The organism is Lactobacillus sp. N54.MGS-719, assembly GCF_000980505.1.
Classification (GTDB): domain Bacteria; phylum Bacillota; class Bacilli; order Lactobacillales; family Lactobacillaceae; genus Lactobacillus; species Lactobacillus amylovorus.
In genome coordinates this window covers 1-57671 of sequence record NZ_LARO01000006.1, presented here as the reverse complement: position 1 = coordinate 57671, position 57671 = coordinate 1, and the positions used below count along the sequence as shown (strand labels likewise).

Sequence of the window (57671 nt, the reverse complement as noted above, 5' to 3'; positions counted from 1 at the left end):
CCATTTCACCATGAGGTGCAGCTACTTTGTTTACTGGACCATTTTGGCCGTGAGGGGCGACAGTATTATTATGCTTGCTTGGAGTTACAGACTTTTCCCCATGAGGAACAGGAGCATTAACAGTTGGTTTTGGCGTTACTGGTGTATTCTCAGTTGGAGTAGGTTCTGGTTTAACTTGTGGTGTAGTAGGAGTAGTAGGTTCATTAGGTGTGGTAGGTTGACTTGTTGGAGTTGTCTTTTGACCACCATCGCCTGGATTAGTTGGATTGCCATTCTTCTTATAGGTAATATGAACCACTGTATCTTTAGTATCTATCGTTACTTTTTCTGCTGCAACTGGTGAGTTAACTGCAGTGTAACCTTCAATTGCTGGAACCACAAATTTATCCCATTGACCGTTGTTGGTACCTGCATCCCAATGGATGTCTTCAACTTGACCACCCAATAGAGTACGTTTACCAGTAGAAGTAAAGTGAACTACCTGATCAGTTCTCGTTTCATTACCATTAGGATCAGTAACAATGATGGTACGAGTTATATTTTTCTCACTAGCATTAACGATTTGTGGCTCAACCTTCATACTTATACCCATTGAACTTACTAAAGCACTTAATGCATTAGTAATATTAGGATCATCAGTTGGAAGTGGTGTGAATTTAGCAAAGCCAATTGTATAACCTGATTTCTTCAAATCAGGTTCCAATGTCCAACTCCAGCGTTCATGTTCAGGATCAAGAATACATTCTCTAACCTTAGCAATTAATTCTGGACTTGGTGCTTCTTCTCTGAATGCTTGAATCGTTGGTCCTCGGTTCTGCTCATCAGCAACTTGTTGTGCAATTGCATCAACTGATTTATCTTGATCACCTAAGAATTGAGCTGGATTTAACTGACTAGCATCTTTAGCCAGACTTACAGGAACACGAACTTGGTGATATGATTACCATTTTCATCTATCTTATCGACGAGAGGCTCATTTTTCCACTCCAAAGTATAATCATAGCTTGGTGTGTGCAATTGAGCTTTGTCCTCATCAGTTAAAGTAACTTCCAATTCTGCCTTATCTGGCTCCTTCACTGAAATAACAGGGGTATTAGTTAAAATACCATCATTATCAAATTTAAGAGCCGTCTTCCACGTAATCTCGATCCCATCTGGTAAAGTACCAACATTAGCAATCAATGTAGCCGAATCATTAGCATTCAACATAGTATAGCCGTCAGTATCAAGGAAAGTAGAAGTATCATAGTTTAAATTGTTATTTGAAGCTTCTTCATTTGCTTGTGACCATTTCAACCATTCCATAACCTAATCCTTCAACAGCCTGATCCAACACATATTGCATATCGTTAAATTTTTCATTGTCAGTATTCTTATTACCAACCCAATCAAGATTCAACAATCTGATTACTATCTGCATCAATATAGGTTAAGCGATTTCTAACTTGACCAGCGTTCTTCTTTTGTCCTTCACGAACATCGACATCGATCTTGATGATAGTGCTTCTTTTTTGCGGAGTATCACCAGTATTATCAGTGTAAGTAAGCTCTGCTACACCATGGCTTGTCCCCCACAGCATCAACATCTGGTTTAGTTTTCCATGTCAAGGTAATTCCTTGATCCTCAAGTGATTCATTAGGATCCAAACTACCTACTGCTGATTGCAACTTTCCCAATTGATCAGGAGTTAAATCATTTAAGCTCAAAGTTGGTAATTCATCTTTAACAGTTTGTTGATGAACACCATCAATTTGTTATCCTAGCTTCTCGACTCCTTCCGGGCCCTTAGGGCCATTTAATGCAATCAAAGAATCAGTTACATGTGCCTTGGCATCTTTATTTGAAGTTGCTTCTCCATTAGCATTAGAGTTAGCGCTTACTTCAGCTGTGTGTGCTGGTTGTCCAGAACTTAAGAAGAAAATCGATCCTAGGAAAACTGTAATTAAACCAACGGATAATTTTTATTCTTAACTGATGTTTTCTCATTCATTATATCCCTCATAATGACATCCTCCAATTGTCTATAACTCCGTTATTTTTTCACAACTCAACACTCATAAAGCAAAAAAGATGACAAATTATATATTTTCTTTAAAATAAATATTGCACATTCATCATTACTTTTTGTAAGAGGACTATTAATATGGAAACTAAAGAAATCAAAAACATTATCATTGGCTTCGGCAAAGGTGGTAAAACTCTAGCAAAGTTCTTAGCCACTAAGGGCGAGGAAGTCTTAGTAATCGAAAAATCGAATCAAATGTATGGTGGTACCTGCATTAACATCGCCTGCTTGCCATCCAAACGGTTAATCATTGAAGCTGCTAATGGTGTAGAATTCACTGATGCCATCAATGGTAAAAATGATATGACCGCTTTTCTAAGAAATGCCAATTATCACATGCTTGCCGATGAAAAGACAGTCACAGTTTTAGACGGTACTGCTAAATTTTTAAATAATCATGAAATAGAAGTCACTAAGCAAGACGGTACTAAAGACCATTACCGTGGCAAGCGCATTTTCATTAACACTGGTGCCCTGCCTAACTATGCTCCAATTCCAGGTCTGGCTGACAGCACTAAGGTAATCAATTCTACTGAAGCAATGGATCAAACTAAAATGCCTAAGACACTCACTATTATCGGTAGTGGTTACATAGGTCTTGAATTTGCCAACATGTTTGCAAACTACGGCACCCAGGTCACAGTCTTGGACGTTCACAGCGATTTTTTATCACGTGAAGACGATGACATTAGTCAAATGATCAAACAAGATCTTGAAAATACCGGCATCAAATTTGAACTCGGCGTAAAGATCAATCGCGTTGAAGACGACACCGTTTTCTACGAAAAGAACGGTCAAGAACTTTCAATCAAGGCTGACCGAATTTTGGCTGCAACTGGTAGAAAACCGAATACCGAAAATCTTGGTTTGGAAAATACCGACATCCAACTCACCGACAGAGGTGCAATAAAAGTTGACGATCACTTGCTAACTAGCGTGCCAAATGTCTGGGCTATCGGCGATGTCAAAGGCGGCCCACAATTTACTTACATTTCTCTAGATGATTACCGCATCATCAAAGATCAACTTTTTGGCAGCGGCAAGCGCGTCGTCAGCGACCGAATCAATATTCCTTACAGCGTCTTTATCACTCCGGCCCTTTCCCAAGTGGGTTTAAATGAAAAACAAGCCCAAGCTCAAGGTATTAACTATCTTCTTAAGAAGCTTCCTGTCAAAGCTATTCCAAAGGCTCGCGTAGCTAAAGATACTCGTGGTCTTTTTAAAGCCCTAGTCGATCCTGATACCGATCAAATTCTTGGTGCCACATTATACGGCATTGAATCCTATGAACTGATTAATCAAATTTCTATGGCAATCAAAACAAAAATCCCAGCTAGCGTACTTCGTGATCAAATCTACACTCACCCTACTATGAGTGAAGCCTTTAATGATCTGTTTAAATAAAAAATTTGTTGACGAAAAGAAAACTATCCTGTATATTACTTATCAACAAGATTTTTTACACACTATGAATAGAAGAGTAGATTGTCGTCAGTTTAGTCAGCGAGCCTGAGATAGTGAAAGCAGGTATGAATTAAGACAATTGAAAGTAATCTATGAGTGACTAAGGCAACCCAATGGGAAGTTTTAGCCGGGAGTGCCCGTTACTGCACCAACGTATCTGATTTTTTCATGTACGCGTAAGGCATTGTTAGCGATAACAATGTAAACAAAGGTGGTAACACGCAAAAGGCGTCCTTTAAGCAACTTGCTTGAGGGGCGTCTTTTTTCGTGGTGGTAATACAGAAGGGATAGAGAAAATGAATAAAACTAATTCTTTTCGTAAAACTATAATTATTGCTTCTTTAATTTTCGGTATGCTCTTTGGAGCCGGAAACTTAATCTTTCCTGTTCACTTGGGTCAATTAGCTGGTAAAAACTGGCTGGCTGCGAGTAGTGGCTTCTTAATTTCCAGTGGTTTATTGCCACTAATGGCACTGATTGCGATCAGTATTACTCACTCACACGGGATTTTTGAGCTAGCAAAGCCAATCGGTAAAAAATATGCGTTGATCTTTCTAGTTTTAATCCATGCAACCTTAGGGCCTTTGTTTGCTACGCCTAGAACTGCAACAGTTCCTTATACTATCGGTATTGCCCCACTTTTACCAGGCAATATGCAAAAAGTTGGTTTACTTATCTTCTCCGCTATTTTCTTTGGTATCGTATTTTTCCTTTCTGCTACCGAAGCAAAGATTACTGATTTAATTGGGAAAATTTTGAATCCAGTGTTCCTGCTTTTATTATTTCTCATCTTCTTTTTAGCCTTTTCAAACCCGATGGGTGCCGCTAAGGACGCAGCTTTTACTGCAAGCTACGCTCATAACGCATTTACTAACGGCTTTTTAGAAGGCTACAACACGATGGACTGCTTGGCAGCTCTTGCCTTCGGTATTACGGTGATCACTTCAATTTGCAGCCTTGGCTTTAAGAGAGAAAAAGATGTGGCGATCACTACAGTTAAAAGCGGCATGTTTGGCATCTTCGCTATTGCCATCATCTACGTTTGTTTGATCTGGCTTGGTGCGACAAGTTTGCACGACTTCAAGTTAAGTTCAAACGGTGGTACAGCTTTAGCACAAATTTCTCATCATTATTTGGGTACTGCTGGGGATGCATTAATTGCGGCTTTAACCACGATCACTTGCATCACTACCGCAATGGGTCTAGTTGTTGCCTTTGCCCAAGACTTCCATAAGCGTTTCCCTAAGATTTCATACAAGACCTTCTTAGCTATCAATTGCCTTCTTTCATTTATCATCGCCAACATGGGCTTGGATACGATCATTAGCTGGTCTACTCCAGTCCTAATGCTTCTGTATCCATTGGCTATCTCATTGGTAATCTTGGGTATTCTTTCACCTTTATATAAAAATGATCCGGTCGTTTACAAAATAACTACTGCCTTAACCTTGATTCCTGCCTTATTCGATATGATCAACACTTTACCAGAAGTATTGCGTTCAACGCCTTTAATCCAAGCTATTCTTTCATACGCTGAACGCTACTTGCCTATGTTCCATCTAGGATTTAGCTGGTTGACCTTCAGTCTAGCTGGATTAATTATCGGTTTAATTATCCATTTTGTTAAACAATTTAATTACTCTGCTGTAGAGGATTAATATCAACATAATAAAAGAGTTACTTCCAAATGAAGTAACTCTTTTTGGTATGCATTAGACTTGACTCTGTCTATATTTTACAGGACATAGACACTTTTTCCTAGTATCATTTTAAGGACGGTAAAAAATTTGTCCTTGATCTGAAACAAAGTCTGACTTAAGTAAATGAAGGCCTTTGCTTTCAACACAGAACTTTGTTGCCTCAAGATATCTCTTAAAGTGCTTAGTTTCAAGGTGTTTTTGATAAGCATCTTTATTTTGATAAACTTCTAATGAAAGCCACTCATTAGGCTGGTTCATCACAGTTCCAGCAATCATTACCATAATGCCTACTTCTTTTTCAACGGCAGCTTTCATTTCTTTTAACACGCCATTGGCAAACTCATCGCCTTTGCCTAGTTGTACGCCTATTTCAGTCATGTAAACAACATAGTCATTTTCACCAGAAACATTCAATTTATCTGGCTTGGTTGAAATAAACTCTGGTTGTAATTCAACATCAACTTTTTCAGTTAGCAGCTTATCACTGGCTTTTAAAAAGGCTTGGTATTCTTCTGAATTTAAACGTTTTTGATATTGTGTATCATCTTGGAAACATTCAACGGCATAATTCTTGTGTCCAGCTTCATCTTCGTGACCACTTTGCATGAACAATGCATTTTGATCTAAATGAGCATCCAACATTGATTGAATTAATTTGTCATGATTTTTAGGATCAACTTCAAGTTTGAACAAGTGTAAAATAGGTGCTTTTTGTAGTTTCATCTTTAACCCTCACTAAGTTTATTTATTATCTTTTATTATAAATAATTTCCCATTAATTAACATTCTAAATTACTTAACATAATTTTTATTCTGAATACTAAAAAACGCATCCCTTTCGGAATGCGTCTCTTCTTACATTGTATAGTTTACTTTTCCAAACTTGTAATCCTTCATCTGCTTAGCAAGCTTCTTACTTCTGTAGTAATTACCGCCATCGTATCTATTCGTGTAGACCAAAATGTTTTGCTTTTAACCATTAATTGTTTGTGGCGTTACTCTGTAAAGACTCCACTTTTCAAAGGTGACCCATGGATCAATTTCATAGAAAGTATCATTCTTCATTGTGGTTGTCTTGCCTGACATCCAGTTCTTCGTAACTTGGTCAAACTTCTTTTGATTCTTAATCTTGCCATTTACGGTGTGTGCACCAAAAGTAATCTTTTTACCATCGTGTGCATCCCGATCATATGAATACCAGGTTCCTTGCATGTTCTTAGGTACAGTGACTACGTCACCATTGCCGTAAGTTGAAGCTTTTACTGGCTCAACTTGCCAAAATTAATATTCTTTTTTCAAAATTTCGTTAAACTTCGCAATAGTTTGATTCTTTTCAGCATAGAAAGCTGCAATCGTTTGACGCATTGGCGCACCATTATCTGTTAAGAATAACTTTTGCAATGAGTCGTTCTTGAGCAAATCGGCCGCAATTTCATTGATCAAAAAATAACCAGATCCTGAAGCCACAAGCAAGGCAGCTTCTTCAACTGAGTTTGAAGCAATAAATGGGCTTTTCACCTGATAAAGATCCTTAAACAAATGAAGTTCAGCAACTTCTTCTTCAGGTTTAGCCACGATAAAGCAAGTCATGTCCGACAGATCTGCTTTATCAACCATTTGAATGCCGCTTTGATAGCTGCCCTTAGGCAAGATAGCCATTACACCAACTTGAGCAAGATCTTCTCTTTCAAGGTCATCCTTTTCATCGCGCTTATCCGCAATAACCAAATCGGCCTCGCCATCAGCCATCTTTTCAAAAGCCTCATCATACCCTGTACTAATTAATTTAACTTCAGTATCAGGATACTCTTCTTCGAATTTTGTCTTTGCCTGATCTAATTCTCTGCGCCCTAATTGATTAAAATATGCAATCTTCAATTGCTTCATACTAATCCTCACCTAAAGGTGCGTGACCCTCATCTGCTAGTTTCTTTTGATCTCTTCTAATTTGATACTTATTAAGCATGATCATCAAAGAGATCACTACATTAATTCCACTAACAATGATGCCTAAGAACTTTAATAAGTTGATTTTCTTTTCTCTACTCATTTTAATTACCTTCTTTACTAGAAATAATCATAGAAAGAAACGTCGCCTTTTTTAAAGTCGAGCTTTTTAATCCGATAATCTGTAATTAACCCTAGTTTAACAGCATCCCTCATGCTTAGTCTACCTAAAAAAACTTGTGTCCAAGCAGTAATTGGGCCAGAATAGTCAACCAAGCCGTCTTCAATTTGTTTACAGGAAACTTGACCAGCTTGATTAGTTATCTGCCATACGCCAATATTCCACGGACATTGGTCATCGCTAATCACTTCAACATTAAAGGTGCCTTCTTGAAGGGGCTTCATATAAGTAACCATTATGGCAAAGTCAATAATCCTGCTCATCATGTAGGGATGCAGACTAATGTGCAATTGATTTTGTTCTGGGAAAAGTTCACCAATTAATGAATGCTCTGGTAAAATCATGCGAAATTCTTTAATCGCACCAGCATGAGAACCCATGAAGCCAAGCAAACATATTAAGCCTTTGGCAGTGATCGAATAAAGTTCATCAGCTAAGAAAACATTGCCATGAATACGGTAAATCAAATAGCTAATAGGACGACCATCCGCATCGATATAAACGGCAATGTTTCGATTGTGGTAGTATGAGTCCATTCTGTTCCACCACCAGGCCTGACGAATTACCGTATTTCGCTCATCATCTGTATGAAGTTGTCTTTCATAGAGTTGAATCACTCCATTTTGAACCATTAGGTCGTTCCATTTGCCGCGAATTACGTGACCTGTACGTGGCAATTTAAATGCTCTTAAGGCACTACCAGAAAAACGATATTCTTTTTGATAAATACTGTTGCTAAAGCCATAGTGACGATAGAAGCTCTCAGAAAAAGGAGCCAGGTTAGTGAACGGAATATCTTGGTCATGCAGGTCTTTTAAAATTTCCTTCATCAATTTCGAAATATGACCTTGACCGCGATATTCCGGATATGAGGCAACATACCCAATACCAGCCATTGGCACATGATGACCAAAGACCTCACTCTTAAACTTGTTCACCATAATGTAACTAGTTAATTTTTTATCATTAAAAAAGCCATAACCATCACTATGATCATAACGAGACATAAAATTATCATCATGAAGTAGATCATTGTTCTTTCCAAAAGCATATTGAACCAGTGGGGCTATTTGCTTTAAATTATCTAGATTTTTCTCTAATTTCATATTTTTCCTTATAAACAATAAACATATATATATCTATAATTCGTCCATCATTTATTTTAAATCATTTTCTGTTATTTTTATTAAAAAAACGAAAAATGAGATGGATTACCCACCTCATTTTACATTCTTTGCATATAATTCAGAAATATACTCTTGCATTTCTGCAACAGAATGCCTCCGACACAGATAAAACATTTGCGCGGACTTGGTCCCAGATCTCGTCTAGAAATAGCGGCGTTTTTATCTTTGACCAAAACATCTGCATCAAACAAACGACCAAGCTCTGCTTGATCCTCAAAAGCAATCGTCGTTTGCTTAACCTTTTTAATTGGCAAATCCAAGATATAAAAGTTTTCATATCCTGTATCTTCATCTAAAGAGAGCACTAATTTATAAGCAAAACCCAATTTATCCCAACTTGCTTCAAGCTGTTTAATACCATAATTAAACAGCTTCTCTAAGAAGCGATTGTTTTTTTATTGGGCCTGTAATATTCAAATTAACGTCAACCAGCGTCTGATCTGGATACTTGGCAAAAATCTTTTGCTACAGAGCAACGCGTTTGTCTTTTGCATTCAGAGCCTGAGCGATATTCTGCTCTTTTCCTTCATTAATAATATTTATTTAATCACCGCTACTCATTATAAACGATCGTCCCTACTCCATCGTTTAATTTAGCAGCATTTTTTAAAGAAGTAATAATTGTCGGTTTACCTGTCTTCTCCGTAAATTCAATTGCAGCTTCAATCTTAGGCTTCATGCTGCCAGCCGCAAATTGTCCTTCTTGCAGGTACTGTTTCAACTCGTTAACTGTAACTTTGCCGATTGCTTGTTGATTTTCTTTGCGGTAATTCAAGTAAGCATTGTCAACAGTTGTTAAGATAACCAGCTCATCAGCACTGATATCTTCCGCCATTCTTGCGGCACTGAAGTCCTTATCAATAACTCCGGCAACACCTTTCAAACGACCATGATCGACAACGACCGGGATTCCACCACCACCAGCTGCAATAGGGACAAAATGATTTTGCAATAAATTCTTGATGATTGGCGCATTGATGATTTTAACTGGTTTAGGTGATGGAACTACTTGACGATAGCCGCGCCCAGCATCTTGCTTATAAGTGTAATCAGGATGATAAATCTGTTGCTTTTGCATTTCATTGAAAGTATAAAATGGGCCAATCGGTTTAGTTGGATGTTCAAACGCAGGATCGTTGCTTTCAACGATGGTTTGGGTAACTAAAGCTACTGCTTGGCTTGGATAATTATCAAACTTAAATTGATCATCTAGAGCCTTTTGCATCCAGTAACCAATACTACCCTGTGTCATTGCGCTAATCGTATCAAGCGGCATGGCTGGATTATTTTCACTAGCTCCCTTATACTGCTGTAAAAGCAGATTACCCACTTGCGGGCCATTACCGTGAGTAATCGCCACCTGGTTGCCGCTTTCGATCATGCTAGCAACGGTCTTCATAGTTTTTCTAACAGCTTCTTGTTGTGCTGCCGCACTATTATCTTCAGCCTGAATTGCATTACCGCCCAAAGCAACAACTATTTTTTTCATTTTAATTGCCTCTTTCGTTAACCGTCGGAATAAACAAATTACCTAAAGTTGCAGCCATTACTGCTTTAATTGAGTGCAATCTATTTTCAGCTTCAGTAAATTGCCAAGCATACTTGGAGTTAAAGACTTCATCGGTAACTTCCATCTCGCTTAAGCCATATTTTTCGTAGATTTCTTCACCGACCTTAGTTGAGCGATCATGGAATGCTGGCAAACAGTGCATAAAGATTAATTGATCATCAGGCGTACCAGTTTCTTTCATCATCTTCATATTTACAGTGTATGGCTTTAAGAGCTTGATTCTCTCGCTCCAGTCGTTTTCACCCATTGAAACCCAGACATCGGTATAAATTACGTTGGCGCCTTTAACGCCTTTTTCAATGTCATCAGTGATCATGTTTTGTGAGCCTGAATCTTTCGCAAATTTTTCGGCAATTTCTTGAACATCTTGGTGGGTAAATAATGGCTTAGGTGTAACAATATGCACATTAACTCCTAGCATGCTGCCGGCAACTAATAGACTGTCTGCGACATTATCACGACCGTCGCCAACATAAGCTAAGGTGATGCCCTTTAAGTGAGCAAATTTTTCTTTAATTGTCATAAAGTCAGCTAGCATTTGCGTTGGGTGCCACTTATCGGTTAAACCATTCCAAACTGGTACACCGGAGTATTTAGCTAAATCTTCGACATCTTTTTGGGCAAAGCCTCGATATTCAATCCCATCAAACATGCTGCCTAGAACTTTAGCAGTATCCTTAATACTCTCTTTTTTGCCTAAGTGAATTTCACCTGCACCCATATACTCAGGATTTGCTCCTAAATCGTTGCAAGCAACGACAAAGGCGGAACGAGTTCTAGTTGAAGACTTTTCAAACAAAAGCGCAATATTCTTACCCTTTAAATACTCGTGTGGAATATGCTCTTTCTTTAATTCCTTTAAGTGAAGTGCAAAATCAATTAAATATTCAATTTCTGCAGGAGTATAATCCTTACAATCTAAAAAGCTTCTACCTTGAAAAACGTTTTGTAAATATTTCATTTTTTGCCTCTTCTATATCTTCACGAACTAGTGGACATGACATACATCTTGGGCCACCACGGCCACGAGAAAGCTCGCTTGAACGAACTTCATGTACTAAAATGCCATGTTTTCTCAATAAATCATTAGAAACATAATTACGATCATAGGTAACAACTTCACCTGGAGCAATTGCCAAAGTATTTGAGCCATCATTCCACTGCTCTCTTGGAGCGGCGATTGGATCTGCACCTCCTGTTGGAATCAAATCGATTTCAGATAAGTGCAAATATTCCTTCAATACTTCGACTAAGTCATTCTTAGGCGTAATTTTGACTTCACCATCCTTATCCGGTTGCAAAACGTAGATATCAATTTTGCCAGATTTGGATAGGATGAAGGGATGCACTGTGAATTGATCATAATTGATCATCGTAAATACGGTATCCAAGTGCATCATGGCATGATTGTGCGGAATTTTAATCGCTAAGATCGTGTCAAAAGTTGAATGACCAAATAAGGCATGAGCTAAGTCGGTGATTGCAACCGCTGAAGTTCTTTGCGAAATTCCAATTGCCAAGACGTGCTTATTTAAAACTAATTCATCCCCGCCTTCGATTCGGCCATGAACATTACGATCACGCCAAATCGGAATATCTTGATCTTTAAAATTAGGATGATTTTGCAAGATTGTCTTCATAAACAAAGATTCACGTCTTCTTGCCCTAAAGGTCATCCTATTAATCGTCATCCCATTGCCAATGGCCGCCTGTTGATCACGAGTGAAGTAAACATTAGGCATTGGATCTAGGTAAAATGGATAATCTGCATCTTCTGCTAGGTCGGCCAGTGATGGTTCAACGTTTTTGATCTCACTCTTTTTGATACCGGCAATTACTTGCTTCACCATCGTTTCTGGCTTCATTGCCAGCAAATATTCCAGCAGCAATTGGTGCAAAGGATCTTTTTTCTTAATGCCCGATTCTTCTAGCAAACGATCAATAAAGGCCGTGCGCGTTTTTGCTGCTACTAAGGATTCTGCTAGCAAATCCTCCAAGTAAAGCACATGAATTCCTTGATCTTGCAAGGTTTTAGCAAAATAATCGTGCTCTTCTTGAGCAATCTTTAAGTAAGGGATGTCATCAATCAGCATCCGATTCAAGATTTCTGGTGAAAGATTTTCGAGTTCCTTGCCAGGTCGATGAAGCATCACTGTTTTCAACTTACCAATTTCTGAATAAACATGAATAGGACTAGTCATTTAACCACCCTCTCACTATAATCAATGTATTCGCTTACACTTATTATGGATCATTTAGGTTTAAGTTACAATCCTATTAGCTTAATGAGTCAATAATCTTTTTCATGAGTGGAGTAACTTGTCTATCTTTGCGCCAAATTAATTGTAAATGTGTTACCCAATTAGCATGTTTAATAGGAATCATATTGTCTTTGGCATAAATTGTAGCAATTGATTCTGGTACCAGAGCTAAACCCATTTTTCTTTTTGCCCATGTAATCGCAGTACGTGAATCGTCACATTTAACAGCATAAAAAGGCGCGATTCCATGATGAGCAAATGTTTGATTAAAGATATCTTCAAAGCGGCGATAAATAATCAGCGGTTGATTCGCTAGATCCTTGATACGCAGTTCTTTTTTACCTTGAAAATACGGATCAACAGTTACCGCCATCATCTTTTCTTTAGTTAAATTGCGCGCATTCAGGCCATTACGATTGTACGGCGTACGCACGATCCCTAAATCGATCGTCTTCTTTTCTAGTTTATCCAAAATGCCAAAAGTATTGGCCTCATAGATATCAAAACTGATTTCGGGATAAAAACGCGTTAATTCTTTAAATGAGTCCATTGGAATTAGTCCAGTCGATGAAGATGCCATACCAATAGCAATTGTCCCTAATTCACCAGAAATTGTCTTCTGCACCTGATTTTCCGCATTGTGGGCCAGCGATAATATTTCACTCGCATAACCTTGCAAAATCTGGCCGGCATCGGTTAATTCGATCCCATGTGACGTTCTTTTAAAAAGTTGTGCGCCTAATTCTTTTTCTAGTTGTTTTAATTGGTAGCTCAATGGTGGTTGTGCAATATACAATCTCTTAGCCGCAGAAGTAATTTGCTTTTCTTCGGCTACCACTAAAAAATAATGCAATTGTTTTAAGTTCATAATCTATCCTTTTTATTTTGGTAAATCTAGATATTAAATTTTTTAATATCATATATTATATTTTAGTATTTTAATCTGGGCAATTTATGTGCTAATTTAATAAGGTAGATTTGGAGGGAATTAAACAAATGTCTGAAAATTTTCATGGCTTAACTCAAGCCGAAGCAGACAAACGCCTTAAAGAAGACGGCTTAAACGAAGTACCTGAGCCTGAATACAATTTCTTTAAGGAATTTTTGTCTAAATTATGGAATCTTTCTGCTTGGATTCTAGAAGGTGCATTGATCCTTGAATGTATCTTAGGCAAGTGGGTTCAATCATTATTCGTATTGTTGATGTTACTCTTCGCGGCCTTTAACGGAGCTTCAAAGAAGAAACAATCACGTCGCGTATTAAACAACATTTCACACAAATTAACGCCAACTGTTGCGGTTGAAAGAGATGGCAAATGGATCAAGATCGACTCTAAGCAATTAGTCAAAGGCGATCTAATCTCATTGCAACGTGGTGACGTATTGGCAGCCGATGTCAAAGTAGTTTCTGGCGCTCTAGCTTGCGATGAAAGTTCAATTACTGGTGAATCAAAGCCAGTTAAAAAGAATGTTGACGACACCGCCTATGCTGGTACTACAGTTGTCGAAGGTGACGGCTTAGCAATCGTTACTGCTACTGGTAAGCACTCAAGAAGTGGTAAGACCATCAACTTGATCAACAATTCTGCTGCACCAGGTCACTTGCAACAATTGTTGACTAAGATCATCTACTACCTTTGTTTATTAGATGGTGTTCTTACTTTAGTAATCATCATCGCTTCATTCTTCAAGGGTGGCAATTTCAATACCTTTATTAACATGTTGCCATTCCTTGCCATGATGTTCATTGCCTCAATTCCTGTGGCTATGCCATCAACTTTTGCATTATCCAACTCATTTGAAGCAACTCGTTTGAGTAAAGAAGGCGTCTTGACTTCCGACTTAACTGGTATTCAAGATGCAGCCAACTTGAACTTGCTCTTGCTTGATAAGACTGGAACTATTACCGAAAACAAAACTGCCGTAGCTAGCTGGACCGATGTTAGCGATCTACCTGATAAAGATGTGCTTGCCTTAGTTGGTGCGGCCACTGACAAACGTAATGCCGGTATCATTGATACTGCTATTGATGAATACTTAAAAGAAAAAAACATCCCTGTAATGGACACCGATAATTTCGTACCATTTACTTCCGACACTGGTTACTCAATGGCCGAAGCTGATGGTCACAACGTTAAGCTGGGTTCATTTAAACAATTATCTTTAATCGATAAAAATGCCAACGAAGAAGTAAACGACATTAACTTTAAAGCAGGTCGTTCAGTTGCTGTTTTAATCGACGATAAATTCGCCGGTGTCTTCATCTTACAAGATAAGGTAAGAAGCGATTCTAAGGCTGCTTTAGCTGAATTAAAGAAGCGTGGCGTTCGTCCTATCATGTTAACCGGTGATAACCAAAAGACTGCCGCAGCCGTAGCTGAACAAGTTGATTTAACTGGTGAAGTAATTTCTATTCATGACTTTAACGATAATACCGATATCGACAACTTAGCTGGTATCGCCGACGTTTTACCTGAAGATAAGTTAAACATGGTTAAGTGCTTCCAAAAGAAGGGCTACATTGTTGGGATGACTGGTGACGGTGTTAACGACTCACCTGCTTTGAAGCAAGCTGAAGTTGGTATTGCCGTTTCTAACGCTGCCGACGTTGCTAAGCGTTCAGGCAAGATGGTTCTTTTGAACGATGGTTTAGGTTCAATCGTTAAGATCTTGGATGCTGGTCACCGCGTTTACCAAAGAATGACTACTTGGTCATTGACTAAGCTTGCTAGAACTGCCGAATTAACTATGCTTTTAACATTCGGTTACCTGTTCTTCGACTACATTCCAATGGCTTTGAACGCAATGGTTATCTACACTATCATGAACAACATGGTTACTATGATGATCGGTACTGATAGAACCCATATCACTTACAAGCCAGAAAACTGGAACATGGCTAAATTAGCTAAAATTGCCTTCTCTCTTGCTGCCGGTTGGACCGTGATCGGTTTCATCTTTGTTTGGTACTTGAATACTCATGGCTGGAGTCATGGTGCTATTTCAACGATGGTCTACGTATACTTAGTCTTAAGTGCTATGCTCATCGTATTAATCACCAGAACTCGCAAGTACTTCTGGCAAGATTACCCATCCAAGTTGGTTGGTATCGTTCAAATTGCGGACGTAGCTTTAACCTTTATCTTGGCTCTTTGCGGTTTAGCAATGGTACAAATTAGCTGGCAAAACTTATTAATCACTGTAGTTGTTGCAGTAATTGCGGCAGTATTAATTGATTTGGTTTACCAACCGGTAATGAAAAATAGATAATTTGACCAGAATAAAAAAGAAGTGATGATCATCACTTCTTTTTGTTTTGTCTTGATTATTTAGTTATTAACCATAATAGTTAAAACATTAAATGCCTTAACGTATTCGCCATCACCAATTTGAACAAATGGCTTTTCATTAATTTCTTTATGACCTAAATAGTCTACTTTGGTACCACGCTTGACAAACTTGCCTGGAATTTTTTCACCATTTTCATCATAGATATATGAATTCTTCTTAATAATGTTTTCTACTCGAGCAGACTTAACATATGGTAAAAATGCTTCTTGTTTTACGAATCTGTTCTTGCCAATCTTAACGTAAGTGGCGCCGTTGATTACTTTGATAACGTGGATCTTGCACATGTTACCCTTCTTTAACCGACCCACTCTAACACCGCGCTTGTTGTAAACATATGCACTTCTAGTTAAATTTAATTTCTTACCTGTTTGAATTGGATCAGCAATCGCTGCATTAACGGGTTCAACGGTAGTTGTTGCACCTAAATCCATTGCCATTAAAGCCAACCCAGCAAGATAAACTATTCTCTTTCTCATCGTTCTCTACCCCCGTTTAATCTGTTTTTTGCTTTCACTTTTATTTTATCAGAGATCAATAAATTTAAACTATTTTTTGAATTAAATCTGCTAAAATTATTAATTGAAACTATTCAAAGGGGAGTAACAAAATAATGATTTTAACATGGGACATAATAAGGCGAACTTTAGAGGTTCTATGGATAATTAACGTCATCTTTGCCGTATGGACCGTCTTTAGAAGTCGTCGAAGCGTGGTTGCCACTTGGGCATGGATGCTTGTTTTGACAATCTTACCTGGTATTGGATTTATTCTTTATCTTTTCTTTGGCCGGCAATTATCGCAAGATGAAATCTTTGCTATCCAAAAGGAACAAAAAGAAACACGTAACCATTATTTAAACCAGCAAAAGAAGATGTTGCAAGAGTACGATCTTCTTCCAAGAAAAGAACGGGTTCCACGTGTCAGAATGTTAACTGAGCTGAATTTAAATAATGATGATGCTATCTTGACCTTTGCTAACCACGTTAAAGTCTACACAGACGGCCCCGAACTCTTTGATCAAATGATTGAAGACATTAAGAATGCCAAAGTAGCTGTTAGTTTGGAGTTCTATACTTTTTATGCAGATAAATTAGGCCATCGCGTTTTAGCTGCACTTGAGCAAGCTGCCAAAAATGGTGCTAAAGTGCGAGTAATCTATGATACTTCAGGTTCACGTGGTACTAAGCCAGCATTTTTTGATCATTTAAGAGAATTGGGTGGGCAAGCACAACCATTTATTTCTACTTCTAAAAAGCACTGGTTCACTACTCCTCGTCTTAACTATCACCTTCACCGCAAATTGGTCGTTATTGACCACAATACGGGTTACATTGGTGGTTTTAATATTGGCGATCAATACGTAAATCAATCTAAGAAATTTGGTCACTGGCGCGATACGCACCTTCGTGTAGAAGGACAATCTCCTATTCTAATGGAAGTTCGTTTTGCCATGGATTGGAACACTTCAACTAGAAGAACTAGTCTTCCTAAATTCGAATTAGATGAGCTTAAAAATTTTATTGTTGATCGTAAAGACTTCGAATCAGATAACAACGTCGCCATGCAAATTGTTGCATCTGGTCCTGATAACCAACGCTACGGTATTCGACGCGGTTATGAAGGTATCATTGCTAGCGCAAAAGAATACGTTTATATTCAGACGCCATATTTGATTCCTGAAGACTCAATTCTAGAATCATTGATTATTGCAGCCAACAGTGGCGTGGATGTCAAAATTATGATTCCATGTATGCCTGACCACCCATTTGTTTATCGTGCGACTGAATATTACGCCAAATACTTGGTTGCTAACGGCGTTAAAGTCTATAAGTACAATGATGGCTTTATCCATGCTAAGACAATGGTCAGTGGCTCAAATATCTCGTCTGTTGGTTCTGCCAATCAAGACTTCCGTAGTTACACTTTGAATTTTGAAGTTAACTCATTCAACTACAATCCTCTTTTAACTAAAGAATTAAAAGAGATTTTTGAAAAAGATCTTGAGAAATGTACCTTATTGACTAATGAATATTTTGCTAAACAGTCATCTTGGTTAAAATTCAAACAATACTTCTCTAGATTGCTTTCACCAATCTTTTAAATCAAAGGTCCAAAAATATTGGGCCTTTTTTCTTTACTTATTTTTTATAAGCTATATAAGTCTATTAACTTTTAATAAATAAGGAGGTTAAAACTTGGCTAATAAAGTAAAAATAGGCGCTCTCAATCTGATGCACAATAAGCTGGATACGCAAAAACGCTTTTAAAGGTTTTGCCTAACGAAAAATTAACGTTTTTATATCCACGCTCTCATTATCTGCATCGCCCTGTTCCTACTGAAGTATCTGCTACTTCTTCAGAGCCATTAGATATCGATCGTATCAAAGAATTTGATGGCTTCATTATTACAAGTGCACCGATTGACCATCTTGCCTTTCATGATGTCGAATATATAGAGGAAATTCGATGTTTGATTCAAGAACTTGATAAACAAAGAAAGCAACAATTGTACTTCTGTTGGGGTGCAATGGCAGCCATGAACTATTTTTATGGCATTAGAAAAAGAATTTTAGCAGAAAAGATTTTTGGCATCTTTCCCCATTTAATCATCGAACCACATCCTTTATTAGATGGGCTTAGCCAAGGCTTTATCGCTCCCCATGCTCGTTATGCGAAAATGGATAAAGAACAAATCATGCAAAATCCACGTTTAGTGATCAATTCGGTTGATGATAACGGCCATTTATTCATGGTTTTATCAGAAGAGAAGCCTGAACAAAACTTCATCTTCTCACATATCGAATATGGCAGAACTGGTTTAAGGGATGAATATCAAAGAGAAATCGCAGCTCATCCCGATCGTCACTACAAAAAGCCAGATAATTATTCTATGTCCTCCCCACTTTTTCAATGGAAGGATACACAAAAAACGTTTTTTGATAACTGGCTTAAACAAGTTGAAAAAAGCAAGTTAGTTTTAAATTAAGAGGTAAAAAATGAGTACAATTTATAATTCAGTTACAGAATTGATTGGTAACACACCATTATTGAAGTTAAACCGTGTCGTTCCAGAAGATGCGGCTGATGTTTATGTTAAGCTTGAATTTGAAAACCCTGCAGGCTCAACCAAAGATCGTATTGCTTTAGCAATGATTGAAAAAGCTGAACGTGATGGCAATTTAAAGCCAGGCGGTACTATTACCTCACGCAACACCGGTATTGGTTTAGCCATGGTAGCTGCTGCTAAAGGCTATCACATTATCATCGTCATGCCTGAAACCATGAGTGTAGAATGTCGTAAGCTCATGAAAGGCTACGGTGCTGAACTTATTTTGACACCAGGTTCTGAAGGCATGAAGGGTTCTATTGCTAAGGCTGAAGAATTAGTTAAGGAAAAAAGCTATTATATGCCAATGCAATTCGATAATCCTGAAAATCCTAATATTCATGAGTTGACTACTGGTCCAGAAATTATTAGCGCAATGAACGGTATCGGCAAGTCTGTCGACGCTTTTGTTGCTGGCGTTGGTACCGGTGGTACTCTTTCAGGTATTGGCCGTGCATTAAAGAAGGAAAATCCTAATACTAAGGTTTACGCACTGGAGCCAAGCGAGTCACCTTTATTAAAGGATGGCAAGACTGGCAAACACGGCATAGCTGCTGGATTTATTCCAAAAAAATTGGACAAAGATGTCTATGACGGCATTGTAGAAGTTTCAACTGATGAAGCGATGAAGATAGCCTGTGAAGTTGCCAAAAACGAAGGTTTCTTACCTGGTATTTTCGCTGGTGCCAACATCCACGGTGCAATCGAATTAGCTAAGAAGCTTGGTAAAGGTCATGCTGCTGTCACTGTTAGTCCAGATGGCGGTGATCGTTACCTTTCAACTGCTTTATTTAACGAATAAACAAAATATTACTGAAATCATTGTCTAGGGATGAATTGATTTGATTCATCCTTTTTCTTTTACCAGAACATTGGGCTAGACCCTTTTAATTTTATCAACTATAATTGGTATATACATATTGACGAAAAGAGGTATATATAATGAGAATGAGATCTTTAGGTCTATCCATCTATCCAGACCACAGTAATTTTGAAGACAATGCTAAATACCTAGAACTTGGTCATAAATACGGCTTCTCTCGCATTTTTATGAGTATGCTTGAAGTCAAGTCAGTCCTGCAGAAACTCAAGCCAAGTACAAAAAAATAATTGAATACGGCAACAAATTAGGTTACCAAACTTTCTTAGACGTTTCTCCTCAATTATCTGATCAACTTGGAATTAGTTACTCTGACTTAAAATTCTTCGCAGATACTGGTGCAGCTGGTATTAGATTAGACCCAGCCTTCGACGGGGCAACAGAAGCAATGCTTTCTTACAATCCATATGGTTTAATCATTGAATTAAACATGAGTAACAACGTCGACTACTTAAACAATATTATTTCCTATCAAGCAATGCATTTATTTGCCTCAGGCTTAATTGATGACGTAATCATTGGTAACGCCTATGCTAGCGAAGAAGAATTAAGGGCTTTATCAGAGGTAAATCGTTACCAGTTAATGCTTCACGTTGATTATGTAAAACAAATTAGTGATATAGAAAAACCTCAACACTTCCGCCGCGGCGACATGAATGAAATTGTCATTCGTTCAACTATGCCTCGAGTAACTTACAAAGACATCCCTAACCCACCACATGATAATGAAGAGGAATTTCAACGTGGTGATGTTTTAATCGGTAATGACAATTTTGGTATTTACAAAAATGAACTTCAAATTGTCTTAAAGCCACATAAAGAGCCAAGAAAGAACAAAATTGGTAGTATCGCCAAAGATGAATTATTTTTACTTGATTTTATCAAGCCATGGACCAAATTTAAGTTAACTGGCAAATAGAACAAAAGAAATACCCCTAAAGAAATTTTTCCTTCAGGGGTATTTTTTTATTTCTGTTGATTTCACGCTATTTCTAAGCGTTATACAAATTAGTATAACGATCTTTAATTACTAGTGCAACATTTTAAGACGATTTATTTTTTAGATTTGTTAATCCCTTTCCAAAACCATCTCACACCAACATATGCGATCACAAAGCATGCTAAACTAAGGATCCAGTTTGGAAAGATTGAGGTCATCGTAATAGAACGTCCTGCCTCAGTATTTGCTATCAAGTTGACGCCAAAGATATTCGAAACAATTGGAATATTTACATTAAACCACAAATTCAAAGTTAAATAGATCATTATTAAGAGTAACCAAATTGCAATGACTTTAATAATTCGTTTTATCCAGATATTCATTTTTATAATTACTCCTTACTTTAATTCCATCGTATCTTGTGAGAAAAGAACCGGATATTCATCAGACCATTTCTCAGTTATCGTTTTAACAGTTTCAAAACCAAACTTTTTATACAAAGCTTTAGCACGATTATTGTTGGTAAACACCTCAAGACTGACTGGTCGCTTTAATTCGTCTAGTGTTTTTTCCATTAACTTGGTAGCTATCCTTCTACCTTGTGCATTTGGATCAACATAGATGAATTCGATCTTACCTGGTTTAAAGCCTATAAAACCCATTAATTTTTCGTCCTCAAGTGCTACGTAAATCTTACAAGACAACAAATAATCTAAATATGGTGCATCCCTGAAAGCCACAAAAACTGGCTCCAAATTTTCAGCTTCTAGTTCTTGCATCCTCGCTTTATCCATCACTGCGCCTAGTTGCGCAAAATATTGTTTTTCGTATGATTTGATTTTCATGCTTCCCCCTCTTTTATTAACTAATAATTTTATAAAAATTTTGCAAAATAAAAAAGCCCCAATGCTTTCGCATTAAGGCTTTTTATTTACTATTTAAGCACCGTGATATTTTACTAATGAATAAATATCAACGTCTGGCAACTTCTCTCTACCCTTTAAGTCAGGTAATTCAATATAGAATGCAGCACCTACAAGCTTACCACCAAGGTTTTCGATTAATTCCTTAGAAGCTCTCAAAGTACCAGCAGTAGCCATCAAGTCGTCACATACAACTACTCTTTGACCTGGCTTAATAGCATCCTTGTGCATTTCCAAGCTGTTTGAACCGTATTCCAAAGCATATGAAGCACGTTCAACTTCTCTAGGCAACTTGTGAGGCTTTCTTGCTGGAACAAAGCCAATGCCCAATTCAGTTGCTACAGGACAGCCAACGATAAAACCACGTGCTTCTGGACCAACGATTACATCCGCATTTCTGCTCTTGGCGTATTCTGCTAATTCATGAGTAGCAGTACGGTATAAATCGCCATCTTGCAAGATTGGTGTAATGTCGCGGAACACAATTCCCTTGTTAGGAAAGTCCTTTACGCTTGCAATATACTTACTAAAATCAATTGCCATAAGAAGTAAAACCTCCAAAAATCTTTGCGTTTTTATTCAAACACTTTTAACTTGTATATTTTAACAGATTTTTGGTATAAAAACATCAAAATCTTGATATTTATCTAATTATTCAAAAAATTATTAACATATGTGATAATTTGCTGAGTTGGCATTGTTCTCAATTGATCGACAAACTTAATTTGTGACTGCGTTGCTCTCAAATACTTAGATGCTGTTAAAGGCTGCTTTTGAGGATGCTGCTCGCCTACTAGCTTGCCATCGTCCAATTTAACAAAGCCTAATTCAAAGAAGACACGTAAAATAAACAATACACTGTCATAATCTAAGCCAAGATATGGCGCTACGGTGCGATAATCATCTGGACTCAACGTTGGGTGAGCATAAATATATTTCAACACTTTGCCAAAATAACTTTTTGCTGGAATATGCTCTACTGGCAATTGATCAAGCAAGAAACGTAAGTAAATTTGTTGGTAATTCTTTTCTAGTGCCGAATTTAATTCGATTTGATTGCGTGGTACATCAAGCAAAGCAACTGTTTCACCAGATTTGTCGTAATCTTTAACCAAACTAATCTTATCGTCACTTACTTGCAGTCTATTCCTAACAATTGGAATATTCTTTTTGTCAAATAACAAATAACGATCTGCAAAACCCATGACTAGCTTTTCTTGACGCAAATCAATAACTGGCGTAGGAACAGCTAATTTAGGTGAAGCAAATTCAATTCCTTCGATGATACCTTGCAACGATATCTTATTGCGATAAGTATTAAGCGACAATTGAACAAAGACCCTGGCAATAAATGGCAACAAATTATTGTTTAAAAAGTCTTTATTAAAACCAATTACAGCCAGGCTGCCACCCTTTTTAGCGACATTAAACTTGACGTGATTCTTCTCTTTACCAATCTTAAAAAATTGGGTAATCGTTGGGTTGGAGATACTGAAAATTGGCTGTGCATCCCCCGTTCCAAACGGTCCCACTTGATTAATCTGCGCTAAGATCTGTGGTGACAATCCCTGCAAAGGCAGTTCCATATCATATTCCTTAATTTCAAGTCCACCTTCAACGTGAAAACCTTTCTCAAGCTTTTCTCTTAAAGCACCAATTTTATCTTCAGTCATTGATAAACCGCAGGCAAAATCATGACCACCAAATTTGGTAAAAAGCTCTTCTTTTAAAGGATTAAGGGCATCAAACAAATTAAAGCCAGTAATTGATCTACCTGAACCTTTGATTTCTCCAGCCTGATTCTTAGTTAAAACGATCGTTGGCTTATGCGTCTTCTCAACGATCTTATTGGCTACCAGGCCCAACACACCTTCATGAAAATCTGGATCATATAAAACAAGCGTATTTTGTTTTTGCCAGCTATTCTCACGGATTAACGCCATACATTTATCATAGACTTCAGTCGTCAATTCCTTACGCTGATTATTCAGCTCTTCAATTTGATCCGCAATCTTTTGTGCTTCAACATCGTCGTCGCTTAATAATAACTCAACTGCAAGGTTAGCATTGGCCAATCGACCTACCGCATTCAAACGAGGAGCAATATTAAAGCCGATATCTGTTTCGTTAATCGAGCCTAAAGTTAAGCCAGCATTCTTTATCAGGGCACGCAAACCTGGTCGCTCAGTTTGGTTAAGTACTTCCAGCCCTCGTTTAACAATTACGTGACCTTCTCCGGTTACTTTAACCATATCGCCAATCGTACCTATCATGGCTAAATCAAGTAGTTCTGGCATCGTATCCTGCATTAAGCCGCGGCAGATTGTGTAGGCAACACCTGCACCACAATAATCATCAAAAGGATATTTTTGGCCAGGATAATTACAGTGTACGATGGCATAGGCATCTGGCTTTTGTTCTTGAAAAGTGTGGTGGTCGGTTACGATTGTGTCTACACCATGTTCTTTAGCATATTTAACTTCGTCAATACCAGTCACACCATTATCTACAGTAATAATTAATTTGGTACCGTCTGCAACAATATCATGATAGCGATCAATATTAGGGCCATAGCCGTCTTTAAAGCGATCTGGAATAAAGTAATACACATCAGCACCTAAAATACTTAGAGTCTCTGTCATAATCGTTGTCGCAGTGATCCCGTCAGCATCATAGTCGCCATAAATCGTAATCTTTTCACCATTATCAATTGCTTGATTGATTCGATCAATGGCCTTGTCCATATCATGCATAAGCGAAGGATCCGCTAAATTCTCTTCGGTCGCATTAAACCAGAAATCTAGTTTTTCATCGCTGTCAATGCCACGTAAGGCAAAAAGCTTTGCCGCAATTGGACTTAGCTGATACTTTTCTATCAAACTTGGATCTAGCTCTTCAGCAGTTCTTTGTTGCCATTTCATTACTGTAAAACACCCTCATCAAAACTAAAAGGCACTCACAAGCGAGTGTCTTTCTTGCAAATCTATTAATAATTTTAACGCAAATACGATATCTGTATAAGTCAGACAATCTATTTTAAGTTAAAGACTTTCAAATTATTATCTGTTGCTTTTTCGGTTTTAATTAAATTACCACGAATTGCCCAGCGATTTTTACCACCATCAGCACAGGTAATTAAGGTGACGATGTTTTGTCGGGTATTGTTAACTAACCAAACTGCAGAAGGATCAACGATCTTCTTCATATAAATGCGATAAATATATACCTTCTTCAAGTCAGTTAAATAAATTAACTCGCCCTTTTTAACATCTTCTAGTGGTGAAAATAGAATACCCTTCGCGGTCATATAGTGACCAGCAAGAGGATAATTACCTTTACCCATCACTTGGTCGGCACGCATTGTTCCACCACCAGTAGACATCGCATCATCGGACATCCCTAACATAATAGGCAAATGCATATTAACTTCAGGGATTGCTATAGCACCAATCGCACCTGAGGTCTTCTTTATCTGCGACCTTGTGGCCTGGCCTATGCCAATTGACTTCACCTTCTTAAAGTCGTACATCCCCTTTTTCTTTTGGTTTTGTTCAACTTTCTTTCTAGTTAAGCTAGTCAAAGTTGACTGTTGGTTATGACTGATCATCTGATTACCAATCTGTTTATTGAAAATCAGGACCAAACCAACAATCAATAAAATGACGGCAAAAATTCTGATTAGAATTGTGCTAACAGAACTTTTTTGTTTATTTTTAGCCATAATTACTTGCCTTTGATATCATCATCATTCATCTTAAGAACGGCCATGAAGGCATCTTGAGGCACTTCTACCTTACCTACAGCCTTCATTCTCTTTTTACCACGCTTCTGCTTTTCAAGCAATTTAGCACGACGGTCAGGGTCACCGGTGTGAATCTTCCAAGTAACATCCTTACGGTATGGCTTGATCGTAGCACGAGAAATAATCTTGGCGCCGATCGCACCTTGAATATCAACTTCGAAGTTTTGACGTGGAATTAACTTCTTAAGCATTGAAGTCATTTGACGAGCACGATCTTGTGCTTCACTTCTGTGAGCGATAAAGCTAAGAGCATCGATTGGTTCCTTGTTAAGCAAGATATCGATCTTAACCAAGTCGGTTGCACGATAGCCAGTAATCTCGTAGTCAAGTGAAGCATAACCCTTAGTTGATGACTTCAAATCATCGAAGAAGTCAAAGATGATTTCAGCCAACGGCATATTGTAGATAACGTTAACGCGGTACTTATCAAGATAGTCCATCGTAACAAATTCGCCACGTTTTCTTTGACAAAGTTCCATTACAGGGCCAACAAAGTCATTTGGCACCATAATTTCTGCCTTAACATAAGGCTCTTGCACTTCCTTGTATTCACCAGCATCTGGCAAATCTGATGGGTTATCAATTACCTTAGTTGAGCCATCATTCATAATTGCATGATAGTCAACGGATGGTGCAGTCATAATTAAATCAAGATCAAATTCTTGTTCTAGTCGTTCTTGCACAACATCCATATGCAAAAGTCCTAAGAAACCACAACGGAACCCGAAGCCTAAAGCAGTAGAAGTTTCAGGTTCAAATTCTAAAGCTGCATCGTTTAATTGCAACTTTTGCAAAGCTTCCTTTAAGTCTTCATAATCACGGTTATCAACTGGATACATACCAGAGTAAACCATTGGTGGAATTTGACGGTAACCTGGAAGTGGTTCGGCAGTAGGATTATCTGCTTGGGTGATAGTATCACCAACACGAGTTTCACGTACGGACTTAATGTTGGCAGTAATATAACCTACATCCCCAGCAATCAAGATATCCTTCTTAATTGGATGTGGACTTGAAACACCTACTTCTGTAACTTCATATTCCTTACCAGTATTCATAATTTGAACTCGGTCACCAGGCTTAACTGTACCGTCTTCGATTTTGACTGACATTACGACACCACGATAGTCATCATATTTTGAGTCAAAAATCAAAGCCTTGAGTGGCGCAGTAATATCACCAGATGGAGCTGGAATGTCTTTTACTACTTTTTCCAGCATGTCCTTGATGCCTTGACCGGTTTTACCAGAAACTTCCGCAGCTTCAGCAGCATCAAGACCAAGCATCTCTTCAATTTCTTCCTTAGTCTTAGGAATATCAGCAGATGGCAAGTCGATCTTATTAATTACAGGTAAAATTGCCAAATCATCATCGATCGCTAAGTAAGTGTTAGCTAAAGTCTGAGCTTGCACACCTTGTGAAGCATCAACTACCATCAATGCACCTTCACAGGCAGCCAAAGAACGTGATACTTCATAAGAAAAGTCCACGTGCCCTGGTGTGTCGATCAAGTGGAAGATGTAGTCTTCGCCATCTTCGGCATGATACTTAACTTCAACTGAGTTCATTTTAATAGTAATACCACGTTGACGTTCAAGTGGCATATCATCTAACATCTGATTCTTAAGTTGACGTTGACTTACAGTATCAGTCAATTCAAGAATTCTGTCGGCAATAGTAGACTTACCATGGTCAATATGCGCTACGATTGCAAAGTTTCGAATATGTTTTTGATAGTCTTTTAATTTGTTTAAATCCATAAATAAATGCACCCTTTTATTTCTGTCTTATTAATTATAGCAAAGGTTACGGCGCATACAAAAGAAATAGCGAGCTGCATTTTACAGCTCGCTATTTTTTTATTCTCCGTTCAATTTATCTTTAAGCCTTTCGAAAAAGCCTTTTTCTTTTGGAGTAATATGTCCACCACCATCTTGAACAAAGTTAGTCAAATCTTGTTTTTGCTTTTCATTAATATGCTTTGGAATAACGATATCAACAGTAATAATTTGATCACCGTTGCCATCACCACGAAGATAAGGCACACCTTTACCTCGCAAGGTAAATTTCTTATTAGGTTGCGTACCTGCTGGAATGGTCAACTTTTCATCACCATGAACAGTCTTAACGTCAATTTCATCACCTAATGTAGCTTGCGCAAATGAAATTGGCACGTGAGTATAAATGTTTTGACCACGACGTTCAAAAATCTTGGATGGCTTTACTCGGTAAATGATGTACAAGTCACCATATGGTCCACCATTAATACCGGCATCACCTTGGCCTTGGTAACGCAATTGTTGACCATTATCAATACCTGCTGGAATATCAACCTCAATAGTATTCTTACGTTCAACAATACCTCTACCGTGACAAGTCTTACATGGGTGTTCAATGACCACACCACGACCATTACATTTATCACAAGTAGTTTGTTGACGAACCATACCAAAGACTGAACGTTGGGTAACTGTCATATAACCTGTACCATGACATTTATCACAGGTAATTGGGTGCGTACCTTTTTCGCAACCATTACCACCACAAGTCTCACAAGTTTCATCACGAGTATAGCTAACTTGAGACTTTTTACCATTAATGGCATCCATAAAGTCAATCGTTAAAGTATAGTCTAGGTCCTCACCACGTTGAGGTGCTGTAGGATCGACTCTTTGTTGACGGCCTTGACCAAAGATATCGCCAAAAATGTCGCCAAAATCGCCAAAGCCTGAAGCATCAAAACCTGCACCACCAAAGCCTTGACCGGCTCCGCCACCGAAGCCACCTTGGCCATTTACACCGGCAGAACCAAATTGATCATATTGTGCACGCTTTTGCTTATCATGCAAAACTTCATAAGCTTCGTTAACTTGCTTATACTTTTCTTCAGCTCCGGGTTCATGGTTCAAATCTGGGTGGTATTTCTTTGCTAGTTTACGATATGCCTTATTAATTTCCTGGTCACTGGCGTCACGATCTACGCCAAGCACTTTATAATAATCTTCTTGTGCCATCTATTTGAACTCCTTATTATTCTCAAAAGAAAAGAACTACTCAATGGGTAGTTCTCTTCTCCTTTTGTTTAATTATAAACCCATTACTTGTTTGGATCTACTTTGTGGAATTCACCATCTTGGGCACCACCGTTATTACCGTTGTTTGGGTTGCCACCTTGTGGGCCTTGAGGACCTGCTTGTGGGCCAGCTTGACCTGCTGCACCTTGAGCTCCACCATTTTGTTGGTAAAGTTTAACAGCTAAGTCTTGAGCAGCCTTGGATAAAGCATCTTTCTTTTCTTTCATTTCGTCCAAGTTGTTGTCCTTTTGAGCCTTCTTCAAGTCATTAAGGGCATCTTCAACTGGCTTACGATCTGCATCAGAAAGCTTATCCTTAGTTTCCTTCAAAGTCTTTTCAGTAGTAAAGACTAATTGATCAACTTCGTTACGTAAGTCTGCTTCTTCCTTACGCTTCTTGTCTTCTTCGGCGTGTTCTTCGGCGTCTTTTTGCATACGCTTGATTTCTTCGTCTGACAAACCAGATGAACTCTTGATAGTAATCTTTTGTTCCTTACCAGTACCCATATCCTTAGCAGATACGTTTACGATACCGTTCTTGTCGATATCGAAGGTAACTTGAATTTGAGGAACACCACGTGGTGCAGGTGGAATATCAGTTAATTCGAAGCGGCCAAGAGTCTTGTCGTCTGCGGCCATTGGACGTTCACCTTGTAATACGTGAACATCTACTGCTGGTTGGTTATCTGCAGCAGTTGAGAAGATTTGGCTCTTTGAAGTAGGAATAGTAGTGTTTCTGTCGATTAACTTAGTGAAGACACCACCCATGGTTTCAATACCAAGTGACAATGGAGTAACATCAAGCAATACGATGTCCTTAACGTCACCTGAAATAACACCACCTTGGATAGCTGCACCTAAGGCAACAGCTTCGTCAGGGTTAATTGAGTGGTCAGGTTCCTTGCCAGCCCATTCCTTAACTGCCTTTTGAACAGCTGGAATACGAGTTGAACCACCGTTTAAGATAACCTTGTCGATGTCGTTAACAGTAAGACCTGCATCCTTTAATGCATTGTCAAATGGGATCTTAGTCTTTTCAACTAAGTCGCTAGTCAATTCATCGAACTTAGCACGAGTTAAGTCAGCTTCAAGGTGAAGTGGACCAGATTCGCCGGCAGAAATGAATGGAAGTGAGATGTGAGTGCTTGATACACCTGATAAGTCTTTCTTAGCCTTTTCTGCGGCGTCCTTTAATCTTTGCATTGCCATCTTGTCCTTGGACAAGTCAACGCCATTTTCATCCTTAAAGTTCTTGATGAGCCAATCCATAATACGGTGGTCAAAGTCATCACCACCAAGGTGAGTATCACCGTTAGTTGACAATACTTGGAAGACACCGTCACCTAATTGAAGAACGGAAACATCGAAAGTACCACCACCAAGGTCGTAAACCAAAACTTTTTCATCTTGGTCTTTATTCAAACCAAAGGCTAAAGCTGAAGCAGTTGGTTCGTTGATGATTCTTTGAACGTTCAAGCCAGCGATTTTACCAGCATCCTTAGTAGCTTGACGTTGTGCGTCATTGAAGTAAGCAGGAACAGTAATAACTGCATCCTTAACTTCTTCACCTAAGTAGTCTTCTGAGAACTTCTTGATGTATTGCAAAATGAATGCTGAAATTTCTTGTGGAGTGTAGCTCTTGTCGCCAACCTTAACCTTGTAATCAGCTTCACCCATGTGACGCTTGATTGAAACAATGGTGTTAGGGTTAGTAATAGCTTGACGCTTAGCAACTTCACCTACTTGAATTTCACCGTCTTTGAAAGCAACTACAGACGGAGTAGTACGATTGCCTTCTGGGTTAGTAATGATCTTTGGTTCTTTACCTTCAAGAACTGCAACTGCTGAGTTAGTAGTTCCGAGGTCAATACCAATAACTTTTGACATGTATAAACTTCCTCTCTTATTGAGCAACTACAACCATAGCTGGTCTTAGTGTCCGATCTTTATATTGATATCCTTTTTGTAAAACCTGAACAACGTGATCTTTTTGATCATCATTCTCAGCTGCTACTGTTTGAACAGCTTGATGCAATGTCGGATCAAATTTAACGCCTTCAGCCTCAATCTCAACAATACCGTGATCTTTCATGGCCTTTGCAAGTGAATCAAGGGTCATTTGAACACCTTTCTTCAATTGCTTAGACACATCATCATCGGCCTTAACGCTTAAAGCTCTTTCCAAGTTGTCCATTGCAGGCAAAACGTCTTTAGCTAAGCTTTGAGATTCATACTTGATAAGTTGTGCTCTTTCTTTTGAATAACGAGCTTGCATATTTTGAATTTCGGCTTCGCTACGCAAGTACTTATCTTCAAGATCTTTATTCTTTTCTTTTAAGTCAGCGATTTCTTTAGCTAACTTTTGATCTTCTTTATCTTTTTTAGGCTCTTCGTCTTTAGCCTTTTCTTTTTTCACAGCCTTTTTTGGCTCAGAAGCCTTTTCTTTTTTATCTAAATCTTTTTCACTTGGAAACTCTTCTCTACTCACGGCTAACCTCCTCTATTGAAATTTACCGTAATAATCAAGCAACTTCTTGGCCAACTCATTTCTAAAGTATTCAAGAAGGCCGATCATTTGTGAATACGGCATATTTGTTGGCCCAAGTAAAGCAATTGTTCCTTTACCATGGGTGCCGACGCTATATTCAGCAGTCAGCAAACTATAATTCTTTAATAAGTCGTTAGGCATTTCTGAACCTAACTTTACTTTTACTGGATATTTCTCAGTCTTTGGATCAGCCTCACCATCTAGCAAGTTAGAAAATAGATTATCATGATCAATCATTTCATAAAGCGATCTGATATCATTGACATTATGCTCAGATGTGTTGTTCAACAAATTAATTTGTCCATCAACATACATCTGCTCGCTTGCAGCATCTTTTAAAACATCTTCGACCAAATCTAGAAGCTCACTAACATGATCGCTACCGATTTCGTTTTTAGCAAGCTCACTTAAGAATGAAATATTAACTTCATTTAAGCTCTTGCCTACTAATTGATCGTTGATCATGCGTACTGCTTTTTCAATTTCTTCCCCATGAATATTGTGTGGTAAAGCATAAACCTGATTTTGAACGTTACCATCACTCGTAACCAGAATGGCCATCACTTGTCTAGCTGACAAAGGCACAATTCTGAAACCGGTGATCTTAACATCCCCACTCTCAGGTCCTTCGGCAAAAGCAGTATAATCAGTTAAATCTGATAAGATACGAGCTGCTTCTTGTACAATCTCATTTACTTGATGGAAAGGCCGATCTAATTGACTTCCGATTGTATTATAAACGGACTCTGGCAACTGCAGTGGTTCAACCAAATTATCCAAATAGTATCGATAACCTTCGCTTGAAGGAATTCTACCACTAGAAGAGTGAGTCTTTTCAATCAAGTCCTGATCTTCAAGCACTGCCATTTCATTACGAATGGTTGCACTTGATACCTTAATTGGTAATTGTTTCATCACTGTCTTTGAACCTACAGGCTCATGTGTCTGCGTGAAGTCCGTGATTATTGTTTTTAAAATAAGTTCTTGACGCTCGGTCAACATAAATATCGCCCTCACTTTTAGCACTCACATCTCTCAGGTGCTAACAGATTCTATTATACTAAAATTTAGCAATAATTCAACCCGAGTGCTAATTTATTTTGAATTTTTTTAATTTTATTCTTTGCGTTGCTACATGCTCAATAAAGTATTGATCGTGCTCAACTAAAACCATAGCTGGTTGAACATTTTTCAGTAGCTTAATCAACTGATCTTGATTAAAGACATCCAAATAATTCGCAGGCTCATCCCACAAGTATAAATCAGCTGGTTCTACTAAAGATTTAGCCAAAGCTACTCGTTTTTGCTGACCCATGCTCATTTCTTCGATCTTTGTAGTAAAACTTTCTCGTGAAAAGCCCATTTTCTTCAAATTATGGAGCAGCTCTTCATATGAAATCTTTTGTTTTTCCGAAAACTCTTTTAATGTACCGGTATATTCAGTAAAGTCTTGAGGTAAATATGATATTTTCAAGCCATTGGTTAACGCAAACTGGCCTTGATATGACACATCATTTGCTTTACCTAATAGCAATTTCAAAAAGGTCGATTTACCAGTACCGTTTTTGCCTTCTAGAGAAATGACGCCCTTATTTTCAACAATCATGTTTAGATCTTCAAAAAGCTGTTTATCTTGAACCCTCAAAGACAAGTGCTGGGTTTCAAGTAAAGTTTGATGATAGTTTGGCTGGAAGTTAATAGTTAAATCAGGTACATCTTCGATGTTGGTCATCAAACCTTTTTTAGCTTCAATATCTTTATTAATTCTATTAGATAAATTTGTCGACCTCTTCATAATTTTAGCGGCTTTATGACTATAGAATCCTTTGTTGATATTAGCGTGAATTTCATTATCGTGTGCTTTAGCATTCTTTTGATTTTCAGACTTATTAGAATACTTCTTTAACCGTAATTGACTTTCATTAAGTCGTCTAACTTCACCTTTTAGCTTCTCATTTTTATCGCGATTAAATTGATCCCTTTTCTCTTTTGTATCTTCATAGCTAGCATAATTTCCTTGATACAAATGAATTTCAGTATTTTCAATTGCCAAAATATGATCAGTAATTTGATTCAAAAAATCACGGTCGTGGCTAACAACAATGTAGCCTTTATCATGTTTTTTCAAATACTTTGCTACTTGCAAACGACTAGCCTCATCCAAATGATTGGTAGGTTCATCAATTAACGGAAATGCATCCCTATTAGTAAAAGACAGCGCAAGCAAAACCTTAGTTTGTTCACCACCACTCAAAGTATTGAATGGCTGCCAGAGTAAATCCGGATCAGCACCTAATAAATTCATTTCTCGCTCAAGCTCCCACTGTTCAAAAGAAGCTTTGTCTTGCAACTCATATAAAGTAATATTGTCAGGATTATTAATTTTAATTGGAAAGTAAGAAAAAGCTAGTTTACTTTCAATTTTACAGGTTCCCTGTAGTTTTCCTCTTAGTAAATTTAGAAATGTAGTCTTACCTCTACCATTTCTCCCTACTAAGCCTAATTTCCAACTACTATCCAAGTTCAAATTTAAGTCATTAAAAATATTGTCACTGGCATCTTCGTATCTAAAAGAAAGGTTTGAAATCTTAATATTGCTCATGAAATCACCTCACGCAAAAGAGAGTCTACACTTTTGCCAAGCATAGACTCTCCCTATTTTTGCGTACAAAAAAGAGGCATCCCGTCTACGTCAATCTTGCCAAAAGTGCATAATCTCACTATCTACCTAAAAGTACATTGTTCAACTATGCTTCATTTTGCAAGATTAAAGACGCAACGGCGATCCCTCTTTCTAAATTTGAATTTCAATTGATACAAAAAGTGTATCATGAATAATATTACATTTCAACTATTATTCCGCAAAATATTCCTTGATTTCTTTTTGATCCTTCTCAAGTTGCTTTTTCAACTCATCCAAACCAGCGAATTTTATTTCTCCACGTGTGTACTTATACCACTTTATTTTTATCGGTTCACCATAAATATCTTGATCAAAATCAAAAATATTAGATTCAATATAAATACGCTTTTCTTGACCAATGGTAACGTTATAACCAACGCTAGTCATTGATTCATACCATTTACCATTAACTTCAGTTTTAGTGGCATAAACGCCAATTTTAGGGATCACCTTGTGATCGGCCCAGATTAAATTAGCAGTTGGAAAGCCAAGCTTATGTCCATTACGTTTGCCATGTCCTATGATTCCACTCATCACATAATGATGACCCATCAGTTCATATGCAAGTTCCATATCGCCATCTTTAATGGCTTGGCGAATTTCAGTAGAACCAATCTTTTTACCAGCAAAAATCTGCTTAGGCATCACTACAATATCAAAGCGCCCCTTAGCATAATCTGGCAAACGATCCATATTGGCAATTTCCTTTGGACCATATGTATAGTCAAAGCCTGCTACAATAGTGTCCGCATTCAATTTAACGATTACATTATCGACAAAATCTTGTGCCCCGATTTGACTAAATTCCTTGGTAAATGGCATCACAGCCAGATAATCAACCCCTAATTCAGACATCTTGTCTGCCTTTTCTTCGAGCGTTTCAAGATATTTAAAATTCTTTTTGTCCTCATAAACTTCTTTAGGATGTCGGTCAAAAGTCATCACTACTAAAGGCAGATTCTTTTGATCAGTAATTTCTTTTGCTCGCTTGATTAATTTTTGATGTCCCAAATGAACCCCATCAAAAAAGCCGAGAGCAAGCACTACTTTTGAAGATAGAATATTTTCTTTAACTGGATAAGTTAAATGAACGATTTTCACAACTAATTCCTTCGTTTCAATTATTCATTTTGAAGCAACATTAGACTTGGGCAATAGAGTCTCCCCTTATTCTCATAAATTGCCTTAACTTTTTTATTGTACCTTAAAGCTACCTTTTTGGCATCTGTTTCTAACTTAATCCAAGCACCATTTTGTACTTTCTTCCATTGATCATCTGATAAATCAATAGTTTCATAATTGGTGAAAAAGGCATCAATTGGTTGAATCAACTCATCAGCTTTCTCCGGATTTGCCTCAATCTCACTTAATTTTACTGCTTGTGAGATATCAAAGCCAGAACTAGCAGTTCTTCTTAATTCGGTCATAACGGCTGGCTTACCTAGTTTTTCTCCTAAATCATTAACTAATGATCTAACGTAGGTTCCTTTACTGCATTCAATTTCGAAGCCAAAACTTTCTTGACCTTTTTCTTCGTCAAAAACAGGTCTATCTATTAAAAGATAGTCATAGATATCAACTATTCGCTTAGGACGCTCAACAGCAATACCTTCACGGGCATATTCATATAAGTGCTTACCATTTACTTTAACCGCTGAATAAATCGGTGGAACCTGCTCAATTTCGCCCTTAAAAGAATCCATTCCAGCCTGAATCTCTTCAGTAGTAAAAGGATGATCAAGCTTTTCTTCCTTTAAAACCGTACCCGTTGCATCATATGAATCAGTAGCATAACCCAACAAGCCTTGGCCTTCATACTTCTTAGGACGTGTGTGCATCAATTCGATTAATTTGGTAGCTTGACCAATTGCAATAGGCAAAACTCCCGTTACTTCAGGATCCAATGTACCAGCATGACCAATTTTTCTAATATGCAACGCACGACGCAAATGGTAAACAACATCTGCGCTTGTCATATCCTTGTCTTTATCAATCACTAAAATTCCATTTAACATATTTATATCCTATCTAGCTAACAAAAAAAGCGCCTTAACGGCGCCTTTTTTACTTACTTGCCCGTTCAGCATCTTGCTTTTTAACTTCTGCAATTAAACGGTCAATTTTACTACCATATTTTACTGAATTATCACGTTTGAAAATAAGTTCAGGAACTTTATATACAGTCAAAGTTTGACCAAGCAAATGACGCATCATGCCCTTTGCCTTTTCTAAGCCTTCTTCGACTTCCTTTTCTTTTTCAACATCTTCAGTTAATAAACTGTAGTAAACAGTTGCATATGAAAGATCATTCGTACATTCAACCGCAGTGATTGTAACTTCGCTTAAACGAGGATCACGAATTTTCTTTTGTAAAATTTTGGTTAATTCGCGAAGGATTTCTCCTTCAACACGACCAATTCTATGCTTCATGCTTGCCTCCTAAAATAATTACTTAGGTTCAACTTGTTGCATTTCGTATACTTCGAATTCGTCGCCAACCTTGATATCGTTGTAGTCCTTAATAGTCAAACCACAATCGTTACCTTGCTTAACTTCCTTAACATCGTCCTTGAATCTCTTAAGTGATGCAATTTCGCCATCGTATTTAACGATACCGTCACGAATAACTCTAATCTTAGAATCGTTCTTAACTACACCCTTATCAACGAAGGAACCAGCAATTGTACCAACCTTAGAAACCTTCCAAGTTTCACGAACTGTTAAGTTACCGATAACCTTTTCTTCGTAAGTTGGTTCAAGCATACCCTTCATGGCAGCAGTAACATCATCAATAGCCTTGTAGATGACACTGTACAAGCGAATATCAACAGAGTCAGTTTCTGCTTGACTCTTAGCAGTTGCAGTTGGACGAACGTTGAAACCAATAATAAATGCATTAGATGCACCAGCTAAAGTAACATCTGATTCATTAATTGCACCAACGCCTGAGTGAATAATGTTGACACGTACGCCTTCAACTTCGATCTTTTCAAGTGATTGTTGCAAAGCTTCTACTGAACCTTGAACATCAGCCTTCAAGACAATGTCAACCTCTTTCATGTTTTCCTTCTTCATAGTATCGAAGAGGTTATCAAGAGTAACGTGTTGTACCTTTTCACGAGACTTTTGCAATGATTGTTGTGCTCTAGCTTCACCAACGCTTCTTGCAGTCTTTTCATCCTTAAACTCAACCAACTTATCAGCTGATTCAGGAACATCGTTCAAACCAGTAATTTCAACAGGTTCTGATGGGGTTGCCTTCTTAACTTGACGTCCACGATCGTTGGTCATTGTACGTACACGACCGAAAGTATCACCAACAACGATTGGATCACCAATATTAAGTGTACCTTGTTGGATCAAAACGTCGGCTACAGGGCCACGACCACGTGACAAACGGGCTTCAATTACAGTACCGATAGCCATTTCAGTAGGATTTGCCTTAAGTTCCATCACATCAGCTTGAAGCAAAATCATTTGAAGCAAGTCATCAACGTTTTGACCAGTCTTAGCTGAAATGTTAACGAAGATTGTGTCACCACCGTAATCTTCAGGAATTAAGTTATACTTCATTAATTCTTCGGTTACGTGTTGTGGGTTGGCACCTGGTTTATCCATCTTGTTGATTGCAACAATAATTGGAACATTAGCACTCTTAGCGTGGTCAATAGCTTCAACAGTCTGTGGCATTACACCGTCATCTGCAGCTACAACTAAGACAACAATATCAGTGATTTCAGCACCACGTGCACGCATGTTTGAGAATGCGGCGTGTCCTGGAGTATCCAAGAAAGTAATCAAACGGTTGTCTAATCTAACTTGGTAAGCACCGATCTTCTGAGTGATACCACCAGCTTCGTGAGCTGAAACGTGAGTATGACGTAAGCGGTCAAGCAAGGTAGTCTTACCGTGGTCAACGTGACCCATGATAGTAACTACTGGTGGACGCTTAACTTGGTTCTTAGACTTCTTTGATTCTTCCATTCTCTTGTTGTAAAGAGTGTCAATATCAGAGATATCTTCATGAACCTTTTGCTTAGCATCAATACCGTATTCAGCAGCCAATAATTCAATAGTATCCTTATCTAATGATTGGTTTTGGTTAGTCAAAACACCAAGCATGAATAGCTTCTTAACGATTTCTGCTGGTTCACGGTGAAGTAATTTACCAAGGTCTTGTGCGTTCATACCCTCTTCGTAAACCAATACTTCTGGTAATGGACGTTCCTTACGCTTAGTAGGTTGCTTCTTTGGCTTTTGTTCTTGTTGCTTCTTCCTGTTCTTACGACGTTTTCTTTCTGAACGATCTGAATGTTCACTGTGTCCGTTGAAGAATTGGTTCTTACCCTTACGGCCTGGCTTACCTGTATTTCTACCATGATCATTGCCACGTCTATCATCCTTAGGAGCTTCTGGCATGGTAACCTTAGCAGCTACTCTTTCATTAGCTGATGGTTGATTTTGCTTTAAACGAGCTGGGGATGGCTTTAAAATCTTAGGACCAATTACTTTCTTTTCAACTGGTGCTGACTTCTTTTTGTTGTTATCGTTATTAGTTTTCTTATTATTTTTCACTGGTTGTTCTTGTTTTGGATGTTTCAACTGTTCGTGATATTCTTTCTTAGCTTTTTGAGCTTCCTTGTTAAGTTGGCCTTCTTCGGCACGTTGCTTTTGCTTAAATTGTTGAAGCAAAGCTGCGGCCTTGGGCTTACCTGAATTAGCTCTATTATTGCCGCGTTCGTTTCGATTATCACGATTACGATCATTATTTTGACGACGTTTATTATTACGTCTTCTTGGCTTCTTAGAAGAATTATTATCTTCTTGTTTCCTTTCATTCTTGCGAATAGAAGAAATAGAGATCTTAATCTTATTATTCTTCTTGGCGGGAGCGGAGTTTTGGAAACTACTCTTTAATTTTGCAGCCTGTACATCATCAATTGATGACATGTGATTTTTCACATCAAAGCCTAAATCCTTTGCTTTTTGGACTACAACTTTATTATCAACGCCTACTTCTTTTGCGACTTCATAAATTCTTTTCTTTGCCATCCAATCACACTCCTTCATTTATTCTTTTAACTAATGCCTTAGCAAAACCAGCATCAGTTAATCCTAAAACTTTTCGTTTCTTGCCAATTGCTTTTGACATTTCACTAGCCGAAAATGAGTTTATCATAGGAATATTATTTTTTCTGGCAACGCGATCCACTTTCTCTGCAGTGTTTGCTTGAACATCACTAGCAAGCAGGATCAGCTTTATTTTTCCTTTATTTGTTTCGGTAATTACAGTTTCAGTGCCTGTTGTTAATTTTCCAGCACGCTCTGCTAAACCTAACAAATTAATTGCTTTTTGTCTATTTTGCAATCTTATTTATCACCAAATAATTCTTTCCTTGCTTTCTGATGATCAACATAAGAATAAAGCTCATCGTAGAAACTGTCTGGGATCTTAGCTCCTAAGCTGCGATCTAAAACATGTTTTTCTTTTGCAGCTTCGATCTTAGTTGGATCAAGTGAAACATATGCTCCTCTTCCTGCCTTTTTACCAGTAGGATCGACAGAAACATTCTTTTCTTTATCAATCACGATACGAACCAATTCTTTTTTAGGTTGCATTGTATCGGTTAATAAATCCTTCCGCATTGGGATTTTTCTTTTTTTCAAAAAATCACCTATTCTTCAGTATTATCTTCTGTAGTATCAGTGTTATCTGTATCTGCAGCTTCAGCATCATTTGAAGCAGTTTCTTCATTAGTTGCTGATTCTTGACTTTCATCAGCTGCATCTTCACTATCAGAATCTGATGAATTTTCGTCAACAAATTCTACTTCGGATTCTGGACGGATATCAATCTTGTAGCCAGTCAAACGAGCTGCAAGACGTACGTTTTGCCCCTTCTTACCAATGGCAAGTGATAATTGGTAATCTGGCACAATTACCAAAGCACTCTTTTCATCTTCATCATCGCCAAATTGAACAGCAATTACTTCTGCTGGGTTCAATGCATTAGCTATAAAGTCTGATGGGTCTTCTTCGTACTTAACGATATCGATGTTTTCACCGCCAAGCTCATTAACAACGTTTTGAACACGAGCACCCTTTTGACCTACACAAGTTCCGACTGGATCAATGTTAGGATCATTTGACTTAACAGCCATCTTGGTACGATCGCCAGCTTCACGAGCGATTGAAACAATTTCAACGGTTCCATCATAAATTTCTGGAACTTCTTGTTCAAACAAACGCTTAACCATATCGGGAGCAGTTCTAGATACAGTAATTTGGGCACCCTTTGAATCTGAACCTACGTGAGTTACCAATACACGAATTTGATCTTGTGGATTGTAAACTTCATTAGGCATTTGATCGTGATGTGGCATTACAGCTTCAACATTGCCAATTTTAACATAAACAAAGCGATTATCACGACGTTCTACAGTACCTGTAACAAGTTCATCTTCATATTGAGAATATTCATCAATAATATGATTTCTTTCTGCTTCACGCAAACGTTGCATAATAACTTGCTTAGCAGTTTGAGCAGCGATACGACCAAAGTTCTTAGGAGTCACTTCAAAGCGAATTTCATCGCCAACTTCATAAGCACGGTTGATGGCTAAAGCATCCTTTAAGCTGACTTCCAAACGATCGTCTTGAACTTCGTCAACAACGGTCTTAACAGCCATAACCTTAAAGTCGCCCTTTCTTTCGTCAAAATCAACTTCAACGTTTTGTGCTTGTTTATAATTCTTCTTGTATGCAGCTACCAAAGCGGCTTTAATTGCATCAACAATAACATCTTGCTTAATGCCCTTAGTCTTTTCTAAGGTGGCAAACGCTTCTAGCATTTCTTTAGACATAAGTTTTTAATCAGCCTTTCTAAAATTCAATTGCAAAACGAATATTTGCAATTAACTTACGGGGAACAGTTAATGTTTTTCGTCTTGTCTTATCTCTTACTTCCAATACAATCTCTTCATCATTATATGACTTAAGCGTACCTTCATACACTTTTTTGTCCTTAATTTTTTGATAGAGACCTATATGAATATAATCATTCAAAGCCTTTTTCCAATCTGCTTCAGTCTTAATTGGACGTTCAGCACCTGGAGATGATAATTCCAAAACATATGGTTCAGGGAATGGATCTGGATTAATCGTATCGAGCTTTTCAGAAACGAGTTCACTCAAAGCTGCGATTTCATCAATATCGATTCCATTTGGTTCACGATCTACATAGATGCGTAAATAATTTTGTCCCTTTTCCTTAACGTATTCCATATCAACCAACATGTCGCCATGTTCATCAATAATTGGTTCAACAACTGGACGAACAAGATCTATAACTTTAGACAAAAATTTTCCTCCGTAATAAAAAGAGTGAGCATTACTGCTCACTCGAATTTACCTATTCGAACTTCTCTAGTAGTATACCATGTTTTACTAAACAATGTAAAATCAGATATCTAGAAAAGAGACAATTGATTTTCGTCAGGCATCCCTTCCAAGACGCCATTATCTTCAAAATAGTTCATGATAGTTTGTGAAACTTTACCACGCTTAGCCAAATCCTCTTTAGATAAGAATTTCTTTTCGGCACGGGCGGCAACAATCTGCTTAGCAGCGTTATCACCTAAACCAGGTACGGCGTTAAATGGAGCTAAAATAGTATGCTTATCCAAGATCTTAAAGTCGGTGGCTTCAGATTGATCGATATCAACCATCTTGATCTTAATGCCACGTTCAAGACATTCATTAGCAATTTCCAAAACCGTTAACAAACTCTTATCCTTAGCTGAGGCATCCATTCCTTTATCTTGAATTTCTTTCATCGCTGCTTTAACAGTATTTTTACCATGACTCATTGCAACTAAATCAAACAAGTCGGCACGAACTGAGAAATAAGCAGTGTAGTAAATTTCAGGATAGTACACTTTAAACCAAGCAATTCTCAAAGCCATCAAAATATAGGCAGTGGCGTGAGCCTTAGGGAACATGTACTTGATCTTCAAACAAGATGGAATGTACCAATCTGGAATCTTCTTGTTCTTTTTAAGAACAGCCATGTTTTCATCACTAATCCCGCGACCGTGACGAACTGATTCCATGGTTGAGAAGGCTACTTCTGGTTTTACGCCCCAGTGAATCAAGTCCATCATGATGTTGTCACGACAACCAATAACGTCCTTCAACTTGCAAGTACCGTTGTTAACCAAATCTTCGGCATTGCCTAGCCATACGTCAGTACCGTGTGATAAACCAGAAATCTGCAATAATTCGGCAAAAGTAGTTGGCTTAGTTTCTTCAAGCATCCCTCTAACGAAACGCGTACCAAATTCTGGTACTCCCAAAGTACCTGTTTGTGAACCAATTTGTTCAGGAGTAACTCCTAAAGCCTTAGTACTTGAGAATAATGACATGACACCTGGATCATCTGGTGGAATAGTCAGTGGATCAATTCCTGACAGGTCCTGCAAGTGACGAATCATCGTTGGGTCATCGTGTCCCAGAATATCGAACTTCAAGATGTTATCGTGAATGGAGTGGAAGTCGTAGTGCGTAATTAACCAAGCAGCATTCACATCATCGGCTGGGTATGACACAGGAGTAAAGTCGTAAATATCCATATCATCTGGAACTACAACAATTCCGGCTGGGTGCTGACCCGTTGTTCTCTTAACCCCACGAATTCCGCTGGCTAAACGATCTAGTTCTGCGTTACGCAACTTCAAGTTTCGCTCTTCGTCAAAGTGCTTAGCATAACCATAGGCTGTCTTATCAGCAACAGTGGCAATAGTTCCGGCACGATATGAATTATCGGGTCCAAACATTACTCGAATAAAGTTATGAGCTACTGGTTGGTAGTCACCTGAGAAGTTCAAATCGATATCAGGAACCTTATCACCGTGGAAGCCCAAGAAAGTGGCAAACGGAATATCCTGACCATCTTTTACCAATGGAGTACCACATTTTGGACAATTCTTATCAGGTAAGTCAAAACCTGAACCATATTCCCCATTTTCAAAGAATTGCGAATACTTACACTTAGGACAGCGGTAGTGCGGTGCAAGTGGGTTAACTTCAGTAATACCAGACATTGTGGCTACCAAACTAGAACCTACGGAACCACGGGAACCTACCAGATAACCATCCTTATTGGATTTGGCTACCAGACGTTGTGAAATCAAGTAAATAACCGCATAACCATTAGAAATAATGGAATTAAGCTCCAAATCAATACGGTCCTTAACGATTTTTGGCAAAGGATTACCGTACAATTCGTAAGCTTTATCATAGGTCAATTTCTTCATTTCTTCATCAGCATGGGCAATGTGAGGTGGATACAAGCCATCTTTAATAGGCTGAATTTCAGAAATTTCATCCGCAATCTTATTAGTATTTTCAATTACGATTTCTTTAGCTATATCCTCACCTAAGAAACTAAAGGCATCCAGCATTTCCTGTGTTGAATAGAAATGTAGATCTGGTTGTGGCTTGTTTCGATTTGGATTAGAACGTTGCGCAGAAATCAGAATCGTCCGATAAATCGCATCATGTGGTTCAACATAGTGCGAATCACCAGTCGCTACAACAGGTTTATTTAATTCTTTACCTAGTTTATAGATATTGCTGATAATTTCTTCAAGCTGATCTTCATCTTTGATCAACCCATCAGCAATTAATTGTGAGTATGTTGCTGGTGGTTGAACTTCCAAGAAGTCATAGAACTTGGCCTTTTCACGTGCTTCATCGTAACCTTTTTGCATCATAGCAACAAAGACGTCACCTTGCCAGCAGCCTGAGCCGTACAAAAGTCCTTCGTGCAAATCTGCCAAATTAGACTTAGGCGTTCTAGGAATACGGTAAAAGTCTTTCGTACTTGCGATTGAAACTAATTTATACAGATTCTTTAAACCTTTTTGGTCTTTAGCTAGCACCGTCATATGAGAAGGACGAGCACGCTTATATACTTCGCCATGTGCTGCATAACCGTTTAAGTTGTTCAAATTGTCTTCATTGTATTTTTTCTTAAAGGCATCTAACAACTTATACATCAAATAACCAGTAGCTTCGGCATCTTGGTTAGCTCTATGGTGGTGTTCCAATGAAACATTGTACTTCTTAGCTAATGAATCCAAGGTGTGACGGTTCTGTTCTGGGTGAAGCAAACGAGATACTTCAAGCGTATCAACAACAGGTTGAGTAATTTCGCTGAGACCTGCTCTTCTTAAAGCAGCGTTGACAAAACCAACGTCAAATTGAACGTTGTGTCCACAAAGAGGACGATCACCGTAGAAGTCTTGGAACTGTTTAATTACGACGTCTTCATCATCAGCTGCACTAACCATTTCATCTGTAATAGAAGTCAAATTAATGGTTTGTTCACTCAATGGATGGTGCGGATTGATAAATTTATCAAATCTTTCAAGCACTTCACCATTTTTCATCTTTACGGCACCAATTTCAATAATCGTGTCGTAAACAGATGAAAGTCCTGTAGTTTCAACGTCGAAGATTACAAATTCACGATCTTCATAGGTCATTGGAGCCGGATTTAAAACCAGTAATGCATGATCATCAATCATATTGGCTTCAACACCATAAAGAATCTTCATACCAGTAGCTTTACCTGTGCTGTAGGCTTCTGGGAAGGATTGAACATCCCCATGGTCCGTAATCGCAATTGCTTTTTGGCCAAACTTTTTAGCTGTTTTAATAAAATCAGTTGGCGTATTAGTAGCGTCAAGTTGACTCATATTAGTATGCAAGTGCAACTCAACACGCTTTTGGTCGCCTTCATACTTTTCAGTTCTACCAACATGTTCTACTGTTTCAAAGCTACTAATATTGAAAACAACATCATGTTGATATTGGTCATCGGTTGCAGTACCCTGCATTTTTGCCCAGGTGCCTGGTTTGATCGCTGACATCTGCTCAATTTGTTCCTTATCAGAAACAAACTTCTTAAAAGCAATTGAATCACTATAATCGGTGATTTCACCGGTAAAAATTACCGCACCTGACTTTAATTCACGGCTCTCAATATTGAAGATATTACCTTCAATAACGACATTGCGCGTACCGTCTTCTACATCTTGAATTTGAGTAATCGGAGCATTTTCATCTAACTTGCGTTTACCATAACTAGTTCGTTTAGTTGGGTATTGACGCGGTTGGGGCTTGGCCTTTTCAGGAGTCTGCTCAAATTGCTTTTGCATATCCTTTTCATGTTCCTCATGCCGCTCTTCCAAACTTTGCAAGTTATTTTCCATGCTCGATTGATCAACCTGAGTGATAAACTTCAGATTAAAGAAGCCATATTTGCGCATTTCTAGAGCAAGATCATCTAAAGCTTTTTGTTCGATGATTCCGTCAATAATATTGTTATCTACTGGTATTACCCAACGACCATCGACTTTTTCTGGTTTTTGACCCGCCAAAAATTCACGCGCCATTGGTTGCAAAACATTAGAATTTTGCACTGCATAATGCCAATACTTTGGTAAATATTGATCCGAGCCATCACCAGTATTAACAAAAAATCTTACATTTACAAAAGAAGCAAAACTTTCTTCTATAGCTTTTCTTAATGCCACATAGGTATCGTACTGTAATGGAGTATCAAAAAAAACGTGGATATCCCACCTATGTTCTTTAGCGTAAACATCCACGTTTTCAATCTTCCCTTTTTGAAGAAGTTCATTATCTTCAAAACTGTCTGGGAAATGAACCTGTTTGAGCAATTTTAAGAAAAGATCGTTTTTATTGGTCACAAAAATTATCCTAACTCTTGATTTACAAACTTATCTAATTCATCAATTGACATTTCAGTTGCCTTAGCATCAGTTGGTCTCTTAACTTCAACAATACCATCAGCAGCCTTCTTACCAATCGTAATTCTAATTGGTGCACCAACTAAGTCAGCATCAGCAAACTTAACACCGGCACGTTCCTTACGATCGTCATATAAAACATCATACTTTTCACTGAATTTCTTTTCAAGTTTTTCAGCTAATTCAGTTTGATCATCCTTGTTCATCTTCATTTGAACAATATGAATTTCAAATGGTGCAATTTCCTTTGGCCATGCTACACCGCGTTCAGTTAAGTGTTGTTCAACTGCTGCAGAAAGCATTCTAGTTACACCAATACCGTATGAACCCATAATAACTGGTTGTGCTTTACCATTTTGGTCCAAGAAGTCAGCACCCATGGTCTTAGTGTAGTAAGTACCCAACTTAAAGATGTGACCTACTTCGATTGAAGTAGTGAACTTAAGTGGTAAATGATCAACTGGGTCTGGTTCACCTTCGTTAGCAACTCTAAGGTCAGCAAATTCATCAACCTTGAAGTCACGATCTAAGTTAGCGTTCTTGTATTGGTAGTCAGTTTCGCCTGCACCAACAACAACGTTGTAAAGATCCTTAACAGTTTCATCAGCAATGATCTTATCAGCCCAGTCTGCATTTACAGGACCTACGCCGCCCTTTTCACTACCAGTGATTTCTTTCAAATCCTTGGTATCAGCTTCATGAATTTCATCAGCATCAAGGACGTGGCCTAATTTTACTTCGTTGATTTGCTTATCACCACGAATTAAAACTAAGATCTTTTGACCATCGGCGATGTAAAGAATACTCTTAACAATTCTAGTTGCAGGAACATCTAAGAATTTAGCCAATTTTTCAATAGTATCGCAATCAGGGGTTGATACCTTAGTTAATTCCTTAGGATCTTCAGGATCTTGTTTAAATGTGTCAATACTCTTGGCCATTTCAAGGTTAGCAGCATAAGTACCATTTTCGTTAGTAGCAATGGTATCCTCACCAATAGCTGCAGGAGCTTGGAATTCAGTAGAATTCTTACCACCCATTGTACCTGAGTCAGCGATTACGGGGTGAACAGTTACACCGGCACGCTTGAAAATACGCTTGTAGGCATTTTCTTGATCGTTAAATTGTTCATCCAATTGATCACGAGTAGCAGCAAAACTGTAACCGTCAAGCATTACAAATTCACGACCACGAAGAAGACCGAAACGAGGACGGTTTTCATCACGGAATTTGGTTTGAATTTGGTAAAGAGCCATTGGCATTTGCTTGTAACTCTTTAAGTTCTTAGCAATGATTTCCGTGAATGTTTCTTCATGAGTAGGTCCTAATAAACTTTCACGGCCATGACGGTCCTTAAGTTTAAACATTTCTGGACCATACTTCTTGTAACGACCAGATTCTTGCCATAAAGTTGCTGGAAGCAAGTGAGGCATAATCATTTCTGGAACATTGATTCTATCCATTTCTTGTTCAATGATTGCTTCAGCCTTGCGTAAAACACGGTAACCTAATGGAAGGTAAGCATAAACACCAGCAGTAACTTGGCGAATGTAGCCACCTCTAATCATCAATTTATGACTTTCAGCCACAGCATCGGATGGTGCTTCCTTTAATGTTGGCATAAAAAATTTTGATTGACGCATTATTTTTTTATAATCTCCTAAAGTAAAAACAAAACTAACTAACAAATATTTATTTAATAAAGTAGCGATAAATATCGTTACCTGTAACTGCAATGATCAAAACTAACAATAGACCAAAGCCAATTAATTCGACGATAGCCTCATGTTCCTCTGAAATCGGCTTTCCACGAACTAATTCAATTAAGTTCAATAAAAGTTTACCACCGTCTAACCCTGGAATTGGAATTAAGTTAACGATTCCCAAGTTAATTGAAATCATCCCCAAAAAGGCTAATACATAAGTAAAGCCCATTTGAGAAACTTGAGAAGTTTGAGAATAAATTCCAACTGGGCCAGACAATTTATTCAAACTAAAGTGTCTAAACAAATTACCAACTGCATTAAAAATTAAACCTGTAGTTGAAACGGCTGTATCCCAGCCTCTCTTTAGTTTAACACCAGCATTTTCATTGCTTTTGGCAACAATACCGATTTGGTAAATTTTTTGTCCTTGAATCTTATGAACCTTTGGCTTTACTGCCACAGTTCTACTTGAGCCATTCTTCTCTAATTTAAAGCGTAATTCTTTACCATTGCTCTGATTAATTTTAGCGGATACTTGATCAAAATTATCGATCTTTTGACCATTAATCGCAACGATTTTATCGCCAGGCTCAATTTTAGCACTTCTGGCTGGAGAATTTGCTTCAGTAGAGCCAATAGTTGTTGTAGCCGGACCTGGAACAGTAAATGTCCAAATCAAGAACACTACAAAACCAAGCAAAATATTCATAAAAGGACCGGCAAAATTGGTTGCCAGTTTTTGCCAAACATTAGCTTGATTGAATTGAGTATCACGTGGAGCGATGATTAATTCGGTACCATTCTTTTCAATGATAGTAGCATCATGGTTTACATGATAAGTAACCGGATCATTTTCATCCCCGTTTTCATAACCTTCAATAATCAAGCTGTCTACCAAATCGGCCTTTGTTACTTGTACAGGAATTCCTTCAATGGGCATGTCAGATTCAGAAGCATCAATTCTAACAACTTCGTTTTGATCATTTAACTGCAAGATTACAGTCATACCCGGATCTAATTTGCTCTCATCATCAGAACCTGCTAAACGAACATAACCACCTAATGGCAACCAACGAATAGTATACGTCGTAGGGTTCCGTCTAATCTGAAAGAGCTTTGGACCCATACCAATAGAAAATTCACGGACAAGAATACCTGACTTTTTAGCTACAATGAAGTGCCCAAATTCATGGACAAAGACAAGTAAGCCAAAGACGACTAAAAAGATTAGTATACCTCTCAATAAAATTCTCCTAATGTACAATACCTAAAATAGCTGCAACAACAGGCAATACAAATAGCATACTATCAAAACGGTCTAAGATACCACCGTGACCTGGTAAGATCTTACCTGAGTCTTTAACACCATAAAAACGTTTGTATGCTGATTCAACCAAGTCACCCATTTGGCCAACGATTGAAAGGATAAATGCCAAACCAACCATTGATAATTCTGAAACGCCAAATGTAATGTTGAAGTGACTCAAAATTGCTAAATAGATTGCACTAAAAATCAATGCACAAATTACGGCACCAATAGAACCTTCCCATGTCTTGTTAGGACTAATTACTGGCCATAACTTATGCTTACCGATCTTACGACCGATCATGTATGCACCAATATCAGTTGACCAAACAACTACAAATACATAACCCAATAAAGCTAAACCGTTTTGTGGGTATGCTCTGATTGCGGCCATGTAGTGGAAGCCGAGTCCAATATAAAGAGCTGCTAAAACATAAACACCCACATCATCAAAAGTTGTCTTGTTCTTGGAAAGAACAGTCCAAGTCAAGAAAATCATGACAATGCCATAAAATACACCCAACTTAGTTATATTTGATGGGAATACTTTGAAAAATGAGTCTGGAACAGTCCAGGTCAAAGTTGCAAGCAGAGCTAATACGAAATCAAATGATACTAAAAGTTGTTTCTTCATTAAAAAGATCTCGCTAATACCAACTGCTGCAAAAAGTACAGTCAGCCAGTCCATCCAAAGACCGCCTGCTAATACAATTGGAATAAATAAGATTAAGGCAATAACTGCCGTAATTACACGTTGTTTCATACTAACTATCCGATTCGTCTACCTTACCAAAGCGCCGGTTACGGTGCTTAAATTCATTAACAAATTGTTTTAAATCATCTGCATCAAAGTCAGGCCAGTTTTTATCACTGAAAGCCAATTCTGAATAAGCCAATTGCCAGAGCAAGAAATTAGAAATTCGTTGTTCACCTGAAGTTCTGATCAATAAATCAGGATCTTGGTATTTACCAAAATGACCGGTCATTAAATGATCGGAAATCATTTTTTCAGTAATATCTTCGCTCTTTAGTTCACCAGCTTCAATTAAGCCACCAATTTCTTGAACTGCAGAAGTAATTTCTCTTCTTGAGCCATAGTTAAAAGCAAAGTTGAGAATTAAGCCAGTATTATTAGCTGTTTCTGCCATTGCCCGTTGAACAATTTGATAAGTTTTTTCTGGAAGTTCATCCAAATATCCCATAATGTTAACCTTAACGTTGTTTTCCATTAAAGTTGGCATATATTTATCAAAAAAGCGTACGGGTAAATTCATCAAATAGGCAACTTCTTCTTTAGGTCTAGCCCAGTTTTCAGTAGAAAAAGCGTATAAAGTTAATATCTTAATGCCCAATTTATCAGCGGCAAGAGTAATGCGTTCAACATTATCCATACCTTCACGGTGACCGTAGAATCGCGGCTTATGGCGTTTTTTAGCCCATCTACCATTACCATCCATAATGATGGCAAGATGATTTAATTCATTATCCTTCTTACTCATGTTTAACCCTGAGTAATTTCCTTACGCTTTTCATCAGCAAGTTGATCAATCTTCTTGGCTGCGCCATCAGTAACCTTTTGAACTTGCTTTTCTAAGTTGCGTTGTTCATCTTCGGTAATGTCGCCATCTTTTTCTTCTCTCTTCAAAGAGTTCATGGCATCACGACGAACGTTTCTAACGGCAATCTTTGCTTCTTCAGCGTACTTACCAACTTCCTTGGCAATTTCTTCTCTTCTTTCACCAGTAAGTTGTGGAATTACCAATCTGATAACCTTACCATCGTTTGCTGGAGTTAAACCAAGGTTTGAAGCCAAAAGTGCGTGTTCAATATCATCCAAACTGTTTTGGTCGTATGGAGTAATCAATAAAACACGTGGTTCTGGAATAGTAATACTTGACATTTGAGTCAATGGTGTAGGTGCACCGTAGTATTCAACTTGAACGTTATCAAGCAAAGCTGCGTTGGCAACACCTGCACGAATTGAAGCTAACTTCTTTTGATAAACCTTAATAGATTTATCCATATTTTCTTGTGCTTTTTTAATAGTTTCGTTGTTCATTATTTATTACCTCTAATTACAGTACCAATATTTTCACCCAAAACAACCTTCTTAATGTTGCCTGGTGTGTTAACGTTAAATACAATTAATGGGATTTCGGTATCCATTGACAATGAACTTGCAGTTCTGTCCATTACCTTTAAGTTCTTTGAAATCAAATCAAGTTGAGTTAATTCACTAAACTTAGTTGCTGAAGGATCTACCTTAGGATCGGCTGAGTAAACACCATCCACACCATTTTTAGCCATCAAAATTACATCAGCACCAATTTCGGCAGCACGTAAAGCAGCGGTAGTATCTGTTGAGAAGTATGGATTACCAGTACCACCACCAAAGATTACAACACGGCCTTTTTCAAGGTGACGCAATGCTCTTCTTCTAATATAAGGTTCAGCAATTTGTCTCATTTCAATTGAAGTTTGCATTCTAGTAGGAACACCAACTTTTTCAAGACCATCTTGTAAAGCTAAACCATTCATAATAGTAGCAAGCATACCCATGTAGTCGGCTTGAGCACGTTCCATGCCTAACTTAGCGCCAGTTTCACCACGCCACATGTTACCGCCACCGCAGACGATACCAATTTCTACGCCTAAGTTATGAACAGACTTAATTTCTTTAGCCAAGTGACTAATAACAGTTGGATTAATTCCAGTACCTTTGTCACCGGCTAAGGCTTCACCTGATATTTTTAAAATAATGCGATTATATTTAACTTGACTCATAATGCCCTCCTCTAATAGCTTTAATTATTCTAACATATATAACTATCTAATGTCTTTCAACTAATTAAAGTCAATAAAAATTTATAAAAAAAGAAGGAGCACTTACGTACTCCTCCTTTCACTAATAGTAGTAAAAACTACTTCATTTGTTCACGAACTTCAGCAGCAAAGTCTTCTTGCTTCTTTTCAATACCTTCGCCAACTTCGTAGCGAGTGAATGAAACTAACTTAGCGCCCTTGTCCTTCAAGAATTCGCCAACAGTCTTGCTGTCGTCCATGATGTAATCTTGTGACAAAACTGCAAATTGCTTGTCAACTTGAGTGTTGTCATCGATGAAGCGTTGCATCTTACCAGGAATAATTCTATCCCAGATCTTTTCTGGCTTACCTTCTTCTTTAAGTTCAGCCTTGATGTCTTCCTTAGCCTTAGCTAAAACGTCATCAGTCAATTGCTTTGCTGAACCGTAAACAAGGTGTGGTAATGGCTTCTTGTGTACCAATGCACGACTTTCGTTATCTTGGTCGATCTTGTGGTTCATCAATGCCAATTGTTCAGTGATGAAGTCATCATCTAATTCATCTGGTGAGATAACCTTAGGGTTCATAGCAGCAATGTGCATTGCTAAGTGCTTAGCAGTTGCAGCGTCAGCACCTTCTAAGACAGTGATAACACCGATTTGGCCACCGTTGTGTTGGTAAGCACCAAATTCTTGGTCATCGTTCTTCTTTTCCAATGCGAAACGACGTAAAACAATCTTTTCACCAATAGTAGCAGTTGCGTCAACAAATGCTTGTGATAAAGTCTTGCCGTCTTCCATCTTTAATTCGCTAGCTTCTTCAGCGTTAGCAGGCTTGCCTTCGGCAATAGTCTTAGTAACGCCCTTTACTAAGTTAACGAATTTTTCGTTTTGAGAAACGAAGTCAGTTTCTGAGTTGATTTCAGTAATAGCTGCTACGTTACCAGCAACGTAAACGCCAGTTAAACCTTCAGCTGCAACGCGGTCTGCCTTCTTAGCAGCCTTAGCCATACCTTTATCGTGAAGGTATTCAATGGCCTTGTCCATGTCACCGTCAACTTCTACCAATGCCTTCTTGGCGTCCATAACGCCGGCACCGGTACGTTCACGTAATTCCTTAACTTGCTTTGCAGTAATTGCCATTAATATGTCCTCCTACAGAACTAACAGTAAAAACTAGTCTTCTGGGTTTTCTTCAGCGCTAACGATTTCGTCTGAACCATCAGCATTTTCTTTGAAGTCTACTTCAACAGTTTCGTCATCTTGACCTTGCTTACCTTCAACGATAGCGTCTGCCATAGCACCAGCGATTAAGCGGATAGCACGGATAGCGTCATCGTTTGAAGGGATAACAACGTCAATTGGATCTGGATCGGTGTTGGTGTCAACCATAGCTACAACTGGGATACCCAAAATGTTAGCTTCGTGAACAGCGATCTTTTCCTTCTTAGGATCTACTACGAACAATACATCTGGAATTCTTGGCATGTCTTCGATACCGCCTAAGAATTTTTCAAGCTTGTCCATTTCCTTAGTTAAAAGTGCAACTTCCTTCTTTGGTAATACATCGAAGGTGCCATCTTGTGACATTTCCTTTAATTGCTTTAATCTTCTAACACGACTTTGAATAGTAGTCCAGTTAGTCAAAGTACCACCTAACCAACGTTGGTTTACGTAGTATTGACCTGCACGAGTTGCTTCTTCAGCAATTGAGTCTTGAGCTTGCTTCTTAGTACCTACAAACAAGAATACGCCGCCGTCTTGTGCAACAGCCTTCATAAAGTTGTAAGCATCATCTAACATCTTGATAGTCTTTTGCAAGTCAATGATGTAGATACCATTTCTTTGAGTGAAAATGTAAGGAGCCATCTTTGGGTTCCATCTTCTAGTTTGGTGACCGAAGTGGACACCAGCTTCAAGCAATTGCTTCATAGTAACAACGTCTGCCATATTTAAATTCCTCCTATGGTTTTAAATCCTCTCAAGCGTTCGTTTCATCATCTAACCACTACCTAGGGCACCACGATGATGATCGCTCTTGATGTGTTTTTTACTTATGCTTACACAGCATACCTGACTATTCTACAAGATTTTAGTCAATCTGACAAGACTAAAATTTAATATTATGATCCCGTAAAAATTTCTCTTTCCAGCTGCGAGAATGATGCTTAAACCAATACTCTCTCTTGAGTGCCAATCTTTTATCATCAAATTGTTCATGGTAAATCATCCGCACTGGTCGTCTAGCTTTAGTATACTTAGCACCCTTACCTTCATTATGCATTTTTAAACGGTGCTCAAGATCGTTCGTAAAGCCGCCATAAAAACTACCATCATTGCAAAGCAACACATAAAAGTAATATTTACCTTTTGCATCGTGCTTTGCTCGATCTTCATCGGTCTCACGCACAATCCGTTGAATAATTGGTTGAAATTCACCATTTTGATCATGAACTTCAATTGCATCCCTCAACTCTGTGCCATCTGTTCCCGTATGCTTAACAGCTTCCACAATAATTAAATTGGTGTTTTCACCGCGATGAGAAACAAAAGGTTGAACTAGCTTGACGCTTAAATCGTACTTCATACAGTAGTAGCATATTTCTCCTAATCTTTCGGGTCGATGCACCATAAACATTTTTCCCTTCATCTTAAGAAGGCCGCTTGCCACTGCAATAATGTGTTCCAAATCGATTAGTAATTCATGACGCGCAATTGCCTTTTTTCGATCTGGATTAACTTCGTGCCCTTTTGGTGCTTTAAAATAAGGAGGATTTACAGTTACGACATCATAGCTATCCTTACGTAAAAATTTAGGAGCATTTAAGACATTATCCTTATAAACTGAAATTCGATTTTCCATATCATTTAGTTCAACTGAACGAACAGCTTGAGAATATATTTCGTCCTGAATTTCAATTGCATCATAGTGTGCCCGATTAAAATATGCCATATAGATAGTAGCCGCACAATTACCTGCACAAAGATCTGCCACTTTATCTCGGTCTCGAATTAATCCTTTAGCCCAATATGCTAAAAGCAAGGTATCCATTGAAAAACTAAAGGCAGTTTTATCTTGGATAATCCGCAGACTATCGCTGTACATGTAATCGATTCGTTCATTATCTTTAAGCTCAACCATAAAAATATTTGCCTTTCTTATCTATATATTTTTATAATAACTTAGAACAAATTGGAGGACAAAATGTTTTATAAAATTATTCGCCCCATTGTCCGTTTCATCGTTTGGGTGCTCAACGGACACTTGCACGTTCATCATAAAGACCGCCTACCTAAAGGCAATTATATTTTAGTTGCACCACACCGTACTTGGTGGGAACCACTTTTGTTTGCTCTTGGTGCTAGTCCAATGGAATTTATGTTCATGGCCAAAATTGAACTATTCAAAAATCCAGTTTTGCGCTTCATTTTAAATCATGCGCATGCTTTTCCAGTAGATCGTAAAAATCCAGGTCCATCTGCTTTAAAAATCCCAGTTAAAGGATTAAGAAAAGGAAAACTTTCATTAATTATCTTTCCTTCGGGAACTAGACACTCTGCCGAATTAAAAGGTGGTGCATTGGTGATTTCTAAGATGTCAAAAAAGCCAATGGTTCCAGTAGTCTACCAAGGCCCATTATCTTTTAAAGGATTACTCAAAAGAAAGCCAATGGAAGTTAACTATGGCAATCCAATTACGATTGATAAAAAGACCAAGTTAACTCACGAAAATGAACAAATTATTTATAAGCAATTGGAAGATGCCTGGGACAAGCTTGATAAAGAACTAGACCCTAATTTCCACTATGTTGCAAAATAATATAATACTCAGTTAATGGACATTTCTTTAAACTATGGTCATTAGCTGAGTATTTTTTATTGCATAAATTTTTTTAGTGTTAAAATAAGTAGTTAGGTTTGATAATTATTGGAGGAAAGATAATTGTTAGAAAAAACATTTTACAAAATGATGCTTAGCAAGTCCTTCCCTTTTCCCGTTAAAGTAACCTACTGGGACGGTAAAAGCGAAGTCTACGGTAATGGTACTCCTGAAATCGAAATTGTCTTTAACGAAAAGATCCCTATGGGCGACATTACTAGAAATGCTTCACTCGCACTTGGTGAAGGATACATGGATAAGAAAATTGAAATCCATGGGGATATTCAAAAATTAATTTTTGGTGCTTACGAAAGTGCCGACAGTTTCATGCGTTCTTCAAAGTTCCGCAAATTTTTACCAAAGCAAAAGCACACTGAAAAGCAAAGTGAAGAAGACGTACAAAGCCACTACGATATCGGTAACGACTTCTACAAGTTATGGCTTGATCCAACTTTGACTTACTCTTGTGCTTACTTTGAAGATGGTAATGAAAATGACCTTGAACAAGCTCAAATTGCTAAAGTTCACCACATTTTAAACAAATTAAACCCACAAAAAGGCAAGACTTTACTCGACATCGGTTGTGGTTGGGGTACATTAATGCTCACCGCTGCTAAGGAATACGGCCTTAAGGTTACCGGTGTTACTTTGAGTGAAGAACAATACAAATTAGTACAAAAGCGTATCTACGATGAAAACTTGCAAGATGTAGCTGAAGTTAGACTTGAAGACTACCGTGAACTTGGTGATCAAACCTGGGATTACGTAACTTCAGTTGGTATGTTTGAACACGTTGGTTCAGAAAACTTACCTAAGTACTTCGCAGATGTTTACAAGTACTTAAACAAAGATGGTGTCGCTTTAATCCACGGTATTACTCGTCAACAAGGCGGTGCTACTAACGCTTGGATTAACAAATACATCTTCCCAGGTGGTTACATTCCAGGTTTACAAGAAATCGTCGGCGATATCGTTGATAGTGGCTTGCAAATTACTGATATGGAAACTCTTCGTCGTCACTACCAAAGAACTCTTGAAATTTGGGACAAGAACTTCAACGCTGTTCGCGATCAAGTTGAAGATAAAATGGGTGAACGTTTCACTCGCATGTGGGACATGTACTTAAATGCTTGTGCTGCTTCATTTGAATCAGGCAATATCGATGTCATCCAATACTTGCTTACCAAGGGCCCTTCTGGTAAGAACTTGCCAATGACTAGAGATTACATGCTTAAGTAATTTAAAAATATTAACAGACCTGCATTAGATGCAGGATAAGCGTCAAATAACCAGGCGTGCCTGAGAGCACGAAAAATAAGGTCATCCCAGGGGTGGCCTTTTCGCATGCCTTATTTACAAAGGATTTTGACCTCTTTTTGCCATGGCAAATAAGCTTCAAGTGTATTTGATTCTAGGTCCTTTTCATTTGGCAATTTTTCTAGCAAATATTTCAAATATTTTTCTGGATCAAGCCCATTTCTTTTGGCTGTTTCTATTAAACTCAAAATAATGCCGCTGGCTTTAGCTCCAGCAAAACTCTGCGAAAAGAGCCAATTGCGTCTGCCCATAACGAGTGATTTCACAGCTCGTTCAGCCTTATTATTGGACAGTGCTAAATGACCATCGAGCAAAACATTCTCGAAAGTTTCTTGATGCTTAAGCGAGTAGCTGATAGCCTTGCCCAGTTTATAACCGGGCAAGACTGTTGCTTTATTTTGCCTGCACCAGTTGAAGAACTCTTTCATCAAAGGCTTGAGCTTTTCCTGTCTTAACCGGCAACGCTCCTGTTTGTTTAAAGCCTCCCAAGTCTGTTCTAAATAAAACATCCGATTGCAATAGTTAAGTCCTTTTTTAGCGAGTGACTTATCCGAAGCGGTTTGGGGCACGGCTTCATCAAACTTGCGTCTTACATGTGCCCAGCAGCCAACCAAGGTTGCCTGAGGCAATTGCGTATAAGCCTGCCACATGTCGCAGTGCAAATAACCGGGATAGTTTTCTAAAAAGTTTAAGGCAACCTTGCCACTCCGGGAAGGATCATGATGATAGAGTGTAATCCCGTATTGATCATGTTTGCCTGAAAGGAAGACCCAATAGTAAGTCTTGATTGTTTTACTTTCTAAGACAGTATAGTAGGTTTCATCGGCATGCAGGATGGGGCGCTTTAATAGTTTTTGCTTTAGCAGCTTATACATGTGCTTAAAGTAATAGTCGCTGCTTTTCAGTCCCCAGTAATTGAGCATTTGCCGTGACAGATCTAGTCCTAGCTTGCGCCAATCGTTTTCTTGGCGGTAATCAGGAACCTTCATTTCATACTTTTGATATAGAGTATGAGCAATCAATGAGGCTGAGCCCAGGCCATGCTTCAACGGAGTTTTAGGCAATTTGGCTTTGATAATCTTATCAGTCAAGTCCCTTTGACTGCAGTATTCACATTTGTAGGCATGCTGGATGTGCTCTAG

51 protein-coding genes, 3 pseudogenes and 1 other annotated feature (1 of these 55 running past the window's edge) are annotated in these 57671 nt (G+C 38.2%); of the genes and pseudogenes, 9 read left to right on the top strand and 45 right to left on the bottom strand.

Going from position 1 to position 57671, the window contains the following annotated elements:
- The 5 genes from WS44_RS09820 to WS44_RS09810 all read right to left on the bottom strand — a co-directional run.
- Nucleotides 1-703, bottom strand: partial view of a hypothetical protein gene (locus tag WS44_RS09820; RefSeq protein WP_288145672.1) — the 5' portion only. The gene continues 71 nt to the left of window position 1, outside the view; 703 of the gene's 774 nt are visible here — the first part of the coding sequence; it begins with the start codon at nt 701-703; the stop codon falls past the left edge of the window.
- 209 nt (nt 704-912) lie between these two features.
- Complete coding sequence (locus WS44_RS02185) at nt 913-1305, bottom strand: hypothetical protein (RefSeq protein WP_288145671.1); 393 nt, start codon at nt 1303-1305, stop codon at nt 913-915.
- Nucleotides 1274-1399 carry a hypothetical protein gene (locus tag WS44_RS09815; protein ID WP_288145670.1) on the bottom strand — a complete coding sequence of 42 codons (126 nt, stop codon included), beginning with the start codon at nt 1397-1399 and terminating at the stop codon, nt 1274-1276. The genes WS44_RS02185 and WS44_RS09815 overlap by 32 nt, the downstream gene beginning before the upstream one ends.
- Nucleotides 1389-1586: a hypothetical protein gene (locus WS44_RS02180; RefSeq protein WP_046432833.1), complete on the bottom strand. Its 198-nt coding sequence runs from the start codon at nt 1584-1586 to the stop codon at nt 1389-1391. Before WS44_RS02180 ends, WS44_RS09815 begins: the two co-directional genes overlap by 11 nt.
- On the bottom strand, nt 1534-1707 hold the full coding sequence (locus WS44_RS09810; protein ID WP_158304736.1) for a hypothetical protein: 174 nt from the start codon (nt 1705-1707) through the stop codon (nt 1534-1536). Before WS44_RS09810 ends, WS44_RS02180 begins: the two co-directional genes overlap by 53 nt.
- Nucleotides 1708-2144: 437 nt before the next feature.
- Between WS44_RS09810 and WS44_RS02175 the strand changes: the two genes are divergently transcribed.
- Nucleotides 2145-3470: an FAD-dependent oxidoreductase gene (locus WS44_RS02175; RefSeq protein ID WP_014565924.1), complete on the top strand. Its 1326-nt coding sequence runs from the start codon at nt 2145-2147 to the stop codon at nt 3468-3470.
- Between the two features lie 55 nt (nt 3471-3525).
- Nucleotides 3526-3769, top strand: a binding site (T-box leader).
- 57 nt (nt 3770-3826) lie between these two features.
- Nucleotides 3827-5188: a branched-chain amino acid transport system II carrier protein gene (gene brnQ / locus WS44_RS02170; RefSeq protein ID WP_013642108.1), complete on the top strand. Its 1362-nt coding sequence runs from the start codon at nt 3827-3829 to the stop codon at nt 5186-5188.
- A 111-nt stretch (nt 5189-5299) separates the two neighbouring features.
- Here the strand turns inward: brnQ and WS44_RS02165 are convergent, their stop codons facing one another.
- The 10 genes and pseudogenes from WS44_RS02165 to WS44_RS02125 all read right to left on the bottom strand — a co-directional run bounded on the left by WS44_RS02165 (nt 5300) and on the right by WS44_RS02125 (nt 13244).
- Nucleotides 5300-5953, bottom strand: coding sequence for an antibiotic biosynthesis monooxygenase family protein (locus tag WS44_RS02165; protein WP_013642109.1), 654 nt, complete (start codon nt 5951-5953; stop codon nt 5300-5302).
- A 249-nt stretch (nt 5954-6202) separates the two neighbouring features.
- Complete coding sequence (locus WS44_RS02160) at nt 6203-6442, bottom strand: hypothetical protein (protein WP_013642110.1); 240 nt, start codon at nt 6440-6442, stop codon at nt 6203-6205.
- A 69-nt stretch (nt 6443-6511) separates the two neighbouring features.
- A complete protein-coding gene (locus tag WS44_RS02155) occupies nt 6512-7117 on the bottom strand; it encodes a LysR family transcriptional regulator substrate-binding protein (RefSeq protein ID WP_013642111.1) in 606 nt (201 codons plus the stop codon).
- A gap of 1 nt (nt 7118) precedes the next feature.
- Nucleotides 7119-7280, bottom strand: a complete 162-nt coding sequence (locus tag WS44_RS09805) for a hypothetical protein (protein ID WP_013438106.1) — start codon at nt 7278-7280, stop codon at nt 7119-7121.
- A gap of 17 nt (nt 7281-7297) precedes the next feature.
- Nucleotides 7298-8464, bottom strand: coding sequence for a GNAT family N-acetyltransferase (locus WS44_RS02150; RefSeq protein WP_013642112.1), 1167 nt, complete (start codon nt 8462-8464; stop codon nt 7298-7300).
- Nucleotides 8465-8578: 114 nt separating this feature from the next.
- Nucleotides 8579-9088: pseudogene (citX, locus tag WS44_RS02145) on the bottom strand (citrate lyase holo-[acyl-carrier protein] synthase).
- Between the two features lie 10 nt (nt 9089-9098).
- Entirely contained in the window at nt 9099-10034 is a 936-nt protein-coding gene (gene arcC / locus WS44_RS02140) for a carbamate kinase (protein ID WP_046432831.1), read from the bottom strand.
- 1 nt (nt 10035) lies between these two features.
- Nucleotides 10036-11076 (bottom strand): ornithine carbamoyltransferase, encoded by a 1041-nt coding sequence (argF, locus tag WS44_RS02135; protein WP_046432828.1) that lies wholly within the window; start codon nt 11074-11076, stop codon nt 10036-10038.
- Entirely contained in the window at nt 11045-12316 is a 1272-nt protein-coding gene (gene arcA / locus WS44_RS02130) for an arginine deiminase (RefSeq protein WP_046432825.1), read from the bottom strand. The genes argF and arcA overlap by 32 nt, the downstream gene beginning before the upstream one ends.
- A gap of 76 nt (nt 12317-12392) precedes the next feature.
- On the bottom strand, nt 12393-13244 hold the full coding sequence (locus WS44_RS02125) for a LysR family transcriptional regulator (protein ID WP_013438111.1): 852 nt from the start codon (nt 13242-13244) through the stop codon (nt 12393-12395).
- A 128-nt stretch (nt 13245-13372) separates the two neighbouring features.
- Between WS44_RS02125 and WS44_RS02120 the strand changes: the two genes are divergently transcribed.
- Nucleotides 13373-15646, top strand: coding sequence for an HAD-IC family P-type ATPase (locus tag WS44_RS02120; protein ID WP_046432823.1), 2274 nt, complete (start codon nt 13373-13375; stop codon nt 15644-15646).
- Between the two features lie 59 nt (nt 15647-15705).
- Here WS44_RS02120 and WS44_RS02115 read toward each other — a convergent pair whose 3' ends face one another.
- Nucleotides 15706-16203, bottom strand: a complete 498-nt coding sequence (locus WS44_RS02115; protein WP_046432821.1) for an SLAP domain-containing protein — start codon at nt 16201-16203, stop codon at nt 15706-15708.
- A 134-nt stretch (nt 16204-16337) separates the two neighbouring features.
- Between WS44_RS02115 and cls the strand changes: the two genes are divergently transcribed.
- The 4 genes and pseudogenes from cls to WS44_RS02095 all read left to right on the top strand — a co-directional run bounded on the left by cls (nt 16338) and on the right by WS44_RS02095 (nt 20632).
- Nucleotides 16338-17828 carry a cardiolipin synthase gene (gene cls, locus WS44_RS02110; RefSeq protein ID WP_022087277.1) on the top strand — a complete coding sequence of 497 codons (1491 nt, stop codon included), beginning with the start codon at nt 16338-16340 and terminating at the stop codon, nt 17826-17828.
- Between the two features lie 94 nt (nt 17829-17922).
- Nucleotides 17923-18713: pseudogene (locus tag WS44_RS02105) on the top strand (homoserine O-succinyltransferase).
- Between the two features lie 10 nt (nt 18714-18723).
- Entirely contained in the window at nt 18724-19635 is a 912-nt protein-coding gene (cysK, locus tag WS44_RS02100; protein ID WP_046432815.1) for a cysteine synthase A, read from the top strand.
- A gap of 140 nt (nt 19636-19775) precedes the next feature.
- A pseudogene (locus WS44_RS02095) lies at nt 19776-20632 on the top strand (MupG family TIM beta-alpha barrel fold protein).
- Nucleotides 20633-21051: 419 nt separating this feature from the next.
- Here the strand turns inward: WS44_RS02095 and WS44_RS02085 are convergent.
- The 28 genes from WS44_RS02085 to WS44_RS01950 form a co-directional block, all read right to left on the bottom strand.
- Nucleotides 21052-21498, bottom strand: a complete 447-nt coding sequence (locus tag WS44_RS02085; protein WP_046432809.1) for a GNAT family N-acetyltransferase — start codon at nt 21496-21498, stop codon at nt 21052-21054.
- A 93-nt stretch (nt 21499-21591) separates the two neighbouring features.
- A complete protein-coding gene (locus WS44_RS02080; protein WP_013438124.1) occupies nt 21592-22119 on the bottom strand; it encodes an adenine phosphoribosyltransferase in 528 nt (175 codons plus the stop codon).
- 104 nt (nt 22120-22223) lie between these two features.
- The gene (gene recJ, locus WS44_RS02075) at nt 22224-24497 is read right to left on the bottom strand and encodes a single-stranded-DNA-specific exonuclease RecJ (protein ID WP_013642123.1); all 2274 of its coding nucleotides are present in this window, start codon (nt 24495-24497) and stop codon (nt 22224-22226) included.
- Between the two features lie 110 nt (nt 24498-24607).
- Entirely contained in the window at nt 24608-25297 is a 690-nt protein-coding gene (locus WS44_RS02070; RefSeq protein WP_013438126.1) for a class A sortase, read from the bottom strand.
- A gap of 2 nt (nt 25298-25299) precedes the next feature.
- Nucleotides 25300-27138 (bottom strand): translation elongation factor 4, encoded by a 1839-nt coding sequence (gene lepA / locus WS44_RS02065; protein WP_046432807.1) that lies wholly within the window; start codon nt 27136-27138, stop codon nt 25300-25302.
- Nucleotides 27139-27237: 99 nt separating this feature from the next.
- Nucleotides 27238-28392: a molecular chaperone DnaJ gene (dnaJ, locus tag WS44_RS02060; protein ID WP_013642124.1), complete on the bottom strand. Its 1155-nt coding sequence runs from the start codon at nt 28390-28392 to the stop codon at nt 27238-27240.
- An 83-nt stretch (nt 28393-28475) separates the two neighbouring features.
- Nucleotides 28476-30338, bottom strand: coding sequence for a molecular chaperone DnaK (gene dnaK / locus WS44_RS02055; protein ID WP_013438129.1), 1863 nt, complete (start codon nt 30336-30338; stop codon nt 28476-28478).
- A 16-nt stretch (nt 30339-30354) separates the two neighbouring features.
- On the bottom strand, nt 30355-30939 hold the full coding sequence (gene grpE / locus WS44_RS02050; RefSeq protein WP_013438130.1) for a nucleotide exchange factor GrpE: 585 nt from the start codon (nt 30937-30939) through the stop codon (nt 30355-30357).
- Nucleotides 30940-30951: 12 nt separating this feature from the next.
- Nucleotides 30952-32001, bottom strand: coding sequence for a heat-inducible transcriptional repressor HrcA (gene hrcA / locus WS44_RS02045; protein WP_013438131.1), 1050 nt, complete (start codon nt 31999-32001; stop codon nt 30952-30954).
- A gap of 88 nt (nt 32002-32089) precedes the next feature.
- The gene (gene abc-f, locus WS44_RS02040) at nt 32090-33601 is read right to left on the bottom strand and encodes an ABC-F type ribosomal protection protein (protein ID WP_046432806.1); all 1512 of its coding nucleotides are present in this window, start codon (nt 33599-33601) and stop codon (nt 32090-32092) included.
- A gap of 252 nt (nt 33602-33853) precedes the next feature.
- Nucleotides 33854-34783, bottom strand: a complete 930-nt coding sequence (gene ribF / locus WS44_RS02035; protein ID WP_046432805.1) for a riboflavin biosynthesis protein RibF — start codon at nt 34781-34783, stop codon at nt 33854-33856.
- Between the two features lie 20 nt (nt 34784-34803).
- The gene (gene truB, locus WS44_RS02030; RefSeq protein ID WP_046432804.1) at nt 34804-35697 is read right to left on the bottom strand and encodes a tRNA pseudouridine(55) synthase TruB; all 894 of its coding nucleotides are present in this window, start codon (nt 35695-35697) and stop codon (nt 34804-34806) included.
- Between the two features lie 49 nt (nt 35698-35746).
- Complete coding sequence (locus tag WS44_RS02025; protein WP_046432801.1) at nt 35747-36112, bottom strand: ribosome-binding factor A; 366 nt, start codon at nt 36110-36112, stop codon at nt 35747-35749.
- 18 nt (nt 36113-36130) lie between these two features.
- Entirely contained in the window at nt 36131-38734 is a 2604-nt protein-coding gene (gene infB / locus WS44_RS02020) for a translation initiation factor IF-2 (RefSeq protein ID WP_046432798.1), read from the bottom strand.
- A gap of 4 nt (nt 38735-38738) precedes the next feature.
- Nucleotides 38739-39050: a ribosomal L7Ae/L30e/S12e/Gadd45 family protein gene (locus WS44_RS02015; RefSeq protein ID WP_013438136.1), complete on the bottom strand. Its 312-nt coding sequence runs from the start codon at nt 39048-39050 to the stop codon at nt 38739-38741.
- A gap of 2 nt (nt 39051-39052) precedes the next feature.
- Nucleotides 39053-39349 (bottom strand): YlxR family protein, encoded by a 297-nt coding sequence (locus WS44_RS02010; RefSeq protein ID WP_013438137.1) that lies wholly within the window; start codon nt 39347-39349, stop codon nt 39053-39055.
- Between the two features lie 8 nt (nt 39350-39357).
- The gene (nusA, locus tag WS44_RS02005) at nt 39358-40545 is read right to left on the bottom strand and encodes a transcription termination factor NusA (RefSeq protein WP_013642129.1); all 1188 of its coding nucleotides are present in this window, start codon (nt 40543-40545) and stop codon (nt 39358-39360) included.
- Nucleotides 40546-40564: 19 nt separating this feature from the next.
- Nucleotides 40565-41041 (bottom strand): ribosome maturation factor RimP, encoded by a 477-nt coding sequence (gene rimP, locus WS44_RS02000; RefSeq protein WP_013642130.1) that lies wholly within the window; start codon nt 41039-41041, stop codon nt 40565-40567.
- A 110-nt stretch (nt 41042-41151) separates the two neighbouring features.
- The gene (locus WS44_RS01995; protein WP_046432794.1) at nt 41152-45459 is read right to left on the bottom strand and encodes a PolC-type DNA polymerase III; all 4308 of its coding nucleotides are present in this window, start codon (nt 45457-45459) and stop codon (nt 41152-41154) included.
- Nucleotides 45460-45464: 5 nt separating this feature from the next.
- On the bottom strand, nt 45465-47162 hold the full coding sequence (locus tag WS44_RS01990) for a proline--tRNA ligase (RefSeq protein ID WP_013642132.1): 1698 nt from the start codon (nt 47160-47162) through the stop codon (nt 45465-45467).
- 49 nt (nt 47163-47211) lie between these two features.
- A complete protein-coding gene (gene rseP, locus WS44_RS01985; RefSeq protein ID WP_046432791.1) occupies nt 47212-48468 on the bottom strand; it encodes an RIP metalloprotease RseP in 1257 nt (418 codons plus the stop codon).
- A 10-nt stretch (nt 48469-48478) separates the two neighbouring features.
- Nucleotides 48479-49294, bottom strand: a complete 816-nt coding sequence (locus tag WS44_RS01980; protein WP_013438143.1) for a phosphatidate cytidylyltransferase — start codon at nt 49292-49294, stop codon at nt 48479-48481.
- Between the two features lies 1 nt (nt 49295).
- Complete coding sequence (locus tag WS44_RS01975; protein WP_046432788.1) at nt 49296-50030, bottom strand: isoprenyl transferase; 735 nt, start codon at nt 50028-50030, stop codon at nt 49296-49298.
- Between the two features lie 2 nt (nt 50031-50032).
- Nucleotides 50033-50590, bottom strand: a complete 558-nt coding sequence (gene frr, locus WS44_RS01970; RefSeq protein ID WP_013438145.1) for a ribosome recycling factor — start codon at nt 50588-50590, stop codon at nt 50033-50035.
- The gene (gene pyrH / locus WS44_RS01965; protein WP_013438146.1) at nt 50590-51315 is read right to left on the bottom strand and encodes a UMP kinase; all 726 of its coding nucleotides are present in this window, start codon (nt 51313-51315) and stop codon (nt 50590-50592) included. Before pyrH ends, frr begins: the two co-directional genes overlap by 1 nt.
- Before the next feature lie 137 nt (nt 51316-51452).
- Nucleotides 51453-52475 carry a translation elongation factor Ts gene (gene tsf, locus WS44_RS01960; RefSeq protein WP_013438147.1) on the bottom strand — a complete coding sequence of 341 codons (1023 nt, stop codon included), beginning with the start codon at nt 52473-52475 and terminating at the stop codon, nt 51453-51455.
- A gap of 33 nt (nt 52476-52508) precedes the next feature.
- The gene (gene rpsB / locus WS44_RS01955; protein WP_013438148.1) at nt 52509-53282 is read right to left on the bottom strand and encodes a 30S ribosomal protein S2; all 774 of its coding nucleotides are present in this window, start codon (nt 53280-53282) and stop codon (nt 52509-52511) included.
- A 160-nt stretch (nt 53283-53442) separates the two neighbouring features.
- On the bottom strand, nt 53443-54474 hold the full coding sequence (locus WS44_RS01950) for a GIY-YIG nuclease family protein (protein WP_046432784.1): 1032 nt from the start codon (nt 54472-54474) through the stop codon (nt 53443-53445).
- 63 nt (nt 54475-54537) lie between these two features.
- Between WS44_RS01950 and WS44_RS01945 the strand changes: the two genes are divergently transcribed.
- Together WS44_RS01945 and WS44_RS01940 are read left to right on the top strand one after the other, a co-directional pair.
- Complete coding sequence (locus WS44_RS01945) at nt 54538-55152, top strand: 1-acyl-sn-glycerol-3-phosphate acyltransferase (RefSeq protein ID WP_046432781.1); 615 nt, start codon at nt 54538-54540, stop codon at nt 55150-55152.
- A 123-nt stretch (nt 55153-55275) separates the two neighbouring features.
- Complete coding sequence (locus WS44_RS01940; RefSeq protein WP_013438151.1) at nt 55276-56451, top strand: cyclopropane-fatty-acyl-phospholipid synthase family protein; 1176 nt, start codon at nt 55276-55278, stop codon at nt 56449-56451.
- A gap of 110 nt (nt 56452-56561) precedes the next feature.
- Here the strand turns inward: WS44_RS01940 and WS44_RS01935 are convergent.
- The coding region (locus WS44_RS01935; protein ID WP_046432779.1) for an IS66-like element short variant transposase at nt 56562-57671 on the bottom strand (1110 nt) is incomplete at its 5' end.

Excerpts from the sequence above, each read along its gene's own strand:
- WS44_RS09805 (WP_013438106.1), bottom strand. The coding sequence starts at position 7,280 with ATGAGTAGAGAAAAGAAAATCAACTTATTAAAGTTCTTAGGCATCATT.
- nusA (WP_013642129.1), bottom strand. The coding sequence starts at position 40,545 with ATGTCTAAAGAAATGCTAGAAGCGTTTGCCACCTTAGAAAAGACTAAG.
- arcC (WP_046432831.1), bottom strand. The coding sequence starts at position 10,034 with ATGAAAAAAATAGTTGTTGCTTTGGGCGGTAATGCAATTCAGGCTGAA.
- WS44_RS02125 (WP_013438111.1), bottom strand. The coding sequence starts at position 13,244 with ATGAACTTAAAACAATTGCATTATTTTTTAGTGGTAGCCGAAGAAAAG.
- abc-f (WP_046432806.1), bottom strand. The coding sequence starts at position 33,601 with ATGAGCAATATTAAGATTTCAAACCTTTCTTTTAGATACGAAGATGCC.
- WS44_RS01990 (WP_013642132.1), bottom strand. The coding sequence starts at position 47,162 with ATGCGTCAATCAAAATTTTTTATGCCAACATTAAAGGAAGCACCATCC.
- WS44_RS02080 (WP_013438124.1), bottom strand. The coding sequence starts at position 22,119 with ATGGCAATTGATTTTAGTAAGTATATTGCAAGCGTAAAGGACTTTCCT.
- lepA (WP_046432807.1), bottom strand. The coding sequence starts at position 27,138 with ATGGATTTAAACAAATTAAAAGACTATCAAAAACATATTCGAAACTTT.
- truB (WP_046432804.1), bottom strand. The coding sequence starts at position 35,697 with ATGTTAAATGGAATTTTAGTGATTGATAAAGACAAGGATATGACAAGC.
- hrcA (WP_013438131.1), bottom strand. The coding sequence starts at position 32,001 with ATGTTGACCGAGCGTCAAGAACTTATTTTAAAAACAATAATCACGGAC.
- tsf (WP_013438147.1), bottom strand. The coding sequence starts at position 52,475 with ATGGCAATTACTGCAAAGCAAGTTAAGGAATTACGTGAACGTACCGGT.
- WS44_RS02175 (WP_014565924.1), top strand. The coding sequence starts at position 2,145 with ATGGAAACTAAAGAAATCAAAAACATTATCATTGGCTTCGGCAAAGGT.
- frr (WP_013438145.1), bottom strand. The coding sequence starts at position 50,590 with ATGAACAACGAAACTATTAAAAAAGCACAAGAAAATATGGATAAATCT.
- WS44_RS01975 (WP_046432788.1), bottom strand. The coding sequence starts at position 50,030 with ATGAGTAAGAAGGATAATGAATTAAATCATCTTGCCATCATTATGGAT.
- cls (WP_022087277.1), top strand. The coding sequence starts at position 16,338 with ATGATTTTAACATGGGACATAATAAGGCGAACTTTAGAGGTTCTATGG.
- WS44_RS02155 (WP_013642111.1), bottom strand. The coding sequence starts at position 7,117 with ATGAAGCAATTGAAGATTGCATATTTTAATCAATTAGGGCGCAGAGAA.
- WS44_RS01945 (WP_046432781.1), top strand. The coding sequence starts at position 54,538 with ATGTTTTATAAAATTATTCGCCCCATTGTCCGTTTCATCGTTTGGGTG.
- WS44_RS02115 (WP_046432821.1), bottom strand. The coding sequence starts at position 16,203 with ATGAGAAAGAGAATAGTTTATCTTGCTGGGTTGGCTTTAATGGCAATG.
- arcA (WP_046432825.1), bottom strand. The coding sequence starts at position 12,316 with ATGACTAGTCCTATTCATGTTTATTCAGAAATTGGTAAGTTGAAAACA.
- WS44_RS02160 (WP_013642110.1), bottom strand. The coding sequence starts at position 6,442 with ATGCAAGGAACCTGGTATTCATATGATCGGGATGCACACGATGGTAAA.
- brnQ (WP_013642108.1), top strand. The coding sequence starts at position 3,827 with ATGAATAAAACTAATTCTTTTCGTAAAACTATAATTATTGCTTCTTTA.
- WS44_RS01950 (WP_046432784.1), bottom strand. The coding sequence starts at position 54,474 with ATGGTTGAGCTTAAAGATAATGAACGAATCGATTACATGTACAGCGAT.
- pyrH (WP_013438146.1), bottom strand. The coding sequence starts at position 51,315 with ATGAGTCAAGTTAAATATAATCGCATTATTTTAAAAATATCAGGTGAA.
- rpsB (WP_013438148.1), bottom strand. The coding sequence starts at position 53,282 with ATGGCAGACGTTGTTACTATGAAGCAATTGCTTGAAGCTGGTGTCCAC.
- dnaK (WP_013438129.1), bottom strand. The coding sequence starts at position 30,338 with ATGTCAAAAGTTATTGGTATTGACCTCGGAACTACTAACTCAGCAGTT.
- dnaJ (WP_013642124.1), bottom strand. The coding sequence starts at position 28,392 with ATGGCACAAGAAGATTATTATAAAGTGCTTGGCGTAGATCGTGACGCC.
- WS44_RS02150 (WP_013642112.1), bottom strand. The coding sequence starts at position 8,464 with ATGAAATTAGAGAAAAATCTAGATAATTTAAAGCAAATAGCCCCACTG.
- WS44_RS02070 (WP_013438126.1), bottom strand. The coding sequence starts at position 25,297 with ATGGCTAAAAATAAACAAAAAAGTTCTGTTAGCACAATTCTAATCAGA.
- infB (WP_046432798.1), bottom strand. The coding sequence starts at position 38,734 with ATGGCAAAGAAAAGAATTTATGAAGTCGCAAAAGAAGTAGGCGTTGAT.
- WS44_RS02165 (WP_013642109.1), bottom strand. The coding sequence starts at position 5,953 with ATGAAACTACAAAAAGCACCTATTTTACACTTGTTCAAACTTGAAGTT.
- cysK (WP_046432815.1), top strand. The coding sequence starts at position 18,724 with ATGAGTACAATTTATAATTCAGTTACAGAATTGATTGGTAACACACCA.
- WS44_RS02185 (WP_288145671.1), bottom strand. The coding sequence starts at position 1,305 with ATGGAATGGTTGAAATGGTCACAAGCAAATGAAGAAGCTTCAAATAAC.
- WS44_RS01980 (WP_013438143.1), bottom strand. The coding sequence starts at position 49,294 with ATGAAACAACGTGTAATTACGGCAGTTATTGCCTTAATCTTATTTATT.
- recJ (WP_013642123.1), bottom strand. The coding sequence starts at position 24,497 with ATGAAATGGCAACAAAGAACTGCTGAAGAGCTAGATCCAAGTTTGATA.
- WS44_RS02180 (WP_046432833.1), bottom strand. The coding sequence starts at position 1,586 with ATGTTGATGCTGTGGGGGACAAGCCATGGTGTAGCAGAGCTTACTTAC.
- argF (WP_046432828.1), bottom strand. The coding sequence starts at position 11,076 with ATGAAATATTTACAAAACGTTTTTCAAGGTAGAAGCTTTTTAGATTGT.
- WS44_RS02085 (WP_046432809.1), bottom strand. The coding sequence starts at position 21,498 with ATGAAAATCAAATCATACGAAAAACAATATTTTGCGCAACTAGGCGCA.
- WS44_RS02120 (WP_046432823.1), top strand. The coding sequence starts at position 13,373 with ATGTCTGAAAATTTTCATGGCTTAACTCAAGCCGAAGCAGACAAACGC.
- WS44_RS02025 (WP_046432801.1), bottom strand. The coding sequence starts at position 36,112 with ATGAAGCATAGAATTGGTCGTGTTGAAGGAGAAATCCTTCGCGAATTA.